The sequence below is a fragment of the Nitrospirota bacterium genome (assembly GCA_035516965.1).
In the GTDB taxonomy this organism is placed as follows: domain Bacteria; phylum Nitrospirota; class UBA9217; order UBA9217; family UBA9217; genus MHEA01.
On record DATIZR010000061.1, the window covers coordinates 1 to 57,671 of the forward strand.

The following is a 57,671-nucleotide window of genomic DNA, read 5'->3' on the forward strand; positions in this document are numbered from 1 at the left end:
CGGCAACTTCCTCTTCAGCATCCACGGATCGATGATCCTCACCGTGATCCCCGGTGCGACCATGAGCACGTCCATGACGTATTCGCAGAACACCTGGGCCCATGTCGTCGGGACCTATGATGACACAACGGGGCTGACCAAGCTCTATAAGGATGGAGCGCTCGTGTCGCAGGCCACGAAATCGGGCGCAGTAGGAGCGGCGTCCCTGACGTCGTTCGACCTCGGCCAGAACGCCTGGCCGGCGGCCTCCTACTGGAACGGCGCGCTCGACGACGTCCGGTACTACGGCCGGACGCTGTCCGCCGCCGAGGTGCAGCAACTGTACGACTACCAGAAGCCGGCGAGCCGCAAGACGTTCGTCACTGCCGCGGTGTTCGACGGGAACCTGATTGCCGCCGAAGGAACGCACAAGGCAACGGGGATCGTTGCCGCCGATGCCCTGTGCCTCAAGGACGCCGACTATCCCGGGACCGGTGTCTACAAAGCGTTCCTGGTGGATGCCGCAAACAGGGTTGCCTCGGTAAGCGCCAATGCCGGCGACGGTCAGATCAGGTGGGTCTTGAGGCCGAACACAACGTATTACCGGAGCGACGGCACAACGAAGATCATGACCACGAATCCAAAAGGCCTGTTCGCGTTCGGCGCGCTGACCAATGCCTTTGACCCGGCCGCGACCGATACTTATTGGACAGGAATGAACAGCGATTGGACCACTTATCCGAACACAAACGGCGGTGCGGATAATCAGAATTGTGCCGGGTGGTCGTACAACGCTTCCACGTCTTCACCCTATGGGACCTTCGGAATGGGAAACCAGACGGATGCTCATGCCATCTCTTTTTCATTTAATGCGTTTTGTAGCATCAAACAATACCATCTGGTCTGTATCGAGCAGTAACGGTTGCGACAAGGCGGGGCGGCACCATGCTCGGCGAGCCTATGGATATCCCCGGTGTGGGAAGCCATAGGTGCAGTGGTTCTATCCGTTGGTCACGCTCATGCAAGGAGAAAGACTCTACCTTCTTGGTTCCTGGAGGCAGCTTTCGTAAGGTGCCCTGAAAGGAGGTCGCATTCATGACATCGCAGCCCGGATCTGACGTCGCTGATAAGGCGCTTGAGCCGTTGTTTGCAACAAGCGGGTCTGATGACCTATCGAGCCACGCCTATCGGCAGTTGATCGGCAGTCTGGGCCTTGTATTCCCCCTTGCCCTCTGGCTCATCGCAGGCCTTCGACCGACCCGGGAACTGGCGCGATGGGATCTGCTCTCTTCGGTCAGCGCCTATTACTACACCGGGTCGGTGGCGGTCTTCGTTGGGATACTGGTTTCGCTTGGAGTGTTTCTTTTTACCTATCACGGCTATAAAAACGAGTACAGCAAACAGGATCGCCGGGCATCTATCATAGCCGGCACGGCCGCTATCCTGGTGGCGTTCTTTCCCACAAAGGCGCCCCTTGACTCGTTAGCGCCTTCCTGGTGGACTCCGGGAACGGGCAAGATACACTATATTTCGGCCGTTGTGCTGTTCTGCTCGTTCAGTTTCTTCTCGCTGTTCCTGTTTACGAAGTCGAAGCCTGACTCAGGGGAACCACTTACCAAGGGCAAACGGGTGCGAAACCGCATCTACATCTGCTGCGGGATTCTTATGGCGGCCTGCATCGTCTGGGCGGGCATAGCCTCTTTCCTCAATGCACCCATCTTCCTGCCCGAGGCGCTCGCTCTCGAATCGTTTGCCCTGTCCTGGTTGACCAAAGGCCGCGCAGACAGGACCGCGGTCAGCGTAGCCCGGCGGACCTTTTACTACGGACGCAATCCAAGACGGCTGGTCGCCGATATCCGGGGCGCGATTCGAAGTTAGCGGCCGGCATGTGCATTGAACGAGCCGGCCACGTTCAGGGAGGCCCGGATGTTCGCAGAGTGCAACGAAGTTTGGATCAGCTCCATAGCGATAGGGCGTCTCTTGTCACCTTTCTTGCGTGCCCAAGCAAGGTGACCCAAATAAGGGCACCCGGCGACCATTCTTGTCTGTCATGCTCGGTCGTCCTCGGTACATTTCGGAAACAGCCTGCATTCGCGTAAACACTCATAAACGCTGGCCGCTGGCTCGCCAACCTGCGGGCTCGGACAGTCCGAAATGCTTCACCCTCGGCTTCGGTCACCTGCCGGAAATGATCGCATGGGACTTCTGCAGGTGCAGTGGTTCTGTTGTACCCCAGGCCCCGCATGTCCCCGGGGCGGCCAAGAGGCCCGGGGGGCACGACGGTTCCAAAGTGTTCTATTTTTATTCTCAAGTTGGAGGTTCCATGAAAAAAGCTCTTGCTCTCATGACAGCAGCGGCATTCGGATTTACGCTCGGGACGGCGTTCGCAGACGAGGCGACTGTATCGCCGCTCCAGCAGCAACCATCCCCGATGGTCGTGGCAACCAGCAAGGAAGAAGTGAAACAAATGGAAAAGAAGGAAAAGAAGCGCGAAAAGAAGGAAAAGAAGAGGGAGAAAAAGGAGAAAAAAAGGGAAAAAGAGCAGAAACTGAAGATCAAGGAGAAAAAATTGGAGGCAAAGTAGAGACGCTCCGTGTGAACCTATGATCTCCCTTTCGGACATCCAGACAGCGCGCGAGCGCATTGCTCCCTTCATCCACCGCACGCCGCTCATCCTTTCCAATTCGCTGAGCAGGCTCACGGGCGCCGAGGTCTACCTGAAGCTCGAGAATTTGCAGAAGACCGGCTCCTTCAAGGTGCGGGGAGCGTTCAACAAGCTCCTTTCCGTCGCGGAGCCGCGCGTCATCGCGGCGTCCATGGGGAACCACGCCCAGGCCGTGGCGTTCGCCGCGGGGAAGCTGGGGAAGAGCAGTGTGATCGTGATGCCCGAGACGGCGTCCCTGGTGAAGCAGGAGGCGACGAGGGGATACGGCGCCGAGGTGGTGCTCCACGGCGAGCGGTTCAGCGACGCATTGGAGTACGCCCTTACGCGGAAGGACGCGCTCTTCATCCATCCCTTTGACGATGACAGCGTGATCGCGGGCCAGGGTACCGCAAGCCTCGAGATCGCCGGGGACCTCCGGGACATCGACGCGGTCCTCGTTCCCGCGGGAGGCGGCGGGCTCCTTGCCGGGACCGCCGCGGCGATCAAGGCGCTCTCGCCCCGCACCGAGGTGATCGGGGTCCAGGCCGCGCAAGCGGCCTCGGCCTGCATCTCCTTCAGCGAGCACAGGGTCTGCGAGCGCGTGCCGGGGCCGACCATCGCCGACGGCATTGCCGTGGGCAGGGTGGGGGTCCGCACGCTGGAATACATGACAAAGTTCGTGGACGGCATGCTGAGCGTTGAGGAGGACGCCATTGCGCGCGCCATCCTGCTCTTTCTGGAGCGGAAGAAACTGGTGGTCGAGGGCGCCGGGGCCGTGCCTCTGGCGGCGCTGCTCACGAACGCCGGCCAATTCCGCGGCAGACGGGTGGTCCTCCTGGTGAGCGGCGGGAACATCGATTTCACGCTCGTGGACCGGATCATCCTGAAAGGCCTCGTGACATCCGGCCGCATCGGCGTGTTCTCGGTGGTCATCGACGACGTGGCCGGCAGCCTCCACGCGGTCACCGGCGTCATCGGAGAGCAGAAGGCGAACATCCTCGACGTGGACCACGCCCGGCTCGGCAGCGACGTGCCCATCGGCCGGACGAAGGTGGTCTTCACCGTGGAGGTGCGCGGGAAGGAGCATCTTGCCGAGGTGTTCGATGCGCTCCGGGAGAAGGGCTACGAGGCCGGAGCGGCATGAGGCGGTCTTGAAAGGAAACGCCATGCTGAAAAACAGCAAGGTCATCGTCATAGGGGGAAGCTCGGGCATGGGCCTGGCGACCGCAAAGCTTCTCGCCGCGGAAGGAGCGCAGGTCATTATCGCGTCGCGCTCGCGTGAGAAGCTCGACGAGGCCCTCCAGGTGATCGGTGACAATGCAGAGGCCCGGCAGCTGGATTTTTCGAAAGAAGATGCCGTGCAGGAGTTCTTCAGCCTGCTGGGCACTTTCGACCACCTGGTGCTCATGGGTGCGGGACTGCCCGCCTGGGGCAAGCTGTCGGATATTCAATCGCCCGTTCTCGAGAGCGCGTTCAAGACGAAGTTCTGGGGATATTTTCTGTGCGCCAAACATGGAGCGCCGCTCATCCGCAAGGGAGGGTCGATCCTCTTCACCATCGGCGGGGCTGCCCGCTCGGCAATTCCGGGAACCGCGGGGGTTGCGGCCGTGAATGGAGCGATCATGTGCATGGCCATGACCCTGGCAAAGGAGCTTGCGCCGGTCCGTGTGAATATCCTCTCTCCCGGCCTGGTGGACACCCCGGCGTACAACTGGATGTCCGCCGAAGAGAAGAAGACGTTCTTCAAGCAGATGGGAGGTAATCTCCCTGTGGGCCGGGTGGGTAAACCGGACGAGCTCGCACAAGCCGCGCTGTACCTGCTCTCCAACGGCTTTACCACGGGCGCCATCCTGGACGTGGACGGAGGCGGCCGGCTCCACTGAACGAAGAGGACTAACTATCGCGCGGGCCGGCGTCTCATCAGGTTCTCGTCGGGTTTTGTCAGCTTCACCGTTCCGGCCTTGTTTGGTAGTGTCAAAAGTTTCATGAAAATGAAGGAGTGAAAATGCAACCACACCCTGCACTCGCGGTTCCACTCGTAGTCGCTGGGCGCAGGCAGAGCGCACTGAGGAAAAAGGGGAAGAAACAATCTCTGTGTTCTTAAGTAATTTTGAAAAAACTCAAGATAAATAGCTGAGGAACCCGAAAGAGGACGCAGAGGGGAGGTGAAGAAATACTCCCGAACTTACTCAGATCAAATGCATTTCTCTGCGTGCTCTGTGGTTAAAGTTTGACATAACGCCTCGTTTAAGAAGGAGGTCAATATGAGAAAGGTCCAGACACTTGTACTCATTGCAGGTCTTTTGGTCTCGCTCGCGGCGAGCGCAGGAAATAAACAGGCTCCCAAGGTGATGCATAAGATCCGGCCGTTATCGCAAGACCTGGAAATTCAGCTGGCTCTCAGTGCGCTGCCGCCGCACCTCAGGGACAATGCAACAGTATATATCTTGAACCCTGATAAGGGCTTCGAAGTCGCCCGCGCGGGTACGAATGGGTTCCATGCCTTTGTTGCCCGGACCGGCGATGACACGTTCAGGGGGTCCTGGCCCTTGACGGAATACCGGGATGATATTCTCTACCCGGTCTCCTTTGACGCAGCGGGCGCCAAGGCGCAGATGCGGGTCTTCTTTGACGCGGCAGAGATGCAGGCCAAGGGCACTCCTCCCAACGAACTGAAGAAGATCATCCAGGACCGTTACAAAGCAGGATACTATAAAGCCCCGGAACGGGCAGGCATCTCCTACATGCTGTCTCCCGTGCTCCGAACGTACGCAAACCCGGACGAAAACGACAGCGTTATCACCCTGAACATTCCCCACGTCATGTACTACGCCCCGGATGTTTCCCAGGAAGACATCGGCGGCGCGAAACCCGGCGGCATGTATCCTTTTGTCATCATGCCCGGCCCCCATGGATACATGATCCAGCTTCTCGGCCAGACGGAAAGAGCGGCAATTAATAAAGAGTACGAAAAGATGCTTGCAAGGCTCTGCAAGATCAAAAAAGTCTGGTGCTTGCCAAAAGAGCAGGGTCTCTATTGACGCAAGCGGTGCTGTACAAGTCGGAAACCGAGAGGGGTGCAGCGGACACGCTCCTCAAAGGAAGCAGTTCGGCGGCGCGTTACCCGTGCAGCCTGACAAACACTCTAACTCGTTCGCAGAAAGGGGTCTTTCCATGCAACTGAACAAGAATCTCGGCATGCTCTTGACAGGTATCTGGCTCATCTTGACGGGGCTGATACCGCTGCTGCAGCTAAGTTTTTCGGGAATCGGTACGCTGATGGCCCTCCTCGCAATCGTCGCGGGCGTTTTGATCGCAATTGGGCGATAGGCGGGGGGGATAGAACATTCTTTCCAGCGTACCGCCGGCTAGACGCCGATGAGCATGCGTACCAGGTGCTTGCCCGTGGGGACCTTGAAGATGTCGAAGTCCTTCCCCGTCGCACCCGGGCCGACATAGGTGCCGAACATCCTGTCCCAGACGGTGAGGACAAAACCGAGGTTCTTGTTGGTCAGCCCCTTCGCCCCATGATGGATCCGGTGATAGTTCGGCGTGATAAGGACCTTTTCCAGGGGCCCGAGGTCCACCCAGAGGTTCGCGTGGATCCAGATGTTGACCACGACGCCGAAGGAGAACGCCGCGCCCGCTTCAGCGATTGACAGGTGAAGAAGAAAATAGATGATCACGATCTGGGGAACGGCGAAGAGGAAGAGGTGCGTTAAGCTCGTCCGCGCGCCGGAGAGCCACCAGATCTCCCCGATGGAATGGTGGAAGGAATGGGTGCGCCACAGGAACGGCGTGTGCATGGCCCGATGGACCCAGTAGAGACCGCAGTCGCCCAGGACGATCGCGAGCAGTATCTTTGCGGGGCCCGGGAGGCTCCGGAGGCGGTCCATCGACAGCACGGCATCCAGGTCGAGCGCGTTGCATCCGGCCAGGACCAGCCGCTTCGACAGCTCCCCCGCCACAATGACTACGAGGATCGCCGCGACATTGAGCCCGATCTCGCTGCGCCGGTGCACGGAAAAGCCCGGCCGGCGCCGCTCCAGAAGATCGACGATGAACACGACAAGCACGAGGGTGGCGGCCTGGTAGAGTTGCTCCGGTTGGATCATGGCTCTCTTCTTCTCCCCGGAGACAACCCGGGACCGTGGGGGTCAAACTTGACTAGTTGTAGAAACAACGTTATATATGGTTAGAGTCTGGGATGAGATTATCCCATTAAAGCATAGAGAAAATCATCTTCAAGACTACTTAAAATAGCTATGAAGGGTAAATGATATCAGACTTCGGGCGTTCCGGCAAGCACGCACAGAGATTCACGGTTCCAAAGAGTATCGGTTGTTGGCCTGGATATCGCCAAGGGATGAAGCAAGGGGGCGGCGCGTTACCCGTGCAGCCTGACAAACACTCTAACTCGTTCGCAGAAAGGGGTCTTCCATGCAACTGAACAAGAATCTCGGCATGCTCTTGGCAGGTATCTGGCTCATCTTGACGGGGCTGATACCGCTGCTGCGTCTCAGTTTTTCGGGACTCGGTACGCTGATGGCCGTCCTCGCAATCGTTGCGGGCGCTTTGTTCGTAATGGGGCGATAGGCCGGAAGGGGATAGAGCATTCTTTCCAGCGTACAGTAGACGAAGCCCTCACCATCTTGTGATCGGATGAGGCTGAAGGCATAACGTTGTGGCTCAGATTGCACAACCATTGAAGTGTCATAGAAACGCAACGTAGGTAACAACGTCCCCAAGTCGTTGTGAAGGAGCAAGGTCGCTATTGAAGCAATCGGTGCTATAGACGTCGCTGTACACTATTTCAGGAACTATGGAGGGTCGGATCTTTATTATTACATCGATGTTGACAATAAAGATTTGACCCCCTGAGCCCTTCGTTGGAAAAGAATAAGGAAGTTAAAGATGATGACGTCTAGACAATGTGAAATTGCGGCGGAGTCGTATGCGGCTTGTCTTCTTGCACAAGCAGGTTACGACGTGCTGGTGCAGTACGGCGCCAATCAGCCACATTACGACCTTGTGGCCAACAAAGACAAGAGGTTCTTGCCAATATCAGTCAAAGGCAGTCAAGATGGCGGTTGGATGTTATCCGTCCGCTACAAGAAAGAAAATTCCAGTTACCATGACGCAATAGACACGTGGCTTGCCTCGCAACGAGATGACACTATTTTCCTATTCATTCAGTTTCTGTATGTCCCTATCGGTGCCGCACCACGAGCATATATCGCACGACCGACTGAAATTGCAGCCCATCTCAAGACTCAATGTCATGGGCGTGGCCATGGTGCGCTGCAGGAAGACTATCGGCGAGATCATCCTAATTCAAAATATGACCATAAAATACCGGCGGAGTGGGCATTCAATCAGGAACGGATAGATAAAATCCAGCCTTAACCACACCATCTGAGTCGCTGCGGACCGCATTCCGCACGAGCAGCAGACCTAGGCGGACGGATCGGGCGAGTTCTCCGCTCCGCCGAGAGGGTGTGTGGTCTATCTATGTGCCGCACGAGTAAAGAATGTCGCGGGATTGAGGATTGGCGGGAGAATCTCAATATTTAAGTCTGGCCATGGGGGCTCGTATCCGATTCGACTAAATGAAATAACTACAGAATCAGGTCTGACTTCGAACGCTCCTTATAAAATATTCTCGTATGGCCCTGTATCAAGGCGGAAAAATCAGCATGACCCAGAAATCACCTCAAACACGAGAAGAACTTGAACGACATCTTCAGGAACAACTGCGTCTGATGACGGCCTCAATAGTATCTTTTGATAAGGGGCTAGAAGAAGAAGGCAAGAGATTAGAAGATCAAAGGGGACGTTGATGTGTTCAGTGCAAAACTCTTGACAAGCGAAGTCCATTTCCATAGAATCGCCCCATGCCACGACAAGCCCGACTCGATGCTCCCGGCGCTCTCCATCACATCATGGTGCGCGGGATTGATAAAGCCGATATTTTTCGCGACGAACAGGACAAAGCCCGGTTTCTGGAACGATTAGGCGAAAACGTGACAGAGGGAAAATGCTCCGTCTACGCCTGGGTCCTTATGGACAATCATCTCCATCTGCTTTTCAAGAGCGGCAAGTTCGGCATCTCCGCCGTCATGCGCAAGCTACTCACTTGGTATGCTCAGTACTTCAACCGCCGCCACAAACGAACCGGCCATTTATTCCAAAACCGCTACAAGTCCATCCTCTGCGATGAAGATAGCTATCTCCTCGCATTGGTCCGATATATCCATCTCAACCCGGTCCGGGCACAGATCGTCAAGACCATTGAAGAACTGGATCGTTATCCCTGGTGCGGCCATCGGACGATCATCGGGAAGGCGAGGCACGCCTGGATGGATACAGACGCGGTATTATCCCAATTTGGCGACAGGAAGAGAAAGGCGATATCGGGGTACCGCCAGTTCGTGCAGGAAGAGCTGGGGTCCGGCCAGAAACCGGAGTTGACGGGCGGCGGACTCATCAGAAGTCATGGCGGCTGGTCAAGAGTGCTCGCCTTGCAGCGCAGCGGACAACAGCAGGAGTTTGACGAACGGATTTTAGGGACCGGCGAGTTTGTTCATGCGATCCTGCGCGAGGTGGAAGAACGTCAGCTTCGGCAAACGAGACTGTGCAGGCGTGGGAAGGGAATCGCCGACATTATCCGGGAAGAATGCAGGAAGCGCGGCGTGCACGAGCAGGAACTGGTGCGCGGGAGCAGACGACAGAAGATAAGCCAGGCGCGCGCAATTATTGCGCTTCGATGCAAGGAAGAGATTGGATGCTCGGGAGCCGAGATCGCGCGCCATCTTGGCGTCAATACAACCAGTGTCAATCGCGCAGTCGAAAGGGCGGCGGCGTTGTCGGCAGACTGATGCAATGCACTAAATGCATCAACGTCCCTCTCGTCCCCCGGACAGAAAGGCGTTTCTACGATGAATGAGAAGAATAATAAGCCAGGGGACAGGGCTGCCGCTCCGGAGCAAATCTGGCGAGAGGAACGGTTCCGCAGCCTCTTCATGGAATGTCCCGTATCGCTCTGGGAAGAGGACATCACGGAGCTCCTCGTCCATCTTGAGGAGCTGCGAGCCTCGGGAGTGAGCGACCTGCGCTCCTTTTTTGCGGGCCATCCCGAGGAAGTGGTCCGGTGCACAGGACTCATCAGGATCATCGGCGTGAACAATGCCACCCTGGACCTCTACCATGCCCCGGACGAGCAGAGCCTGCTCGCCGGCCTGTCCTCGGTCTTCACCGAAGAGTCCTTCGCGGCCTTTCGGGACATCGTTATCGCCCTGTTCGAGGGACGGACTCTGTTCGAGATCGAGGGGACGAACCGGACCCTGCGCGGCAAGGAGCTGACGGTCAGCCTCAAATGGTCGCTCCTTCCCGACAGCGGGGGAAAGCTGACCCGCGTCCTGCTCTCGGTCGTGGACCTCACGGAGCAGAAGCGCATCGAGGAGGAACGCAGGAACAACGACGTGCGGTTGTCCCGCGCCCAGGCGATCGCCCATGTGGGCGACTGGGAATGGGACATAGCGACCAACGCGGTCCACTGGTCCGATGAACTGTACCGGATCTACGGCTTTGAACCTCGCGAGGTCGCACCGGACTACGGGCTCGTGCTGCAGCAGATGCACCCGGCCAGCAAGGACGAGTTCCTGCGGGCGATCGACTCGGCGCTCAAGGAGGACCGGCACTTCGAGATGGACTACCGGTTCCTCCGGAAGGAAGGGACCGACGCCGTTCTCCACACGATCGGCCAGGTGTTCCGCGACGCCTCCGGCGCGCCGGTGCGGATGGTCGGCACGGTGCAGGACATCACGCTGCGGAAGGAGGCAGAACGCCGGCTCCGGGATACCGAGGAACGTTTCCGTTCCCTCTTCGAGAACGCGATCGACGGGATCATGATGGCCGATGCCGGAACGAAGTTGCAAATCGAGGCGAACAAGGCCATGTGCGCCATGATGGGGTACACGCGGGACGAGCTCCTGCGCCTCAGCATCGCGGACATTCATCCGAAGCAGGCCCTGCCCGATGTCCTGAACGCCTTCGAACGGCAGCTGCGCGGGGAGATCTCCCTTGCCGAAAACATCCCCATGCTGAGGAAGGACGGTACGGTCTTCTATGCCGATGTCAACTCCGTGACCGTCACCCTGAGCGGCAGACCGTGCCTCATCGGGATCTTCCGGGACATCACGGAGCGCAGACAGGCAGAAGCCGCATTGAAAGTGCGCGAAAAGCAGCTTGCCGAGTCGCAGCGGATCGCGCACATCGGAAGCTGGGAGCACAACCTTTCGACCGGCGAGGTGTTCTGGTCCGATGAGCTGTTCCGTCTGCTTGGGCTCGACCCCCGGAAGGACGCTGCGGATTTCCAGACGTTCTTTGCCATGGTCCACCCTGATGACCGGCCGGCCTTGAAGAAGGCCATCGACGAGACCGTGCAGTTCAAAAAGCCTTTCAATATCGACTACCGGTTCAACCTGCGTGACGGCACAACCCGGATCATGCATGGGCAGGCGGAGCTGAGACCTGATGAAACAGGCAACCACTTGGTCCTGAGCGGGACAGGACAGGATATCACCGAACGCAAGCGGGCGGAGGAGACGCTGCAGAAGACGTCACAGATGCTCGGCGCGATCGTCCGTTACTCCCCCCTGGCGGTCATCTGCGCCGATGTCGACGGGAATGTCCTTGCGTGGAACCCGGCTGCAGAGCGGATCTTCGGGTGGAGCGAGCAGGAGGTGCTCGGGAAATTTAATCCGATCGTCCCCAAGGAGAGGGTTGAGGAATATCAGAGCTTGCTGGAGGGTGTCCGTCGCGGCCATCCCTACACCTCTAAGGAGCTGCGGCGCCAGCGGAAGGACGGGTCGCGGTTCACCCTCAATGCCTCCTCAGCGCCACTCTATGATACCGCCGGCAGCGTCATCGGATTATTGGGTATCTTCGAGGACATCACCGATCGGAAGCGCGCGGAAGCGGAGAACGACCGTCTTGCCCGAGCGGTCTCCGTTGCTACGGAAGGCATCGCCATGACGGATGAACAGGACCGGTTCATCTATCTCAATGACGCCCACGCGAAGACCTATGGCTATCTCCCGAGCGAGCTCATGGGGAAGACCTGGCGCGCTGTTACGCCCCGCAAGTTCGTGCCGCTGATAGAGCAGGAGATGGCACGAACGGTGCGCAGGAGGGAGATCGGCGTCTGGAGCGGCGAAGGCCCCGGCGTGCGCAAGGACGGGACCGAGATAACCACCGAGATCGCCGCCACGGCCCGGTGGAATGAGAAGGGGGAATACGCGGGGCACATATGCGTGGTGCGGGACATCACGGAGCGGAAGCGCGCCGAGGAAAAGATCCGGCAGAGCGAGGAGTTCATCCGGGGCATCCTGGACACGGTGGACGAGGGATTCATCGTCATCGGCCGGGACTACCGCATCCTGACTGCGAACAAGGCCTACTGCGCCCAGGTCGGCCTGCCCGTTGACGAGGTGATCGGCAAATATTGCTACGAGCTGTCGCACAAGGTCAGCCGGCCCTGCTACGAGAAGGGCGAGGAGTGCGCCGTCCGGCAGGTCTTCGCTACGGGAAGGCCGCACGCGGCGCTCCACAAGCATATGGATCGCGAGGGGCGCATTATCCATGTGGAGACAAAGGGATTCCCCATCAAGGAAGCATCCGGTGCCGTTGCGTCCGTGATCGAGACCATCAACAACATCACCGAGCGGCACCTGCTGGAAGAGGAGCGGCTCAAGACCCAGAAGCTTGAGTCGATCGGAACGCTCGCGGGCGGCATCGCCCACGACTTCAACAACCTCCTGCAGGGGATCTTCGGCTACATTTCCATAGCGAAGCGGACGCTCGATAAGCCGGAGAAGTCGCTCGCCATGCTGGCGCAGGCCGAGAAGGCCTTGCACCAGTCGGTGAACCTCACGTCGCAGCTCCTGACGTTCTCGAAGGGCGGCAAGCCGGTCAGGAAGATCCTGTCGCTTGCGCCGGTGATCGAGAACGCGATCAAGTTCGCCCTGAGCGGATCGCGCGCGGGCTACCGGCTCGCCGCGGACGACAGCCTCTGGTGCGTCGAGGCTGACGAGGGGCAGATCGGCCAGGTGATCCAGAACATCGTGCTGAATGCCGACCAGGCCATGCCGGAAGGAGGCACCGTCGAGATCGCCGCGAGGAACATCCCGGAGGGAGATGCTGCGGCGCCGCAGGGACTCAGGCGGGGGGACTACGTCGCCTTGTCGATCAGCGACGGCGGCATCGGCATCCCGGCCGAGTATCTGACCAGGGTCTTCGATCCCTATTTTACGACCAAGGAAAAGGGGAGCGGCCTGGGTCTCGCTACGTCCTATTCCATCATCAAGAACCATGATGGGATGATCGATGTCTCATCCGTGCCGGGGAAAGGCTCGACCTTCACTGTCTTTCTCCCGGCAACCCGCGCGGCGCAGGAGTCTGCCATGGCATCTGACTCCGCGAGGTGCACGACCGGGAAGAAATGCAGGGTCCTCGTCATGGATGATGAGCCGGTCGTCCGCGTCGTGGCGGGAGAGCTCCTGCGGGAGCTGGGACACGAGGCGGAATTCGCGGAGCACGGCGATTCGGCGATCGAGAGATACCGGCGGGCGAAGGCAGAGGGCCGGCCGTTCGATGTCGTCATCCTTGACCTGACCATCCGGGGCGGCAAGGGCGGCGTGGAGACCATGCGGGAACTGCTGGCGATCGATCCCGGCGTGAAGGCGGTGGTCTCCAGCGGGTATTCCGACGACGAGGTAGTCGCCACCTACCGGCAGTATGGTTTCCGATCTTTTCTGAAGAAGCCCTACGACATGATGGAGCTCGGCAGGATGCTGGACGACACGATAGCGTGAGACAGGACTTCCACGGTCCTTGCGGCGCCGGACGGACATCTGCATCATTGCTCGGGAGAAATGACCGACATGACGGCCACCCGTCAAGACCTCGAAGTGCCGGAGCTGCTGCGGCCCCGCTGATCTAAACAAACCTATAGGGTCGCCCAGTTAAAGGACACCGCCAAGCGAAAAAAGCTATCTTGCGAACTTCAGAGAACATCACATTGTGTCCGAAGTGTCCTTTTCGCGACTGAATACGAGAGCGAACGGGACGACTAGGGGACGTTGTTGTCGAAATTGCGTTGCGTATGAACCATCAAAGCCGGAGGGCGCTCTCTCCGGCCTTGTGATTTTCAGCACCTGTTTTTAGCAGAGCGGGGGAGTGCTATACTTTGTTCAACAGCAGCAGCCGTCCGGTCGTTGCGGCGCTGCTCAGGAGGGTGTGCAAAGGGTCACTTCTTTGACCTTGACATGGATAGCAAGAATAAGGAAGCGACCCCAAACGCTTCCGCGCACGCTATGAACTATCTCGCCCACATGCTCTGCAGCAACGGTACCCCCGCATCGATGCTCGGGAACTTCATCGCCGATTTCGTGAAAGGCGACGTGGAGGGCCGGTTCCCTTGCGAGGTCGCGGAGGGGATCCGCCAGCACCGCAGGGTCGACTGCTTCACGGACGCGCACGAGGTCTTCGGCGCGAGCCGGCGGCTCGTAAGCCGCGTTCGCCGGCGCTACGCGGGCGTGATCATAGATGTGCTTTACGACCACTTCCTGGCGATCAGCTGGGAAAGGTACTGCTCCACGACGCTCGACGAGTTCGTCGGACGGGTCTATGAGAACCTGGGAGGGCACCGGGTGGAGGTGCTGCATCCCGTGCCGATGGTCATCGAGAAGATGGTCCGCGAGGACTGGCTGCGAAGCTACCTGACCCTGGACGGGATCGACCGGACGTTCCGGAGGATATCGCGGAGGGTGCAGCGAGAGAACCCTCTGGGCACGGCGATCGAAGAGCTGGAGCGGAACTACGACACTCTCCGGGACCATTTCCACTCATTCTTTCCCCAGCTCCTGGCGCACTTCCGGGGACAGCCCGGGTCAATGTAGTTCATGTGATATCAAGTAGCGCGCCGGGTCATAGGCGGACGTAATGGGATAAAATCTTCAATCGTTAACATTTAACGTCTCTCTCCGGTTTATCCTCTAACCTTCAGTAACTCCCACTAGTCTCATTCCGCATCCTGCTTCCTGTTCTCTGGTTTTTTGTCTACCCTAGGAAAACTCAGGTTGGATCGTCACTATCTCGCCGGTTTAGTTATAATTAGATTGTTCGCTGCAGGGCAAAAGGAATAACGACCACCAATATGTTGTTGAATTCCAAGGCGGCCAGATCCGAGGGAGGCAGGCATATGGAAAAGAGAATGGTGATCATCGGCGCCGGCATTGCCGGACTTTCGACCGGGTGTTATGCCCGGATGAACGGCTACGAGACGACCATGTTCGAGATGCACACCATCCCCGGGGGGCTGTGCACTGCCTGGAAGCGGAAGGGATACACCTTTGACATCAGCATGCACAATTTGCTCGGCACCAAGGCCGGACCCTTTAATCAGATGTGGCGGGAACTTGGCGCACTCAAAGACCAGGAGTTCTTCCATCATCAAGAGATGGGCCGCATCGAGGGCAAAGGAAAGAGCCTCGACATTTGTGCCGATGCCAGACAACTGGAGGACCAGATGCTGGCCTTGTCGCCTGAGGACGCATCCCTGACAAAAGAGTTCATCCGGTTGCTTTCGGCAAAGACCAGTATGGGCATCATGCCGCTGAAGCCGAGGGAGATGCTCGGCCTCGTGGACAAGATCAGGCTGGGAGCTTCTTTTCTTCCGCTCATGGGGCTCTTCAGGAAATACGGACAAATGACGCTTCAGGAATTTGCGCAGCGGTTCCAAGACCCTTTTTTACGAAACGCAGTCCGGTTCTTCATGGACTCGCCCGGGTGGCCGATGCTGCGCTTCCCCCTCGTCGGTCTTGCGGGCTACCTGAACGCGTTTTCCGAGGTGGGTGTGCCCATAGGAGGATCGCAGAAGATGATCTTCAAGATAGCCGATCTTTACCGGGAGCTCGGTGGCTCGATCTTTTACAAGAGCCGGGTGACTGATGTGATCGTAGAGAATGGCCGGGCATTGGGTGTTCGACTCGAGGACGGCACTGAGCATCCCGCGGATATCGTGGTCTGGGCAGGGGACGGCCACGCGCTTATCTTCGATATTCTCAAGGGGCGCTACCTCGATCAGCAAATCAAAGGCATGTACACACATTGGATCCCCGTGCTGCCGCTTGTGCACGTAGCCATCGGCGTTCGCCGCGATGTGTCGAAAGAGCCCCACCGGACCATCTTCGAACTGGATAAGCCCATTACGATCGCGGGCGAGGAACACAAGTGGATGTGCTGTCAAAATCACTGCTGCGATCCGACCATGGCTCCGCGCGGGAAGTCTGTGGTCGAGGTATGGTACGCGACGCGCTACGATTACTGGGAAAGGCTTGAACAAGACCGTGCGGCCTATGACGCGGAAAAGAAGCGGATCGCCGAGGCGACCATTGCCGAGCTGGATAAGCGCTGGCCAGGCTTCGCATCCCAGGTCGAGGTCGTGGATGTTCCGACGCCCGCCACCTATGTTCGCTACACGGGGAACTGGAAAGCCTCACCCGATGGCTGGTACATCACGCCGGACAACATGAAGCAGACCTTTCTCCGGACCCTGCCCCGTTTGTCTGGTCTTTACATGGTGGGGCAGTGGACCGCACCGTTCACCGGCGCAGCGATCGCGGCGCTCTCGGGACGTCAGCTGATCCAGCTGCTGTGCAAGCAGAACAAGAAGGCATTCGTGACAGAAGGACAGAACAGGTCAGAGGCACGTCTTGCGGCTTGACACCGCTCCGGGCATGTGCGGGGTTTGAGTAAAGATTAGAAGCAAAGTTTCTTGAATGGTTCCCATACGAAAATTTAGGCGGGCGACCGAGGACGAGGGTTAAACATTTCGGATGTTCGAAGCCGATGTAGCAGACCCACCCTCACCCGGCTTTCCCTGAGGGCGAGGTGGTGCGATGACAAAGATACATTTATCGGCTAGTTTCCGAAATGTACCGAGGACACCCTGCACTCGCACCTCAGACACTTGTATTCACTGGGTGCAGGCGACCGAGCTTGCCGTGAAGAATTTTCGCCGGGTGCCATTCTTTGGCGCCACCTTTCTTCGGGCAAGCAAGAAAGGTGACGAAAAGAAATGGAAGTTGATAGAAGCCGTTGGGTTGCGCTTTGCTTAACCCAACCTACCGCTTTATCCATTTGACCCCAGGACTGCTCTGGAGAGGGGAGGGCTGACTATTCCTCGAAATGCCAAATCCAGCTCTCCCCAAACGTACTGCATGGCACACATCGTCACTGTAAAAGACGCAACAACCCGTTTGCGCTGGCCTGATCAGCTATTTCCGAGAGAGGATTGCCCCGCAGCCGCCCTTGGCTCCCGGCCAGATATCCACAGCAAGCACGGTGCCCGCTGTAGTGCCATCAGTCTTCCAAAGCTCGTATCCCGTCGTGCCGTCATCGGCCCCAAAATAGATCGTGTTCCCCACGACCGTGAGGTCGTAGGGATCGCCGTCGCCGTTGCCCGGGTTGATGTCCTTGACCATGACCGTACCCGCTGTCGTGCCGTCGCTCTTCCAAAGTTCATATCCTGTTGCGCCGTCATCGGCAGCAAAGTACAGCGTGTTCCCCAGGACCGTAAGCGAATCGAGATCACTACTGCCGCCCGGGTTGATGTCCTTCACCCGCACCGTGCCCGCGGCCGTGCCATTCGTTTTCCAGAGCTCATACCCTGATGCGCCGTCATCGGCCCCAAAGTAGAGCGTGCCGCCCATAACGGTGAAACCGTAGGGATCACTCATGTTGATGCCCGGGTTGATGTCCTTCACCAGCATCGTGCCCGCTGCGGTGCCGTCGCTCTTCCAGAGCTCATATCCTGTCACGCCGTCATCGGCCGAAAAGTAGAGCGTGCTCCCCAGGACCGTGAAGCCAGAAGGATAACTCCCGTTGCTGCCGAAGCTGATGTCCTTCACCAGCATCGTGCCTGCGGCGGTGCCGTCGCTCTTCCAGAGTTCATATCCCGTCACGCCGTCATCGGCCGCAAAGTAGAGCGTGTTCCCCATGACAATGAAGTACTGAGGGGAGCTGCTGCCGCTGCCGGGGTTGATGTCCTTTACCATCACCGTGCCAGCTGCTGTGCCGTCGCTCTTCCAGAGTTCAATCCCATGAGTGCCGTCATCAGCCGCAAAGTAAAGCGCGTTGCCCATGACAATTAACCCCTGAGGTAAGCTGTAGCCGCTGCCCGGGTTGATGTCCTTTACCATCACCGTGCCAGCTGCTGTGCCGTCGCTCTTCCAGAGTTCATACCCATTTGTGTTGTCCATGGCCGTAAATAAAATCGTGTTCGCCAGGATCGTGAGGTCGCGGGGGTCACTTGAACCCATGGGGTTGATGTCCTTTACCCTGTACGTTCCTGCGGCAGTTCCATCACTGCGCCACAGCTCGCTGTTGTATCCCGAATCGTCGGCAGAAAAATACATGATGCCGTTGAGCGAGACCATGTACTGGATACGGGCATCACTTTCTGCCCTTACATCGGCTATCATATAGGTCCCGGCATCCGTGCCATTGCTGATCCAGGGTTCACTCCCATGGATCCCATCGTCAGCGCTGAAGCACAGGTGATTCCCACACGCGGTGATATCTGAGAAATAGGAAGGAGCGCTCCCGGGGCTGATGTCCCTGACCATGACCGTGCCCGCTGCGGTGCCGTCGCTCTTCCAGAGCTCAAGCCCTGCGACGCCGTCATCGGCCGTGAAGTAGAAAGTGCTCCCTACGAGCGTGAGCCTGGAAAAGACGCCGCTCGCACTGCCCGCGTTGATGTCTTTGACCATGACCGTGCCTGCTGCAGTGCCGTCGCTTTTCCAGAGCTCAATCCCTGCCACGCCATCATTTGCAGCAAAGTAAAGTGTGTTCCCGATAACAATAAACCCGTATGGGGTGCTGCCGTTTTTGCCCGGCATGATATCCTTTACCAGCATCGTGCCTGCTGCAGTGCCGTCGCTCTTCCAGAGCTCAAATCCTGTGACGCCGTCATCTGCTGTAAAGTAGAGCGTATTTCCCAGAGCGATGGCCTCCCCGATTATATTGATACCTTGCACGCCAGGTACGATGTCCTTCACCAGCATCGTGCCGGAAGGGGTACCATCGCTCTTCCAGAGTTCGGGCCCTGTAGTTCCGTCGCTGGCAAATAAGTAGAGCGTGCTCCCCGCGGGAGTAAAGGGACCGAAAATGCCTGTCCCAATGCCCGGCCAGATATCCTTGACCAGCATAGTCCCTGCGGAAGTACCGTCGCTCTTCCAGAGTTCACCACCTGTCGTGCCGTCATCGGCCTCAAAATAGAGCGTGTTTCCCACGACCGTAAGCTCGTAGGGGCTGCTACCGGCGCTGCCCGGGTTGATGTCCTTGACCAGCACTGTGCCCCCTGCAGTGCCGTCGCTCTTCCAGAGCTCAGCACCTGCTGTGCCGTCATCAGCCACAAAGTAGAGCGTGTTCCCCATGGCCTTGAGACGAATAGGATTGCCACCGCTGTTTCCCGGGTTGATGTCCTTCACGAGCATCGTGCCTGCTGCAGTGCCGTCGCTTTTCCAGAGCTCGCGACCGTTCGTGCCGTCATCGGCCACAAAGTAGAGCGTGTTCCCCATGGCCGTGAGATCCGTGAGGTTGTTTGCGGAGATGTTCTGATTGACGTCCTTCACGAGTACCGTGCCTGCAGCAGTGCCGTTCGTTTTCCAAAGCTTCTCTCCCCACCCGTCACTCGCGACAAAATAGGTGACGCCTCCTATTTCCACAAATTGAGACGGACTACTGCCCGGCGTTCTCGTATTGATATCCTTGACAAGGCTGGTACCGGCTGCTGTCCCGTCGGTCTTGAACAGCTCGTAGCCGGGGCCAGTGGTCCCGTTGCTGGCGCTGAGATAGAGCGTTACGGGAACAGCCCCGGACGATGGCATCATGACATACCCGCCACCGCCCCCTCCTCCGCAGTTAGCGAGTGTGAACGTAAGAGTCAGAAACGACAAAATAATGACAAGTATTAATGTCCTGTGTTTCATGACGCACCTCCGCTCCACGATTTCAAGGTCTTCCTATAACGTTGTCAATCAATTGATGTCTCCCTGTCATGAGGATGAATTCCTCGCGGACCAAAAGGTCATGATGATCTCAAAGGAACGAACGATCACCAATGACGAGACTCATTTGGATGCAGATTATGCGGAGATTGATGAATGCAAGGTTAACTTGACGCCGGGAGGAAGGAAACTCCTGTGGCGACAACGTAACAAGAACGATCAAGCTTGGCGACATGGTGCACCCCTTTGACCCTCATCAGAGGGCTGGAGGTGAATTGCGGCCGCTTTCATGCTGTGCGGAGTTCGAACTTGCTTACGTTCTCACAAGAGCAAGAAGAAAAGATTGTCATTCAGAAACAGCATTCTGACGTAAGCTTCCCTAAAAAAGAGACATGCTAAAAGTAGAGCTTTCTGGCATTATATGGACGCCAGGAGGTTCTCATGAAAAGCTCGAGATTCACCGAAACACAGATCATCGCGATCCTCAAAGAAGCAGATGCCGGGGTGCTTGTGAAGGACCTTTGTCGGAAACACGGCATCAGTGATGCGACGTATTACAACTGGAAATCAAAGTACGGCGGCATGGCGGCTTCCGATCTCAAACGGATGAAAGAGATGGAAGGCGAACTGAGCAAGCTCAAACGGATGTACGCTGACCTCGCTCTTGAAAACCGCGCTCTGAAGGACCTGATCGAAAAAAAGCTCTAGGGCCGCTTGAGAGACGAGAAGCAGTGCGCTACCTGGTCGACGAGCATGGCTTATCGATCAAACGCAGCTGCGACTGTCTACGTATCTCTCGGGCGGCTTTCTATAAGCCGATATCAAGTCCAGCGGTGCGCGATGCCGAGATTATTGCAGCGCTGAATGCTTTGCTTGAACGCCATGGCGGGTGGGGCTTCTGGAAATGTTATGACGCCCTACGCCGGAGTGGCCATCCGTGGAACCATAAACGGCTTTATCGGGTCTATTGCCAACTGCATTTGAACCAGAAGCGCCGTGCAAAGAAACGGTTGCCCAAACGAGTAAAACAGCCGCTGGGAGTGCCACAGCGTCCGAATCAGGTCTGGTCCGCCGACTTCATGAGTGATACGCTCTATGCCGGCAAGAGGTTTCGGACGCTCAACGTCATTGATGATTTCAACCGTGAATGCCTAGCCGTGGAGATCGATACCTCCATAACCGGCAGGCGGTTAATTCGTGTATTTGAACGGCTGCGCTCCGAACGGGGGCTTCCCGATATTTTGCGGACCGATAACGGCCCGGAGTTTCTCAGCAGCGATTTTGTCGAATGGGCCGAGTCTGCTGGGATGATCATCCGCTATATTCAGCCGGGAGAACCGAATCAGAACGCTTATATCGAACGCTTTAACCGAACGTATCGGCAAGAGGTGCTCAGTCTGTATCTGTTCAACAGCCTAGAGGATGTCCGGGAAGCTACGTACTGGTGGATGATCGACTACAATGAGCACCGTCCCCATGACTCCCTCGGGAGTCTGACGCCGGATGAATGTCTGAAAAACTACACCGGAAACTCTACTTTTAAACTGTCTACTTGACAGGGAAGCTTACGTAGTCTCTTGTCCTATGTTTCCATACGATCCGAGCGAGCGAGAGAATCATATGAAAAAGTCGCAGATATAGTTTTCCTCTGCGGGTTGCTTCTGTTAGCATGTATTTCTGTGGCAGTTGCACTTGAGACCGTGCGCTGATATTCTTGGTATTACTGCCTGAAGACAGCGGATGACGGCTGCGCGGCTATGAGCATGGGGGTAAAGAAATGAATACAACGGAATTGTCTAAGACACACGTCCAAAGAAAGGTTATTATCTGGGAAGTTGCTGGGTTCCTGATCATTATTTTGACGTGTTGGGTAACAGAACTTTTTGACCCTCCATTCAGTTTTCAGCAGGTTATCATTGAGACGGTTTTCATTCTATTATTCGGTTGCTTCATAATCAATTTGACTTGGAAATTGATCAGAAGGATGAAATATTTGGAGGGATATCTCGTGATTTGCGCCTCGTGCAAACATGTTAGAGTGGATGACGTCTGGGTCAGCATAGAACACATCCTGAGCAGCAGATCGGATCTACTGCTTTCTCATAGTATATGCCCCGAATGTGTTGGGAAGCTTTATGGAGATTACTTAAGAAAAGGCAATAACCCGGCCAAGTAGCATTGTGCGCTCCCGGTCAGGTTGCTTGCCAAGCAACGGGTGCGGCGGAGTTGGAAATATCACATCGGAATGTCCTAGATAGTGGTAGCAATTTATAATTGTTGCGCTGCCTATATAGCTGCTGTTATAATGCGTTTGTGTTTTGCACCCCTGTTTGACTCTTATGCTATACTTAAATTAGCTATTGAGCGGCATTGTCTTGGGTACTGGTAGAATGTCATGAGAACTGGTTTAATAAAACATAAAACTAATAGTGTCGGTAATGTTTCTTACCAAAGATCATATAGTCTTGCTGATGCGCCGGCGCACTCATGGTCTGAACTTTATGATACTCTTCATGATAGCAATAAATCAATTCAGTTAAGGCATTATATTACAAATATTTGTTCGCAGGAAAATACGTACGAAAATGACGATACGCGTTTATTTTGCGAAAATTTACTTAAGACATATATTCTATTACAAATATCTTATTCTCTATATGATAAGCTCAACCCTGCAATTAATTTGTGGACACATAAATTTAACAACTCTATTGATCTAATTATTGAGCATGCTCTTGAGTAATAATAACCCTAAAAAAAACGATCAAGAGCATAAGGAAGTAGCGCCGATTCCATCAAAAGAAGCGTCAAAGGAAACTCCGCCAGATCTCGTAAATCCCGAAATGGTTCCATTCCCTCCTGAATTAGCCGAAGCTCTTAAAACAGCACCTCCAGGAATTAAGCAAGCAATTACTCAAATGAGTATGTTTGCTGCAACTGGTCCTATGATGGCTCCTGTACATCCTTTATTAAACAAATTGTCACAAGAACAAATAACTAAAGTTCTTGATTACATGCGTGACAGTGAAAAGGATGAAACAAAACTTCATCGCTCTGGTAGATGGTTTCATTTTGGGTGAACTGAACCCCTGTGATTGGACACTCGGGTTAGAGCGCCGGACAGGGGGTTAAGGTTTGGCTTCTCGCCTCGAACTTGTTCGGTGGCATATATCCGAGAGAGGCGTGAAGCCGTTTCCGATTATACACATCTTCGATGAAGTAGGGAATCCTTCTGAGAACGTCATCCAGGGTCTGGTACTCCCAGAGGTAGACCTCCTCGGTCTTGAGGGTTTTCATGAAGCTTTCGGCAAAGGCATTGTCGTACGGGTTGCCCTTCCGGGACATGCTGATCTGGAGCTTGGAGTTCCTGAGTTCGTTGATGTAATCATGAGCCGCGTACTGCACGCCCCGGTCCGAGTGATGAATCACCCCCGGCGGCGGATTTCTGTTTTGGACGGCCATACGAAGCGCTTGGAGGCTCAGCGCCGTGTCGATCTGGCGCGAAATGGCATAGCCGATGACTTTCCGTGAGTACAGGTCCAGAATGACCGCCAGATAGACGAAGGCGGTGGCGATCCGGATGTACGTGATGTCGGCAGCCCAGACCTGGTTGACCGTGGTTACGTTCAGTGCTTTGATCAGGTTCGGATAGACGGGATACAGATGATTGCTGTCCGTGGTTTTGACAAACCGGCGGCGCTTTTTCACCAAAAGGCCTTTTTCCCGCATGATCCGGTGCACTTTCTTATGGTTGACGGGGATACCGTCATCATGGAGCTGTCGGGTGACTTTCCGATATCCGTACTTCGGAAACTCCTCGGTGATCTCCTCGATCCGTTTTTCCAGGTCCTGATCCGCAGGAGAAAGCTCCTGGGTCCTGGGCTGGTAATAGAAGCTGCTCCGAGGGAGGCTCATGAGTTCGCACCCCCTCGTGACGGTTTCGACAAGGTCTCGGTGGTCGGCAAGGAACTGCCTTTTTTCCGGGACTGCTCGAAGCTCCGATGCAGCGCTTTTTTTAAGAACTCATTCTCGAGGTGAGATTTCCCGAGCGCCTGCTCCAGTTCCTTGATCCGCTCTTCCAGGGCAGCTTCCCGGGCAGCATCCGCCTCGAAGCTGTTCTTCACATATTGCTTCTTCCAGTAGTACAGAAGCCCGGAGGAAATGCTGTGTCTCCGGCAGAGCAGGGCTGCGGTGCTGACCCCGCTCAGGTATTCTTCAACAACTTGACGCTTGAACTCGGAACTGAACGACCTCTGTTTCTTCATGACAAGATCCTTTCTGCCCGTTCCAGGCCATGGATCCTGTCCGGTACTCTACCATATTTGTCCAAACGGTGGGGGTCAGTTCAGACAATTGCTGTCCGCGACCATTCACGCATCGAAAATTCAAGGGCAAAGTATATTATCCACGTTAATCCAGATAAGAATAGCGACGTAGCATTTTTCTTATCCCAAGTTGTCTTCTTATTATATTTGATTACTGAAATAATTATCAGAATTATTGCTACTACTACAACTACCTTTGGAAAAGCAATAAACAGGTTGATGCCTGCGAAACCAGCAAGAGTGCTCAAAATAACAATCGATTTTATTTCTCTTATCGTTTTCTTTGTTCGAATTTTGTCTAGATAAGCGAGTAGCTGTCTTCCAATGCTCCACACAGGAAATACTGAGACGACTATCGCGATAAACAATAATGTTTCCATACGCGTGCTACTCCCGTCTATGTGTCACTATTCTTAGCTCTTAGTGGATGATCAATACAATAAATGAGGCCTGCATTGATAAATGCGAAAAAGAGAAGAAAGATAAATTTGATTATGATGGGTACTGAATCTTGAACTCTAAAATAATCTAGAAGACCTGTTAATATAAAACTCCAAGGTGCAGTGAGAACAACAAGATATAGTCCTGCAAAAGCTGACTTTGTCAGATTGATAACCCCAAAAATTAATGCCGCGGAAACCATCAATAGATAAATAGTCGCAATGATCAGGCCGACCTTGCTTTTAGCATGCGACATAAATACCCTCCCCTTTAATGAGTCGGCTCAATCGCAAATGAGCTAACTATTTATTGAGCAGACCCCCTACGGTTACGCGCATATCTACAGGGTCTACTCAACACCACAAAATGAGTGCATAGTTAGGCAGCTTTGCTTGCACGTATTCTGTCTGTGCAATCTGCCCGATTGTATTCTTGATTCGAGGCATTGTCAATGAAACCGATGAGTATTTGTAGGGTATGGCAACAGATATAGAGTGAAGTGTTTGTCGTTAAGAAAAACGGCAACTCAAAGAGTCCAGGAAGAAGTCCTTGTTCGAAAACGATATCAAATGCATGAAACAAGCAGTAGGTATAATAACTATCAGAGGCGCCCTCCCTGGAAGGATTCGCCGGAATGACTGGAAGACTTGCCGGATTGAGAGGAAGGTATCCGTCGGAATGGATGGCAGGATTCACCGGAATCTGCAAGCATACCCGGAAGACGACAACGGATTGCGGCAATCCGCCATGCAGCCCGCGGCGATCACCACTGCATCTTCCGGATGACCGCCTTCAGGATGTCAGCCCTCGTCACGATCCCGATGAGCTCATTCGCGCTGTTGACCACGGTCAACCGCCGGATCCGCTTCTCGTCCATGATCCGGACGGCATCGGCTACGCTGGCCTCGGGCCTGATGGTCAGCGCCGGCGCGGTCATGATGTCGCCCACGTGGTCCCCCACCCTGCGTTCGTGCAGCGGTTCGCCCAGCATGTACTTCAACAGGTCCTTGAAGGTGTGATCCCTGCCGACGCCCACCATCGAGAGAATGTCGGCCTGGGTGATGATCCCGATGACCTTGTTTTCCTTGTCCACGACGGGAAGGCCGCTGATATTTTTATCAGCCAGGATGTTCGCCACATGGACGACGCTTTCATATTTTGAGATCGAGATCACCTGGGGCGTCATCACGTCCCTGACCAGCATTTCGAGCCCGATTCTCGACGGCATCCGTCCGGTGTCCTCACTGCTCTTGGCGCTCGTCATAGGTTCCTCTCCCTGCCGTTGCCGAATTTGAATGCACATGCAATAGAAGCGGCCCTTACTATAGCATAAAACAACCCATGCATCCAACACTTTTGCCTCGAACAGCAGCGCCCCGCTGGACACATCTAAGCCGCAGACAGACGGCCGGTGTTGCGGTATAATGATTCCATGGCGCACGCACCGCGTACAATCCTGATGATGTCTCTCCTGTCGCTTACTCCGGGCCTGATGCTCGCAGCCTGCACCGGCGTGCCCCCCGCCAATCTCGGGGTGAAGGACGGGAAGCTCGCGTCCTGCCCTCCGACCCCCAACTGCGTATCCAGCCAGAGCTCCGACCAGGAGCATGCCGTGGAACCGCTGCGATTCACGGGACCGCGGCCCCAGGCAGTTGCCGTCATGAAAAACCTGATCCTTCACATGAAACGGACGCGCATCACGGAAGAGCGGGATTCGTACCTGCGCACCGAGTTCACGAGCGCCGTATTCCGCTTTGTGGACGATGTGGAGTTCTTCTTCGATGATGATTCCAAGACCATCCAGGTCCGATCGGCATCCCGTCTCGGCCATTCCGATTTCGGCGTGAACCGGAGCAGGATCGAGGACATCAGGAAACTCTGGAATGCTTCCGCGAGCCCTTGAGGTGAACATGAAGTCCGGACCGCCTGCCACAGCCGTTTCCGTGATCATTCCCGTTCTGCACGAGGCAGCATGCATCAACGAGGCGATCGCACGATGCCGGGAACTGGACGGAGGCAATAACGCGGAGATCGTCGTCGTGGACGGATCCCCGGACTGCGAAACGATCAGCGCCGTCAGTGGCCCCGGTGTCGTCACCGCATGCTCCCCGGCGGGCCGGGGCCGCCAGATGAACCGGGGAGCAGAGCTCGCCTCGGGAGCGGTCCTGCTCTTCCTGCATGTTGACACGGCTCTCCCTTTGGATGCGCTCGCCCGGGTTCGTGACCTGTTGGAAGACGCTACAATCGTCGCCGGCGCCTTCCGCCTCGGCATTGCCAGCGGCCGGAAGATCTACCGGGTGACAGAGCGCTACGTCGGCCTCCGCACGCGTTTGACGAGAATCCCCTTCGGGGACCAGGCCATCTTCATCCGGCGCGGTTATTTCGAGGCGATCGGCGGGTATCGCAACATACCGCTCATGGAAGACGTCGAGTTGATGACCCGCATACGAAAGCGGGGCGACCGGATCGGCATCGTCCGGGAAAAGGTCATGACCTCGCCGCGCAGGTGGGAGCGGGAAGGCATTTTTTCCTGCACATTCAGGAACTGGGCGCTGCAGCTGTCGTACTCCCTCGGGGTCTCCCCCGAGCGCCTTGCCCGATGGTATCGCTCTTCGTGAGGAATCGATGAAGAGGAGTGTTGCCGCCCCCTTGCTGCTTTTCATAACCGCGTTGTTCCTGACGGTCCCCTCCCCGGCCGCACAGCAGAAGCGCGTCCTCTTCCGGGAGGACTTCGACAACCTCGACAACTGGAAGGATTTTTTCTTCCCCAAGATACAGCGTCATTCGACCTATACGATCGAGCGGCACGACGGGAGCCATGTACTCAGGGCCGAGAGCAAGGCCTCGGCGTCGGCCATCGTGTACAACCGTTCCTTCAACGTCTATGAATACCCGCGGGGTCGGTGGAAGTGGAAAGTGGCGAACCTGTACCGCAGGGGCGACGCGCGGACGCGTGAAGGCGATGACTATCCCATCCGCATCTATATCATGTTCGAGTATGACCCGGCCCGTGCCGGGATCCTGGAACGCATGCAACACGGACTTGCCAGGACGCTCTACGGCGAGTACCCGCCGCACAGCAGTCTCAGCTATGCCTGGGCCAGCAAGCGGGAGCCTTCGTTCATCATGACCAGCCCTTATACCGGCCGGGCCAAGATGGTGCTCCTGGAGCAGGGCCCCGCCAAGGTCGGCACCTGGCAGGAGGAAGCGGTCAACTTCCTGGATGACTACCGCAGGGCCTTTGGCGCAGACCCTCCGCCGGAGGCGCGGATCGCGATCATGAACGATTCGGACAATACCGGCGAAGCGTCTGTTTCCTGGCTCGAATACCTCGAGGTCTTCAGTGACTGAGGCCTGGCCGCGTCCTGCATGTTGCAATCGCCGCTCAGGTGTGGGATACTGGCACTACCAAGTTCGAGCGTGGCTGCGTGATCAGTGTCAGCCTATGAATGACCGTCAGATCGTTCTCCTGTTCATCAAGGCCCCGATGCAGGGCCGGGTCAAGTCGCGGCTCGCCGACACAATCGGAGAGGAGGCGGCACTCGACCTGTACAGGAGATTCATCCTCGATACGATCGATATGCTCGAGAGGACCGGTTGCGAGTTCCGGATCTTCTGCCACCCTCCGGAAGCAGTTGCGGACGTCTCTCACTGGCTCCGTGCAGGTAGTCCCGTGATGCCGCAGGAAGGCGATGATCTGGGGGCAAGAATGGAGAACGCCTTTCGCCGTGTGTTTTCGGAAGGGTGGTCGCGCGCGGTGCTTCTCGGCAGCGATATCCCCGACCTTCCGGAGAGCGTCATCCCCGAGGCGTTCACGCTGATCATGAAGCACAAGGTGGTCCTGGGCCCGGCCGCGGACGGCGGGTATTATCTGATCGGGTTCGACCGGGAAGCATTTCTGCCTGCGCCGTTCAACGGCATGTCCTGGAGCACCCCGGACGTGTTGATACGGACCAGAGACGTGCTGCAGGCAGCCGGCCTCCGGGTCCCGCTGCTCAGGGAATGGCGCGATGTCGACTCCTTCGACGACCTGCGGGCGCTCGCCGCGCGGAGCGGCCATTCCCCGTTCCGTTCATCGCGGACCATGACGTACCTCGCACAGAACAGGAGCCTCCTTGCTCGTGGCCGGTCGCACTAAAAAAATCATCCTGCTGGCCGTCCTGGTCGCCGCGGTCTTTGCGGTCCGCGCCTGGCTGCCGGAAGGCGACCTTACCCTCGAGACGCTGAAACGGGAGAGGGATGTTCTGCTCGCGGCCGTTCAGGACCGCTACCTGCTTTCCGTTGCCGCCTATATCTCCCTCTACATCCTTGTCGCGGCCCTGTCCATACCGGGTGCGGCGATCATGACCCTGGCCGGAGGCTACCTGTTCGGAGTGCTGCCCGCGACGCTCTATGTCGCCTTCGGCGCAACGACCGGCGCAACGCTGGCATTTCTCGTTTCCCGCTACCTCCTGGGGTCCTGGCTGCAGACGAGATACGGCGGTCAGCTGAAGAGGTTCAACGAAGAGATCGCGAGGAACGGCGCCCGCTACATGCTGACCCTGCGTCTGATCCCGGTCTTTCCCTTCTTCCTGATCAACGCGCTGTCAGGATTCACGAACATCCCGCTCAGGACGTTCGTCTGGACGACGGCACTCGGCATGGTTCCGGCAAGCGTCGTCTTTGCCTATGCGGGCAGGCAGTTCGGTTCCATCAACTCCGTCTCGGAGATACTGTCCCCCGGCGTCCTGGCAGCTTTTGCGGCCCTTGCCCTCTTTGCCCTCCTGCCGGCCGTGCTCGAGCGGCGGAAGGCCGGAAAGAACGCATCGTCGCACCGGCCTTGAAGTCACTTTCCTCGGGAGGTTTTCCATGGACAGGAAAACGAAAACAGCTGAGATCCTGAAGCGGCTCAAAAAAGAGTACACCGGAAAGCCGTCGACCATGCTCCGGTTCACCACGCCTCTCGAACTGCTGGTCGCGACGATCCTGTCGGCGCAGACCACCGACGTTCTAGTGAACAAGGTGACCCTTCCGCTGTTCCAAAAATACCGGACCGCAGGCGACTACGCGAAGACCCCTCCCGGAGAGATCGCTCTGGACATCAGGTCGGTCAACTTCTACAACACCAAGGCGAAGAACATTCACCGGATGGCGAACCTCCTTCAGGAAAAATTCGGCGGCATGGTGCCGCGGACCATGGAGGAGCTCGTTACGCTGCCCGGGGTCGCGCGGAAAACCGCCAACATCGTGCTCTCGGCGGCATTCGGCATCCGGGAAGGCATCGCGGTCGACACCCACGTAACGCGCCTTGCGAACCGTCTCGGCCTCACGAAGCAGCAGGACCCCGTCAAGATCGAGCAGGACCTCATGGCCGTGACGCCGAAAAAGGACTGGGGCAACCTGGCCTACCTGCTTATCTTCCATGGCAGGGCCGTGTGCCGGGCAAAAAAGCCGGACCATGGTGCATGCGTCCTGTTCGACATCTGTCCGTCGCGGAACATCCCCTGATCTCCCGCGGAGAGCACGGGATGAAGGCAGGGCACATCCCGACGGAAGACGGCCGGATGCCCAGCCATGGTCCGCGGTGCGCCGGTTGTTTTCGATGCGAATTCCGTTTGATTCCCGCGGGTCCCGGGGCTTTTGGCTGGGCCGCATTTCCTCCCTGGTCCGCCGTCTGACCAAAAAATGTCTTGACTATCCTTCGCGACTCTGTATAATTTCTACCCTTAAGCGCAGAAAATCCCCCTGTTCGCCGGACCCCGCATGCATGGAAGCATCGATCCCGCGTTATCCTGGATAGGACTCAGCAGCATTCCGGGCGTCGGACGCGCCACCTTCAGGAAGCTCGTTGCGCATTTCGGATCACCGGAGCGCGCGCTCAATGCGAACCGCGACGAGCTCTCGGGCGTCGACGGCCTGCCGGACAGGGTGATCGCTGCCATTACGACCACCTCCTGGCGCGCATTCGCCGAGCGGGAGCTGGAACTGGCACGGAGCTCGGAAACGCAGATCGTGACCGCGGACAGCGATTCGTACCCGGCGGGCCTGAAAAATACGGCCGATGCCCCCCTTTTTCTGTACGTGCGGGGCAACCTGCAGGCGGACGACGGGATCGCGATCGTAGGCACGCGCAGGCCCACGCACTACGGGGTGCGCGTTGCTCGCGGCCTTGCATCGGAGCTCGCATCGGCCGGCCTCACCGTGGTAAGCGGGCTGGCACGCGGCATTGATACCCAGGCGCACCGCGGAGCGCTGGACGCACGGGGAAGAACGATCGCGGTCCTCGGGTGCGGCATCGATGTTGTCTATCCCGCGGAGAACAGGGACCTCCTGCATGAGATCATCGGGAGCGGGGCGGTCGTTACCGAGAACCCCTTCGGGACGAAGCCGGAGGCGGGCTACTTCCCGGCGCGGAACCGGATCATCAGCGGCCTGGCGCGGGGAACGGTCATCATTGAAGCGGCTGAGGACAGCGGGTCGCTGATCACCGCTGAGTACACGCGCCAGCAGGGGCGCAAACTCTTTGCCGTCCCGGGGAATATCGGGTCGCCGAGCAGCAGGGGCGCGAACAGCCTGATCAAACAGGGCGCCCTGCTGGTCGAGGGCGCCGGCGACATCCTGCAGGAACTGGGGATCAGGCGAACCAACGGACCGCGGCAGCGGCCAATGCGGCCCGGCGCGGAGCTCGACCGGGAAGAATCGGCTGCCTACGACTGCATAACCGGCGAGCCGAAGCACATAGACGTGATCATGAATGAAAGCCGCCTGAGCGCCTCACGGCTGAGCGGCACGCTGATAACCCTCGAGCTCAAGGGCCTTGTGAAACAGCTGCCGGGGAAGTATTATGTGAGGGAAGCCTCATAGCATGTTCAGGCGGCAATGCTCGCTCGATTCTGTCACTTGAACTCTTTTCCGGAGGATCGGTTGGACGAACTGATGATGAACCTGTTCTCGCTCATCGCGGACCAGGTACGGGACAAACAGGAACTGTTCGACGATGAAGGCAAGATCATGCAGACGCTCCTGAACGGCGGGTACGACCTGCACGACGCGGACGCGGCTCTGACGCTTATGCAGACGCTGGTACAGAAGCAGGCAGAGAACTTTTTCTCGCCCGATCAGGCTGGCTGTCCTGCGGGCATCCGGACCATGAACAGCGAGGAGCGGCGCCGGTTGACGCCGGAAGCGTTCGCCTTCGCGGTGAAGCTCACCCATCTCGGCATTCTCACGGAAAACCAGCGGGAGGAGATCCTTGAGCGCGCCATGGGCTTGTCACGGGGGCGGGCCGAGCTTGACGAGGTCAAGGCCCTCACCGCATTCCTGCTCTTCGCCGGCCTCCATGACCACGAGGACGATGACCCTTCGGGTCACCATGCAATCAGGCGTACGGCCTGGAACTAACGCTCCCGCCTCTGCGGGAAAAGGTTGTCAATCTCATGAAATCGCTTGTCATAGTGGAGTCGCCCGCCAAGGCGAAGACGATCACCAAGTACCTGGGCAAGGACTACACGGTCAAGGCGTCCGTGGGCCACATCATGGACCTGCCGAAGAGCAAGCTCGGCGTCGACATTGAAAAGGACTTCCAGCCCCAGTACATCCAGATCAAGGGCAAGGGACCGGTGGTCAAGGAACTCAAGTCCGCGGCAAAGAAGGCCGACCGGATCCTGATCGCGACCGACCCGGACCGCGAGGGAGAAGCCATCGCCGCCCACGTTGCCGTGGTCGTCTCCACGACGGCCAAGACCGAGGAAATCTACCGCGTCCTGTTCAACGAGATCACCAAGAAGGCCATCCTGGCGGCGATCGAGAAGCCAGGCAAGATCGACCCGAACAAAGTGGACGCCCAGCAGGCCCGTCGCGTGCTCGACCGCCTCGTCGGCTACCAGATCAGCCCGATCCTGTGGAAAAAGGTGCGCCGCGGGCTTTCGGCCGGCCGCGTGCAGTCCGTGGCCCTGCGCATCATCTGCGAACGGGAAGAAGAGATCAAGGCCTTTGTGCCCGAGGAGTTCTGGTCCCTGACCGCCCTTCTCGAGGGCAGGGTGCCCCCGCAGTTCGAGGCCAAGCTGCTCAAGAAGGATGAGGAGAAGCTCAGGGTCAAGAGCAACGAGGAAGTTCAGAAGATCCTTGCGGACCTCAAAGGCAAACCCTACGCGGTCTCTAAGGTGGAGAAAAAGGAGCGGCGGCGCAACCCCGTCGCGCCTTTCACCACAAGCAAGCTGCAGCAGGAAGGCGGCAGGAAGCTCGGTTTTACCTCCAAACGGACCATGGGCATCGCCCAATCGCTCTACGAAGGCGTGGACCTCGGCAAGGAAGGCACTGTCGGCCTCATCACCTATATGAGGACTGACTCGACCCGCGTGGGCAAGGAGGCCCAGGACGAGGCACGGGAGCTGATCGCCGCCAAGTTCGGCAAGGACTACCTGCCGGAGAAGGCGCCGGTCTATGCCAGCGCAAAGAGCGCCCAGGAGGCCCATGAGGCCATCCGTCCCACGTCGGTCATGTGGGAGCCCGATGCGATCAAGCAATACCTCGAGCCGGACCAGTACAAGCTCTACAAGCTCATCTGGAACCGCTTCGTCGCAAGCCAGATGAATCCGGCGGTCATCGACCAGACCTCGGTCGACATCAAGGCCGGCGAGTACACCTTCCGCGCCACGGGATCGGTGGTCAAGTTCCCCGGCTTCATGGCAGTCTATATGGAAGAAAAGGCCGAGGACCAGGCCCCGTCCGAGGACGAGGGAGAGGCCGTTCTTCCGCCGCTGGCCGAGGGCGACGTGCTGACGCTGGTCAAGCTCGCCCCCAAGCAGCATTTCACCCAGCCGCCGCCGCGGTTCTCCGAAGCGCTGCTCGTCAAAACGCTCGAAGAAAAAGGCATCGGCAGACCGAGCACCTACGCGGCCATCATCTCCACGATCCAGGACCGCGACTACGTCCAGAAGATCGAGAACAAGTTCCGCCCCACCGAACTCGGCGTGCTCGTGAACACCCTCCTCGTGAACCACTTTCCCGTGATCATGGACGTGGCGTTCACCGCAAAGATGGAAGAGGAGCTCGACAAGATCGAGGAAGGACAGATGCCCTGGGTCGACGCGGTCAGGGACTTCTACAAGCCCTTCAATGAAAGCCTGGAAAAGGCCCAGGCCGAGATGAAAGACTTCAAGGCGGAACTCACGCCCACGGACATCACCTGCGAAAAATGCGGCAAGCCCATGGTGATCAAATGGGGCCGGAACGGGCAGTTCCTCGCCTGCAGCGGCTACCCGGACTGCAAGAACACGAAGCCCTTCATCCGCAAGGAGAACGGCGAGGTCGAGGCGGCGCCCGAAGAAACGACCGATGAGCTCTGCCCCAAGTGCGGCTCGCCCATGGTGGTCAAGCGCGGGCGGTTCGGCAAGTTCCTCGCCTGCTCCCGCTATCCCGACTGCAGCCATACCCAGGGCATGTCCACGGGCGTAGCCTGCCCCGAGGACGGCGGCAAGATCGTGGAGCGGCGCTCCCGGTTCGGCAAGATGTTCTACTCCTGCGCCAACTATCCTGCCTGCAAGTACGCCATCTGGTACAAGCCCGTGCTGCGTGCGTGCCCCCAGTGCGCCGCTCCTTTCCTCGTCGAGAAGTATTCCAAGAAGACCGGGCCCTTCATCGCCTGTTTGAATAAGGAATGCGGGTACAAGGAAGAACCGCAACCCGCGGGACAGACGGCGGAGAGCGGAGCGCAGAATACCGAAAAAGGATAGAGGTGCTCCCCGTCACTCGTTTCTCGCTCCTCATCCCCTGCCAGTAGCCCCCTCTTGCAAAATCCCACCCCATACGCTAAAGTAATCCATGCGCAGGGAAGTATTCGAGTTCCTTCGGTATCTCAAGCAGGAAAAGAACGTGTCGGAGCATACCGGGCGGAGCTACCGGGCAGACCTCGAACAATTCTTCGAATTCCTCGGAGACCGGCCGCTCGCCGATACGGACCATCAACTGCTGCGACGGTTCATCGCCCACCTGCTCGATGGGAAGATGCAGAAATCATCGATCGCCCGGAAACTGTCGGCGCTGCGCTCGTTCTTCCGGTATCTGAACCGGGAAGGCGTCATGACGGTGAACCCGGCCAGGCTCACCTCGACGCCGAGGCGCGAGAAGCGCCTTCCCCCGGTCATCACCGTGGATGACGCCGAACGCCTGATGAACGCGCCGGGCGGACCCGGGTCCTCCGGAGAGGAAGGGTCCGTGCTCAGGGACCGGGCAATCCTGGAGACCCTTTACTCCGCCGGAGTCCGCGCCGCCGAGCTGGTTGGCATGAACAGCGAAGACATCGACCGGCATGACAGGACCGTGCGAGTCCGCGGCAAGGGCCGGAAGGAGCGTATCGTGCCGATCGGGCAAAAGGCGCTGGATGCTATCGATCGCTATCAACGCTCGCGGAAGCCCACCACGGACGGCAGGGCGGTGTTCACCGGTCCGGGGGGAAATCGCTTGACAGTGCGTACCGTTCAGCGTATTTTAGAAAAATATCGCAAGCAACTGGGCCTGCTGCAGAAAGCGAGCCCCCACACGCTGAGACACAGCTTCGCAACCCATCTGCTCGAGTCCGGAGCGGACCTGCGGGCGATCCAGGAGCTCCTGGGCCACGCAAGTCTCTCGACGACCCAGCGGTACACGCACCTGAACCTTACCTCGCTCATGGACGTGTACGACCGGGCGCATCCGAAGGCGAGAAAAAAGTAGCCAGGTAATGCAGCGGACCGATGGAGGAGCGACCAGGGGAATGCAAAGCGCATATGCGTTCTGCGGTCCGGCGTCCGGTCCTTTCGGGAGGCATCATGAGTGAAATAGCACCCATGCACGGGACAACCATCCTGGCAGTACGGAGGAACGGCAAGACGGCCATCGGAGGCGACGGACAGGTCACAGTCGGCTCGACGGTGATGAAGCGGAACGCGGTAAAAGTACGGAAGATGTACAACAACAAGGTCCTTGCCGGGTTCGCAGGCGCAACCGCCGATGCCTTCACGCTGTTCGAGAAGTTCGAGGAAAAGCTCGATCAGTTTCACGGCAACCTCACGCGCGCTGCGGTGGAACTGGCCAAGGACTGGCGGACCGACAAGGTCCTGCGCAGGCTCGAGGCGCTCATGATCGTGGCTGACCGGGAACGGTCGTTCATCCTTTCCGGCAACGGCGATGTGATCGAGCCCGAGAACGGCGTAACGGCCATCGGGTCCGGCGGCCCCTATGCCCTCGCAGCCGCCCGCGCGCTCATGGACCATACGGGACTGGACGCCAGGGCGGTCGTGGAGCATTCCATGAAGATCGCCGGCGACATCTGCATCTATACCAACCGTGAGATCACGATAGAAGAATTGTAACGCGGAACACGGAAGACAGGGTATTGGAGTCAGACGCAAACCTGATGAGCGGGGCTTTTGCCGGTCCTCTCGCCTCTGTCTTCTGTTTTCTGATTTTTTTGGAGGTTCGTTTGAAGGACACCCTCACCCCCCGCCAGATCGTCGAAGAGCTCGACAAGTACGTGATCGGACAGCATAAGGCAAAGCGGGCAGTTGCCATTGCGCTCCGGAACCGCTGGAGGCGCCAGCGGCTTTCGGAGGACCTGCGCGACGAGGTCATGCCGAAAAACATCATCATGATCGGTCCTACGGGCGTGGGAAAGACCGAGATCGCCCGGCGACTGGCCAGGCTTGTCCAGGCGCCCTTTCTGAAGATCGAAGCGTCCAAGTTCACCGAGGTGGGCTATGTCGGCCGCGATGTGGACTCCATCGTCCGCGACATTACCGAGATCGGCATCAACATGGTCAAGAACGAGATGGCGGAGCAGGTCCAGGAGAAGGCCGCCGCCCTGGCCGAAGAGCGCCTGCTCGATCTGCTCCTCCCGCCGGTCAGGACGGCGCCCGGCTTCGACCAGCCCAGCGCCGAGCAGCAGGAGCAGCACCGGAGCACCCGGGAGAAGCTCAGGCAGCAGTTGCGGGAGGGCAAGCTGGACGACCGGATGGTCGAACTCGAGCAGAAGGAAAAGGTCATGCCCTTCGGCATCATCTCGAACGTGGGCATGGAAGAGATCGAGATGAACCTGAAGGAGATGCTGGGCGGGCTGCTGCCCGAGAAGACCAAGCGGCGGAAGGTCAAGGTTCCCGAAGCCCTGCGTCTCCTCGTCCAGGAGGAGGCGGCCAAACTGATCGACATGGACAAGGTCATCCGGGAAGCGGTGCAGCGCGTGGAGCAGTCCGGCATCGTGTTCCTCGACGAGATCGACAAGATCGCCGGCCGCGAAAGCCACGGCCCCGATGTCTCCCGCGAAGGCGTTCAGCGCGACCTGCTTCCGATCGTGGAGGGTTCGACGGTCACGACCAAATACGGTCCGGTCAGGACCGACCACGTCCTGTTCATCGCCGCCGGCGCCTTCCACGTGTCCAAGCCCTCCGACCTGATCCCCGAGCTGCAGGGCAGGTTCCCGATCCGCGTTGAGCTCGATTCGCTCGGGAAGGACGATTTTATCCGCATCCTGACCGAGCCGCAGAACGCCCTGATCAAGCAGCAGGTTGCCCTGCTCGCGACGGAGACCGTCACGATCTCCTTTTCATCGGATGCCATCGAGGAGATCGCCGGCATCGCCACCCAGGTGAACGAGCGCACGGAAAACATCGGGGCGCGCAGGCTCCATACCATCCTGGAACGGCTGCTCGACGAGATATCCTTCGATGCGCCCGAGAAAAAGGGCTCAAAAGTCGCCATCAACGCCGCGTACGTCCGCGAGCGGCTGGCCGAGATCATGAAGAGCGAGGACCTGAGCCGGTACATTCTGTAACTCGGGGAACCACAGGTGAACACGGGTTAACACCTAGTCGGCCTGATCTCATCTGTGTTCATCTGTGGTTAAATTTATTTCTTGAGGTTTTCATGCAGAAGCTGATCGAAAAAGCGAAGACCCTGATCGAGGCGATGCCCTATATCCAGACCTTTCGGGGCAAAACGTTCGTGATCAAGTACGGCGGCAACGCCATGATCGACGAAGCCCTGAAGCAGGGGTTCGCCCAGGACGTTGTGCTCCTGCGGTACATCGGGATCAATCCCGTGATCGTGCACGGAGGCGGTCCCCAGATCGGCAAGACCATGGAGCGGATGGGAAAGAAGCCCGCTTTCGTCGCAGGCCAGCGGGTAACGGATGAAGAAACCATGGACATCGTTGAGATGGTTCTGGGCGGCAAGGTAAACAAGGAGATCGTGAGCCTGATCAACCGGGCGGGCGGCAAGGCTGTGGGCCTTACCGGCAAGGATGGTGGCCTGCTCCAGGCCCGCAAGCTCAAGATGACAAAGAAATCTGAGGATACCGGGGAAACGGAGATCATCGACATCGGCCTCGTCGGCGAGGTCACCGAGGTGCGTCCCGGCGCCTTGACCGCGCTCGAGAGCGGCGAGTTCATTCCGGTGATCGCTCCGGTCGGTGTCGGGGAACAGGGAGAAACCTACAATATTAACGCCGACCTCGTGGCGGGCGCTGTTGCGGGTGCGCTGAATTCGGAGAAACTGATCCTGCTGACGGACCAGGCAGGCATCCTGGACAAGGACAAGAACCTGATTCCGACCTTGAACAAGAAGAAGGTCGAGGCGCTCGTCAATGCGGGGATCATCGGCGGAGGAATGCTTCCCAAGACGAAATCCTGCTTCGAGGCGCTCGAAGCGGGGTGTTCCAAGGTGCACATCATCGACGGCCGGATCCCCCACGCGCTGCTGCTCGAGATCTTCACGAAGGAAGGGGTCGGCACGGAAATTACTCTCTGAGCTCCGGTGCAAAGACGGCATGTCCTTTTCACTGCTGAAAAGTTGAGGAAACGGTTCCTCGTGCAGGATGCTCAATGTGTGCAACAAGAAGTCGTAATAAGAGGGACTGCGAGCCCTTTTTGTCCAGACGGGGCCCGAATTGTTCCCATAATGAACGTGCATCCTGAGTTTTGCCAAGGGAGAGATCACCCAGCATGCCAGCCGACAGTATATATGCTTCAAGTACCGGGTGAACTGCAGGCATTTCCTCCAGGAGTTTACGAGCGACTTGCGCCATCATGAGGGCATCGCGGCTATCCACGGCCTTGAGCAACATTATGAAGTCTTTCTGGGACGGAGATATCCGCGACCAACAGGAAGAAGATTCTGCCTTTTGCCAGAAGCGCGCCAATTGATTGGGCGATGAGTAGGGCAGGATGCACTGGGCCACAATATAGAACGTCCCATCCCACCATTCGTCAGGTGACACTTTCCCCGAACAACCCGAAAGCTCCAGCCGGACCTTATCCGCGTATTGTCGCAAATCATCGGCTGAACGCCCCACGGGAAGGTCCAATTTCCAGGGGCGGCCAGACAGTATATATCCGTACAACATGTCAGCGAGTTGGATTTTGGCCGATTTCTTAAAATTCCCATTGCTTACTTGCGCACTGTTCATGTTTACAGGCTCATGCCCGAGCATCTCCACGGCAGGCAGAAGCTGTAAATCCGGATTGCTTGTAAGGTCTTTTGCTGAGGTCCCCATAAAGAGCGCGCGGGTGGCATACAGATCCAGCAGAGGGTAGTAATCGGAATTCGCCGGCACATTATAACTATCGAATAAGGGCTGCAGGGCGCGTTTATTACCGAGTCTGCGGACGAGAACGTCCTGAAGACCATTGATTCCCACCCGGTTCAACTCGTTCGAAAGCCCCCGCGCGCTTAAAACCGCCGGATCAGGTTCGGGAACCGTGCCGGTCGGTCGCGCAATGACAATGATGTCGGAATCGTCCGTGACATAGACGACGTAGTCGGAAAACTGGGCAGCGAGCGCATCGAATACCGAGGCCACAAGGGGGGTATCGATCTCATACAGCTGCAGCCATTGGACAAGAAGGCCATCTTCGTTCAAATGGTCCTTTATCCTCTTATAGAACTCTTTCGAAAAAAGGCCCGCCACCCCGCTGACCCACGGATTCGAAGGCTCCGAAACAATGATGTCATATTTCCGGTTGTAAAGAGAAAAGTATGTCTTGGCATCTTCGATGTGGATATGGCTTCGGGGATCCGTGTAAGCCAGTTCCACGCGGGGACGAAAAAGCATGGCAGCCTGCACCATGGTCGGCTCGATCTCCACGGAATCCACGCGATCAAGCTGCGGAGTGCTTAACAGGACGGCAGTGGACATGCCGGAGCCCCAGCCGATGACTGCGGCAGTTTCTGCATGCGGATGCAACACCAGCGGCATAGCGCCAAGCATGATTTGGGTCGACTCGTCATCGTTCTCTGAGCTCCCCCTCCCCGTTAAACTGATGCTCGCATCAGATTTGCCATTCGTTTTGATGGAAAGGGAATTTTTATATTTTACGACCGATACCGTAGCCGTTTTACCGTCGCGATGAAATACAATCTCTGCTTCACCTGCGCCTGACAACTTACCGGTTCTGTAAACACCGGAGGACATTTTATGAACGTCAAATTGAACGGCCGTCATGGCGACCAGCAGAACCACCATACCCGCTGCCGTCGCTATTGCCGGAATACGCGCTGTGGGGAACGCCCACCAGGCCAGCGCCAGACCCAGCGCAAGGTCTATGCCGGCGCCGATGCCGAGCATCCCCTTTAGCCCGAGCATCGGCATCGCAACATGAACGGCAAATAAGATACCGATAATACACCCGATAGTATTGAACGCGTAAACCGCGCCGATGCTTTTTTCGCCCTGTCCGTCCCGAAGCAGGATAGCGGTGATGAGCGGCAGGGTCATTCCCGCGCAGAACGTGGCCGGAAGCATGATGACAAGCGCTATGCCGTTGCTGGCAATATTAAAGAGAGCGTACCCTGCGGCGGTCTTTTCCAGAGAGCCGATGAGCCACGCCATGACCTCGAACGTGTGACCGTAGAAGGGCAAGGTCGCCAAAGCCAGCGCTCCCATGGCCATCTGCACGAAGGCAAGGAACCGGACAGGCTGCTGCAAGCCGTCGATGCGGCGCCGTATCCACAAGCCCCCTAATGCGAGCCCCGTAATGAAGGCGCACAACATGAGCTCGAACGCATGGGTAGAACTGCTCAAGACGAGGTTCAGCATGCGTATCCAGCCGATCTCATAAATGAATGACGATGCGCCGGTCAGCAGCGCTGCACCGAGAAGAACCCGATAGGTGATCGTCGAAGCGCCTCCCGTTCCGTGATTCGCTACGGCTCGCGCTTTTTCCACAAGGGGTCTGTGCTCGCGGACCGTCCGCCAGACGACCGCTGCAGCGGTGATATTGATAAGACCGGCCGCGGCGAGCGTTCCCGGCAAACCCCACCAGTCGATGAAAAGAAATCCGCCGGCAAGGACGCCCGCTGCGGCTCCGATGCTGTTCGTGAAGTAAAGCATGGCGACCGTTGCACCGGCATTCTGGGGAAACAGCCTGATGACGCCGGCAGTCATGAGCGGGAAGGTCATACCAAGAAGAATCGATTGGGGAAGGATAAACAGACTTGCCGTTGTCCATTGAAAGATCGTTACCGTTGCAGGCGAGCCAAGACCCGGTATCAATCTTGTATATGCCAAGTCGAGAAATTGAATCCAAAGCGGATGAAAGAGTACGGCACAAATGCCAATGACCGCTTCTACCAATGCATAGCCGAGCAACAGGTTACCCCATCGTTTTGAGTAATTCGCGCAGATCCAGGAGCCAAGCGCCATGCCGCCCATGAATACGGTGAGCACCAAGGTCTGGGCATAGGCCGCATGACCAAGAAAGAGTTTCAGGTAATTCGTCCAGATGGATTCATAGATAAGTCCGGCAAATCCGGAAGCAGTGAAAATAATAAAGAACAGACTTCGCCCGTTGCCCCGCATTTTGACTTCTCCTCTTGGCATGAGAGAGCTTAACATGACTGCAGTATTGATGACAAGTTCTTTAAGCAGACCGGAGAGATAATAAGGCTGATTCCCCCGACATGCCTTCCCTTTATCAGCCGAACAAACCGCCTGAACTGCCCCCTATGACCGGCGTGCCCGGCTCTGGGACTACTGCGGGGCTCCTGCCCGATTGCGGATCGAATTAGTTGAGCGGCAACGACGGTACTCGAAGGCATTGACAGAGGGAGGACAAAGCGTTATTATTTTTCATGGTCTGGACATCTGCAAACCACGTACCCATGAGAAATAAAACAGCACGCAGTCTCGTCCTTATAAACCTGGTTATCACGTTGTCGCTTCTGTCGCTTTGTTTGAGCGATCGCGTGCACGCTCAGGTCGCCGCTCCATCAGGCTACAGCCTCGTTGGTACGATACAAAGCCAGAATTTTATAGGTGCCGTCATTATAGTAACGAAAGGTGAACAGTCTTTATTCAGATTGTTCGACAAATTGCCGGATGGGTCGCAGATCATTAAAGTGCGGCCCGACAGCATCTCGCTGAAGGGGGAAGATGGAACAACCTTTAATATGTATATCGCTCACGAAATGAAGACCGTCGCGTCGGTCCCCTATTCGACGTCTGATCCGTTCGCGGGAAAAGTATGGAACCCCGCCGCGGAGCGACCGGTGAGTGCATATGAAAAACGACATCAAATACGACGCGGCACACAGAGTTCGGACGGTGAGTAAGGCATGTCGTTTTGGAGCCAGACGGCCACGGCCAGGGGCGGCAGAGATTGCGAACGGGTCACAACCTCTTTAGCTCTGACTACCCGGGTTTCTATTGCGATAAGCCGTGAACTTGCCATTTATCCCCTTCCGAGCCCCTTCGGTCCACCCTCATCCTTCGTTCGAACACCGAACATCTATTGCCTCTCAGCCGTCTTCACCGCCCATCCCCCGGTCAAGTGCGAAAGCGAGTAGGCACCGTGCGCCCCGCCGACAAGAAAAGGCCCGGACACGTTGTCCAGGCCTTTCAGAAGCATTGTTTGTCAATATCGGACTCAGCAGTGTTACGGTGCGAACCAGTCACGCGAGACATGACAAGCCGCGGCGCAGGTATGGTTTGTGTAATTTAACAGATCGTTGATGGTTGCCGACGCGGGCCCTTCCATGGTCAACGTATTCAATGTCACAAAATGGCTAAGGGTTAGTTTCGATGTCTCGTGGCACGAGAAACAGCTAATGTTCTCCGTATTTACGTGCAGGTCGTGTTTCCCGGACCAGAAACTGTTATATTCAGGCGTTCCGGCGGCAGTGCCGAAGAAGTGACACTGTGTACACTGGGTGGTCACATCGATAAAGCCCGTCATCCAATTGGGCGTCGTTTGGCCTCCGTGGCAGCTCACGTTTGAGCATGTGCCGTCCCCGTTGTTGTACGTTGCTGTCCCATTATGGGAGCTGTAAAGGCTCATTAAGGAAACATCCACGGTGCCGTTATCGTGCTTCGTTGTTCCCGACCCCGCCCCGTTGTGGCAGGTGTTGCAGCCGTCGGGCAAGATAACCGAGGGGGCGAAGTGGCCCGTTCTCATGTCATGTGCGCCGGTCGTGTTCGGGGAAGCGTTCCCGTTGGGTGGGTTCCCGTGGCATGAGGTACAGTCGGTAAGCGTGAAGGGAGACCCGTTCACGTGGCAGGACAGGCAGGACACGCCCGTAATGCCTCCGGACAGATCGCTTCCATGACATCCCATGCAGGAGTCCTCATTCGCCTTAGCCGCGGTCGCATGCCCCGAGGGAAGCCATCCCACAGGGTGTTGCCCGCTGTCAGCATCAAAGGGGGAACTCGCGTTCCCCTTCCCGCTGCATCCGGCCGTGATGAGGAGCCCCATGAACAGAAGCGGGATCGCGATTTTCATTTTCCTTATCGGTGACATGTTTTGCACCTCTCATTATTCTGGCGGCCATGACAGGGGAAGCAGGATGCCGGATTGATCCTTCCGTCAATCTTGTGCTGATTCAGATAGTCACCCCGGTGCGGCAATGCCAGCTCCGGAGAATCCTTGTACTTGTCGCTGGGTTTCAACTCTTCCTTGTGAGCGTGGCAGTCGGAACAAAACGATTCTTTATGACAAATGCCGCAGGCTTGGTTACTCTGCGCGGCATAGAACCTGTGCCGTGTGTAGAAATCGGAGGTATGATTGAGCGAAGCCCTCCAGTCGGTATGACAGTCGCTGCAGATCGGCATTCCCGAGACCTCCATGGGATGCTTCAGCGCCATGCTCTGGGTATGGGCGCAGGCAAAAAGAACCAGGGCAAGCACTGGCAGGAGCAATAGGAATGACATTTTCACGATTCTGTTTTTCACGCTAGACCCCCTTCCGTGCGCCGGTGCCGACGTCAAACCGGTAGATCGCCTTCAAAAATGTCCGGATATCCTTGTCGAAGTCCGGATTCTTTGCATACTCAACATCCGCCCCGATCTTCAGGTTCTCCAGCACGTCATAGCCCAGTCCAAGCGACGCGGAATAGGCATTGCTCACCCCGTTGATCGCAACCGTGTATTTCACGTCCAGCACGTCAACGGACACATCGAATTTATCGATCTTCTTGAACCCGTATGCCCGGTATTCCCAGTACTTCAGCCGGTCCGTGTCTCCGTCCATTTTGTGAGCGGAGAGGCCCGCTCCCTGGGATGTTTCGGAATACTTGAGGTTCGCCCCGTAGTATTTCGAGTCTCCCGCGATCGAATACGCATAGGTCTTGTAATCAGCCGTTATGCTGACTTTGTCGGTAAAATTGTACGCCACGTTCTCGCCCAGGATGCGGACCTTTTCATTCGGGTCCAGAACACCCGGCTGGAACGTGAACGCCGACATCGTCGTGCCGAAGAAATAATCCTTGTAGTTGATCCAGGAGGCCTCGGTGGTGAACCGCAATCCGGCGAAGGGACCGAGAACGAGATTATAGGTGTTCTCCATCCACTCCTTGGTGATCGCGTTGTAGTTTGACCGGCCGGAGAGATCCACCTTGTTGACCGGGTGGAGCCACAGATCGATTCCCTCTTCTTTCCGGTAATCTGCGCCGTTCCGCTCTTCCTTCAGATAGGAGGCGCCGATCGTATACAGTCCGGCAACCTGATGGGCCAGCCTCGCTCCGTAGATGCTGTTGTTGCCCGACGATCCGGCAGGCGTGTCAAGCGGGTTGCCGAGCTCCACCGGATTGCCGCCGAAGGCAGAAATCCCGAAATTGTACCTCAGGTCCGTTCTTGCGTAGATGCCGTCCACCCGCTCATGGGCTACTCCTTCGAACACCATGACACGGCCGAGATTGACCATCGTATTATCAGTTTTGCTTTTAAAACTCAAATAGGCATATTGAAGGTCATCGTTGGTCTTTTCGTTGAATTCCTCTCCCTTGAAGTCATAGCGGAGCCATCCGCCGGTATGAAAGCTGATCGTCTCATTGCCCAAATTCTGCACATCGAGATCGAGATATTCATAGCCCCCGATAATCTTCGTGCTGTCCGCCGTCTCCCGCGATTGGAGGTAGGTGCGGGAATCGCCCGACAGGTCGACCGCCTGGGAAACACCGGGCGTGCACAGCAACATCAGCGAGAGCAGAATCACGGCACATGCTGTTTGCAAAACCGGACGACCGCATTTCAACATCAGCAGCATAGTATGTCTCCTCAAGGTGTTTTCTCCCTTCCTCAGTGTGGTTCGATCAGGTTTTCTCTCGTGGCATCGACCCGATCCGAAAGACGGTCGTACTATAGCAAACAACAAAATAAAAATCAAGAAAAAGGAGAAGATGCTCCGGGCACGTCTTTCACGTCAATGCTATCCCGGGGAGAAGGACAAAAGGAGGTTCCACCCGTATCTGAATGAAGACGATAGTACGCTCGTATGATGAACTTGCCGCTGGTATTACTGAGCTACGGAAGCCGTCCAAACGGTCTTTCCGGTACTGTCTTTCGTCTTTCGCATATCATAGACAAGCGTTCGTTCCATCGGCGCAGAAATTTTATCTTTGCTCATATAAGCAGTGAATGTTACTTTAACTTTAACAGGCCACGCGCCGTCGCTCTTGCGGCTGCCTTTTTCCAGTATCTTTATGGGGGGTTGCAATGTAAGCCCGCTCAGTCCGCCCTTGAAGGCCGCACTCTCGTTAACAGCTTTGATCACATCCTCGTCCGAAGGACCGAACAGCCTGGAACAGCCTGAAAAATTGAACGCGGAGACGATAAGCAACAAGAACACGAAGTAGATTGCTACTTTATTTTTCATTTCATTCTCCCTGATAAAATCGGAAACATCTTTGACACAAGTCGCCACGCCGGGCCTTGACTGTCCATAGTCCGTTTCAAGCCTGTTAAAGCCCATAAGAAAGGGCGGACCTTGCGGTCCGCCCATAGAAGTTGTCACTGAAATTCAGGCTGCAATGTTACGGCTGATCGGCGATATCAACAGACTTGCCAGGGCCGTGGCAAACATCGCAGGACTCCGGTACGGTCACTGTGCCCGTAGTGCCGGATACGATTGAATTGAGGTTGCCGCCCATCGTGGTCATATGAGCAGTCGCCCCGGGAACATCGGCATGGCAGCCATAGCAGGGTATCTCATAAAGATTGCTCTTGTATGAGGCATTGCCTGACGCATGGCAGGTATTGCACCGCTCGATATTCGCCGGGTAGGTAATGGTGGACGTCGCGAAGCTCCCAATGGTCGGGAATCCCACCTCCACGTTCCACTCATTCGGCACCGACCAGTTAATGACCGAGATGTCGCCGGTGGCTTGAGCGGAATGAACGGCATGGACCCGGTTTGAAATGGGAGCCGTTGAAGCGCTGACTCCTATGGTGGAATTACCGCGGGCCCCTACATAGTGGCAGCCGTTGCAGTGATCGGCATCGAATATCGAGGCATGGTCATCGCGGTGCATGATCTCATTGCCATGGCAATTCGCACATGCGTTGGTGTTGTCAGCGTTGCCGGTAATCCTCTTCTCCTCAGTCGCGGTGCCAACCTGGAACTTCGCCAGACCGACGGAAACGATCTGGTTCGGATCAGGGTCGGCAATGTTAAAGGTGTAGGTATTGCCGAGATAGACACGGACAAAGTAGGTTCCTGGCAATGTGCCTGCTGGAATAGGCGCCAACGTATAGGTCCAGCCATTACCAGCAGCCAGTGGCGCTTTGTTAGGATCAGTAGTAGTGTTCGGTCCGAGCGGTGGAACGCCGGACGACCTGCTGGCCGAAAAATAAGTCGGCCCCAACAGGTTGATTGACTTCGTGAATTTGCTGGCGGTGTTGTAAACGGCTGGAACACAAGCTGTGCCATCTAAGGCTGTATTGCCGCCGTCCCAGCAGTTGCTTGTGCTGGTTGCCGTCGCGTATGTCTTCAAAGAAGAAGAACTCCCGCCGGCAGGAATAAAGCTCGGCCTGGGCGAGGAACGAGGACCATAGACATACATGTTGGCTACGGACAGGCTATTGGGGTCGTAGGTCCCTGGCGCATGACCTCCGGTCAGAGTCGGGGTAGTTGTTAAAGCGCTACCGGTAGCATCATTGTTGGTCAAGGTGATGGTCACAACCGGCTGTTCACCGACCGAGTAATAATTCGGATTAGCCGTCGGAGTGCTCATGGTGATGACGACATTATATTCCGGAGAATCCGACGTCGTAAGCGACGATACCAACCCGGGCGCTGGTGCGACGAACTTCGGCGTCGTGGTGTCGTGAGCTTCAGTCATGCTCGGAGGAGTGAGTCCGGTTCCAGTGGCTGTATGACAAGTCGTGCATGCGCTATCATTGGGCTCTTGAAAGTGTGATTTGGTTTTGCCATCAAGGCCGACAAATGAGCTGCCATTAACAAAGTCAACCGTAACGTGGCAGCTGCTGCACACCCGGCGGGTTGGATGAGTCTTCCAGTTGTCGATCTTATCGCCGCTGCCCAAGGTCAGGCCGCTGTTGGTATGACAGACGGTGCAGTTCTTCATGTCCTGGGGATAGGTGACGGGGAACTCGACAGTCGGGCCCGTCGGTTGTTTGGGAATTGACGCATGGATCTGGTGAATGAACACCGGCAAAATGACGTTGATCGGGTCCATGAAGCCCACCGCATGCTTAGGCGCGGAGGCGTACAAGGGGCTGTGACAGAGGTCGCAGCCACGCGTGTCGAGGTAGACGTTCGCATGGGCAGCGTTGTCCATGTACTTGGTGTGGCACTTCTGACAGGCCTGGATGGTCACGAACTGGCGCTGGGAATCTATCTTCGTTGCGGTCGCGCCGGACGCGGGTTGGCTGGCAACATCCAAGAAACCTACGGCGTTGTTGATCGTAACATTATCGGAACTAACCGTGATCATTACGCGCTTGCTATTCGCGGCATTGTAGTCAAGGTTATTGTAGCCTGGCCACGCACCGCCCCACGGCGTTGCGAAGGTGTAGCTGTAATTTCCGTTGGCTGCATCGGTTGTGACAAGGTTGGGAGTTGCCGGCGTCGCAAGCGCACCTGCCGATGTTTTGCAAAACGCCGCTACAGTTCCTGACGCAGCAGTATAGACAGTACCCGCCGGACAGGCAATGTGCCCCGGTGTTTCCGAGGTCCACATGTCGAAGTAATCTGTTGAGTAGTTGGACCCAGTGGCCTTTGATACAAAGGAACCGCTGACAGTGGTGACTAGGTCGGCAAGCTTGGCGTTAACCTGGCTTGACTGAAGAGTCGTATACGGACCGGATGCTGTTGCAACATTGAAGGTGACCTGCGGTTGCCCGCCGACATTGGATACAGCGGTAATCGTCACGGTCGCGTCAACCTTGCCCTGGGCTATGCTGTGCGTGCCGAACCCAGAGGCTGTACCTGCAGGACCTGTAGCACCGGCAGGACCCGTAGCACCGGGTGCTCCCGGCAGGCCATTTGAGCCGTCGCTGCCTTTACACCCGCCGAGAAACGCGAGGGCAAAGACAACGGTACTGCACAAAAACAGATACAGAAACAGCTTTGAGAACTTCCTTGTTTCCATTTCTTATCCTCCCATTTAGATTTTACTTCCAGATTTTACTTCTCGAAAAAACACTGAGAATCTTTTTCTACCTCTTCTTCTTATCCTCCCGTTTAGATTTTACTTCTCTATTTTTACTTCTCGAAAAAGCACTCAGAATCTTGAGCTACCTCATTATTATTGACCGGATTTGAAACTATATAATAAACCGCCTTGAATTTTACTGCAAAAGAATGCAAAAGGTCAAGCACGTATTATAAGTGTCCTTCCAAAAATAATTATTAATATATTCAATTCACCGAACTCACGAATATGCTTCACATTCTTAATGCAAATGAAATGCCATAATAAACAATCAATAAATCAACTTGTTAATAATTACCGAGCAAATCACCCGATTCAAAAATTTGGCGAAATCGCAGGTAAGTATGTCGGCATTCCGCCATTTAATAATTGCATAGAGCCGAAACAACCATCTGCTGCCGCTTGCCCACCCCTAACAAGGATGGTTCGGCTTATCCATGATCAGGCCGATCGCTTCAACAACGGCGGTCTCCACCATCACCATGGGAGAGCCGAGGTCCTTATTGCCCCCATCTTCCACGTAATAGTGAGGCGGCAGATAGTTGAGAGCTATAGCCGCAATGTCATTTACGCATCGCGGACAGGAACAGACATCCTGGTACCGTTCTTTCAGGAACTTTTCAATTACAGCCACGACCTTTTCATGATTAGCGTTTCGAACGGTGCAGTCCATAGCGCCCTCATCAACATTTTTTAGGTCAGCCGTAACTAGGGAAAACAAGTCTCAATCCCGACGGAATAATTGAGAAGTGTTTCATGGAACAGGCAATAAGAACCAGGTGTCATTGTTCACACAGAACATTGTATCTTATACATATTTTATGCCATTTGAATAAATTCAATTATAATAATAAGTTAAGTTGTTGTCATCGCGGGAAAGAGAGGGGAAGGCTGTGCGTTCTTGCTCAACAAAGTTGGATTATATGGGGATTTCACCAATTGCTTACACGCATGATGACCGGGCTGTGAATATTCGAATAGGGAGTAAGTCAGCGCGGGGCAACTCCCTAATTCCATTACCAGCTCAAGATGTAGTTTTATCTTTCCTGATAATTATAGCCGCAGATGAGGACGAGACATTGTCCCGGCGCGAGCCGGGGTATGCCAAGTCGAGGGATTGCTTCCAGGGGTTGTCCGACATGACTTTGTTCGAGAAGCTGCAGGCAACGCAAGACTTGAAGAGCGTCATGTCGAGTCCAACCCGAACTTCTTCACTTGATACCGCAACGTATCATAGCTGATGTTCAGGAGTTTGGCCGCCTGCGTCTTGTTCTTATGCGATCGTTCGAGCGCCTGCCGGATCAGGTCCTTCTCAAGCGTTTCCAGGGAAATCCCCGATTCCGGTAGGATGAATTGCCGAGCGTGGTCCAGATGCACGGCTCCTGACGGGCCGAGCAGCCATTCGGGAAGATGCTCCGGCCGGATCTCCGACGCGCTCTCGAGAACGACGATGCGCTCGATAAGATTGCGGAGTTCCCTGATGTTGCCGGGCCAGTGGTAGGCCTTCAGGAGCTCTTCCGCTTCGGGAGACAGGCACTTTGCCGATTTGTTGCCTGGGCCGGCACTGAAGGACGCGAGAAAGCTCTTCGCCAGCAAAGGGATGTCCTCCCTGCGGTCCCTGAGCGGCGGGACCTGCACATGAAAAGCATTCAGCCGGAAGAACAGGTCGCTCCGGAACTCACCTGATTCCACGGCTCCGGCGAGGTTCTTGTTCGTGGTGGCTATCACGGTGATATCGACCGGGATCTCCTCGCTTCCGCCGACGTGCCGCACGGTCCTCTCCTCAAGCGCTCGCAGGAGCTTGGCCTGCAGGTTCAGCTGCATGTCGCCGATCTCGTCGAGCAGCAGGGACCCCCTCTGCGCCAGTTCGAACAACCCTTTTTTGTTGGCCTTCGCGTCGGTAAAGGCCCCTTTTTCATGGCCGAAGAGTTCGCTCTCGAGCAGGGTCTCCGGAAGCGACGCGCAGTTGATCTGGATGAACGGCGAGAATCCTGAATCCGACGGCGCGCGCATCAGGCGGTGCGCATAGCGGGCGAAGAGCTCTTTGCCCGTTCCGCTCTCCCCCGTAATAAGAAGCGTCGATACCGAGGCCCGGGCCATCTTCTCTATCTGGGACTTCAGGTCGTGAACAGACTTTGATTCGCCGATGATCGCCGGATCCAGGAGACCGGAACTCACCTTCCTGAGATAGGTTACCTCCTCCCTCAAGTCCTCCTTTTCGAGGATATTGCGGAGAACCAGCTTGATCTTTTCGACGTTGAAGGGCTTGGTAAGATAATCGGCAGCCCCGAGCTTCATCGCCGTTACCGCGGTTTCGGCCGTGTCGTCCGCGGTCAGCATGACGACCTGCGTGCGAACGCCTTCCTCGGACAATTCTCGCAGGATGTCAACCCCGTTCTTTTCAGGGAGCCTGATGTCGAGAAAGACGACCGCGGGAGACCACGATCTGATCTTGCTCACGATCGCCTCGGTGCTCGTCGCCGTGCGGACATCGTACCCGCTTTTCTTGAGCACCCGCGACAGCATGGACACGATGAGCTCATCGTCATCAACGAGAAATATCCTTGCCTTGTCCGTCATGCCGTCAACGCCCCTTCCATCAATCTGACCGGGAGGGTGATGCTGCAGGTGACGCCGCCATCGTGGTTGTTCACGAGCGTGATGCTTCCGCCATGCTCCTCCACCAGACGTTTGGTGATCGAAAGTCCAAGCCCCGTCCCTTTCGCTTTCGTTGTGAAGAAAGGGTCGAAAATCTTGGCCATGGTAGCGGAGTCTATCCCGCGTCCCGTGTCGGACAGTTCGATCCGCAGGGAATTGGCCTGCCGTTCGAAGACGGTCCTCATGGTCACTGTTCCGCCTTCGGGCATGGCGTCGATGGCATTCAGCATCAGGTTCATGAAAATCTGCTGAAGTTGCATGGGATCGGCCATGATTTCGGGCAGATCCTCATCAAGCTCGCGCTTGAGCCGGATCGCGCGCGCCCCCTCCCGGGAGCGTGACCGCTCTTTCAGCACCAGGCTCGCGACGGTGTCCAGGACGGCGTTCACATCGGTGCTCGCCAGTTGGGGCTTCGGCGGGCGCGCAAAGTTCAGCAGCCCCTTCATCAGGAATTCAATGCGATTGATTTCTCCGATCACCCTGTTCAGAACATCCCGGTCCTCATCCGACAGGGAGTTCTCCTCGGAAAGGGCTTGCATCGAGACCTTGATCCCCGCGAGCGGATTCTTGATTTCATGGGCGAGGCCGGTCGCGAGTTCACCGGCGACCCTGATCCGCTCCGTCTTCTGCATCGCCTCCTCGGTGCGCTTTCTCTCCGTGAGGTCCCGGTTCACAGCCAGGATGAACTGGCGGCCCCCTACGACAAGCAGTCCCGCGCTGACTTCAACGGGAAACACGGTGCCATCCTTCCTTTGGTGGGACATCTCGAACTTGGTCCATGCCCCCCGGCGGATCCGTTCCATCCTCGCGGGCGCGGCTGCGCGTGACTCCGGTGAATCGAGGTCCCGGATGTTCATGCCTTCGAGCTCTTCTCCCGTGTACCCGTGCATCACTGCCGCTGCCTGATTGGCCTGCAGAATTCTCCCCGCCTTGTCTCCCTCCGCCTCCAGGATGAAGATGGCGTCAGCAGCGCCTTCGAAGAGCATCCGATAGCGCTGTTCACTCTCTTCTATGGCGCGCATGGTCGACTGCAGGGACCCCGCCATTTCGTTAAATGCCACGGCAAGCTCCCCGAATTCATCCTTCAATCCCGTTATCCGGTGCGCCATGTCGCCGGCCTTCAGCGTTCTCGTGGCCTGAAGGAGGACCTGGACGGGCTTCGTCACCCCTCGCAATACGGTAAGGGCGAACAGGATCATAATCAGGGGACCGGCGGCAATCAGGCCGATCATGACGAGCTTCATCCGGTGGGCCTTTTGCAGGGAATCTTCGGTCTGGTCGCTGAGCTTCTCGCTGGTCCGGACGACCATGATCTCCACTTTTCCCATCAGTGAATCGCCGATGATATGAGCATCCAGATGGGCGTCCCGGTGGCTGATGGTCCCGGCACGCAGAGACAGCAGCCGCTTCACGGCGTCATCGTATTGCTCGATCTGCTGCCGAAGGTCATCGAGACGCTCCAGCACGCTCGGGATGTGGTGACACCCGTAGCAGGTATTGATCGACGTTTTGATGTCGTACACATGACCCTCGACCGCCGCGGCGCTCTCCGGCTGAGAAGAACCGAGCGAGTACAGATCGATCTCCACCTTCCGGATATTCAGCAGCAGACGCTCCCGCAGGTTCTCGACATGGTGCAGCTTGATGATATTATTGAAGTCGGACAATCTGCGGTCGAACGAATAGGCAAGGTAGATGCCGCATGTCAGCGCGCCTAGGGTAAAAATGCCGAGGATGATGAAGAGATGTTTTCTCATCGGAGTGACTTCCTGCCGGATGCTCCGTCCCGGCATCCTTTCGCGTGGTTACGCAACGCATGGCAGCCCCTCTTGTGGTGAACCGTCATATCGTTTCCCTATTCTCCGCAATGCCCGTTCTGAGGCGTTCTCATTGCGGGCAGAACCAGCGCCCTGTTCTCCGTCGCGGTGGCCGGCAACGCCTGTCTAGCCAGATGACAGGACAACACCGACCATGTTAAACCAGAAAAAGCAAGGAGTCAACAAAATCTCTGGCTCATGCGGTCGCTGGGGGCGGCATCCCGTACGTGCCGCGGGACCGACGGGTAACGTTGGAGATGCATCCCGGATGCACTTCAACGACCACGAGCGAACGATCTCGAGAATTGCCGGGCTTGCACGGACCCGCCCGGAAGCCGGGTCATGAGGCCAGGCCGAAGAAATCCCTGATCCGGGACAGCAACCTGCCGGACACATCCCTCCTGCGCCGCTCGATCGCTGAAGCATCAAGACGCTCCCGCTCGGCATCGAGCCCGGCTTGACGCTCGGAGAGGATATGACTCAGGGATTCCGCGATCGAGGGATTATTGGCGAGCGTGGAGCGAAAACTTTCTTTATCGATAACAATGAACTCGGCGTCTTCCGTGACATGAATGCTGGCAGTCCTCGCGGCGCCCGTGAGCAGGCTCATCTCGCCGAAGAAGTTGCCGGGCCCGAGCGTGGCCAGCACAGAGGTTTCACCGGAAGATTTTTCCACGACCACATTTATCCGGCCGCTCTTGATGATATAAAACGAATCGCCCGGCTGTCCCTGCTGTACGGGAACCTCGCCGGCGGCATAAGGCATCACGCTCAATCGCTCGACCAGCTTCTTGAGTTCTGCCTTGTTGAGCGGCGAGAGTATCTCGACCTTTTCCATCAGGTCCATGATCTCAGCGGCCAGGCGCTCCTGCTCTGCCTGTCTGCTCTCAGGAGTCACCTGGCGGATGGAAATATCGCGGATCGGCATGGGGATGTCGATGCCGCTGCGCTTAAAACGATACCAGAGGAGGTTCATGATCTCGGCCTCGGTAACCGTCAGCTGGGAGAAATTTGTCAGAGGATAGCGGATCTCATAGTGTACGGTAAAATCACCATAACTCGTCACTCGAATTAGAGGTGCAGGGCTCTTGGCAACTCCCGGCACGGACGACAAAACCTCAAGGACCGCATCCTTCACCCGGTTAGGCGGAATGCCGTAGCTGACGCCCACGGTAAGCCTGCGGAGTAGTATCGAATCGGGAAGACTGTAATTCACAACGGCTTCGCTCAAGACTTTGCTGTTTGGTATGAACACTTCATTGTGATCAGGCGTAAAGATCCGGGTGGAGCGGAGCGTGATATCCAGGACGCGTCCTTCATGGCCCCCCGCAGAGATCCAGTCACCCTGCTTGAGCGGCTTCTCAAGATGGATCGTAAGGCCGGCCAGCATGTTGGCAAGGGTGCTTTGAAACGCAAGGCCGATCGTGGCGGTAAGCACCGTCGTCGTCGCAATGAGGGAGGTGACGTTGATGTTCAGGATCTCCTTCAACAGGATCAGAAGGACGATGACCAGGACAAGGGCGGTGATGATGTTCTTGAAGGCCGCGGGGAAGCTCCCCCCCTTCCAGCGCACGACAAAAAGGTCTCCGTACAGGTAAAGAGCAAGGCGGACAGCGGCAAACGTGAAGATGAGCAGTGAGTAAAAGTGGAGATGCTCCGCGGCGCGCGGGAAGTGGTCCTGAACGCCCAGGTACAGGAAAAGCTGGATGGCGAGGAACAGGGCAACGAGCTTCAGCCCGTTGGCGACCGGTTTGAGCAGCCCGGACTTCTTTGCAAGCAGGCCGATACCGAAAAAGGCAGTGGCATACAGAACGATGCACAGGATCGCAGCCCAGAACAGTGAACCCGTCAACGCATGCACGAACTCCACGAGACCCCCTTAAGCGAAAGACAGAAGTCAGAACAGACACTGAAACAGGAAAGCATCTCTTCCGCTTCAGCCTGTCCTCTGTCCCCTGTCGTCTGTGTTCCTGATGCTTTTCACTATCTCGGCCAACAGCTCCCTGATTCCCTGTCCGCTCTTCACCGACGTCAGCGGGAGCGGAGCCGGGAGCCCGAGCGCCTTGGCAATTTCCCGTCTCGCGTGTTCCGACTCCTGCCTGTTCAGTTTGTCGGCCTTGGTGAGCGCGTAGATGGCCGGGATGTCATATTGCCGGAGCCATGAGATCAGGAGACGGTCGCGGTCATCGGGCTCCCGCCTGCAATCCAGGAGCACGACAACGGCGGACAGCCGGGACGCTCCCTTGAGGTACCCCTCGATCATGGGCGCCCACGCATCGGTCACCGCCTGCGGGGCGCGCGCGTAGCCGTACCCGGGGAGATCGACGAAATACAAGCCTTCGTTGATGAGAAAGAAATTTATAAGCTGGGTCTTGCCGGGCGTAGCGCTGGTCTTGACGAGGTTCCTGCGGTGGAGCAGCGCGTTGATGATGGATGATTTCCCCACGTTGGAGCGTCCGGAGAACGCGATCTGGGGCCGGCCGTCCCGCGGGAATTGCCCGGACTGGGCGGCGCTGGTAACGAATTCGGCTGAAAGGATTTTCATAGGGTCCCGGGGACAGGCATCACAGAACAGACGGCATACGGCGGCCGGGAAGTGATAAAAAAAGAGGACAGACGAGAACGTCGCAATGCTGATGTCTCCTGTCTGTCCTCGGTGACCCGTACTCTGTCTTCTGTTCTACGCTATCTTCTCATAGATGAGCAGCGGCTCGGCGCCTTCATTGATCACTTCCTGGCTGATGATGCATTCCCGTATCCCTGGCTGGGATGGCACATCGTACATCACGTTCAGCATCACGTCTTCCAGGATAGCACGAAGCCCGCGCGCGCCCGTTTTCCGATGTATCGCCTTTTTTGCCACGGCGACGAGTGCATCGTCGACAAAGCGAAGCTTGCAGCCCTCGAGCGCCAGCAGTTTCTGGTACTGCTTGATCAGCGCGTTCTTGGGACGGGTAAGGATGTCGATCAGCGCGTGCTCATCAAGTTCCTCCAGCGTCGCCACGACCGGCATCCGGCCGATGAACTCGGGAATGAGGCCGTATTTCAGGAGGTCGCCCGGCTGCAGGCTCGCCAGCGTTTCGCTCAGTTTCCGTTCGTTCTTGCTCTGGATATCGGCGCCAAATCCCATGGATTTCTGGCCGATCCGCTGATCGATGATCGCATCGAGGCCGACAAAGGCGCCGCCGCAGATGAACAGGATGTTCTTCGTGTCCACCTGGATGAACTCCTGGTGCGGATGCTTGCGTCCGCCCTGGGGCGGGACGCTTGCAATGGTCCCTTCGATCAGCTTGAGCAGCGCCTGCTGCACGCCCTCTCCGGACACATCGCGCGTTATCGAGGGGTTTTCCGATTTTCTGCTGATCTTGTCGATCTCGTCGATGTAGACGATCCCGCGCTGGGCCCGCTCCACGTCGTAGTTGGCGTTCTGCAGCAGCTTGAGAATGATGTTCTCCACATCCTCGCCGACGTACCCGGCCTCCGTAAGCGTCGTGGCGTCGGCTATCGTGAAAGGCACATCGAGGATGCGTGCCAGAGTCTGCGCGAGCAGCGTCTTCCCCACGCCGGTAGGGCCGATAAGCAGGATGTTGCTCTTCTGGAGTTCGACCTCGTCGCCGAGCTCCTGCTGGACGCCGATCCGCTTGTAATGATTGTGAACGGCAACGGAAAGGATCTTCTTTGCCCGCTCCTGGCCGACGACGTATTCATCGAGCGTGCGCTTGATCTCCGACGGTTTGGGCAGGCGGGGCACCTTGGCCTCACGGGCCTCCTCCCACTCCTCGGCGATGATCTCGTTGCAGAGGTCCACGCACTCGTTGCAGATGAACACCGATGGTCCCGCGATCAGCTTCTTGACCTCTTCCTGCCCTTTTCCGCAGAACGAGCACTTCAGGGCCGCCGCATGCTCTTTCTTCTCTTTGTCCGTCATACGTTTACTTCTCCTTAGTTCCGCCGCGAGGCGTCTTCTTCGTGATCACCTCGTCCACAAGCCCGTAGGACCGGGCGTCCTCGCCGGACATGAAGAAGTCGCGGTCCGTGTCGGCCTGGATCTTCTCGATCGGCTGGCCCGTGTGGTTCGCCATGATCCGGTTGAGCGTTTCCTTCATCTTCAGGATCTCACGGGCGTGGATCTCGATGTCCGTGGCCTGTCCCTGGAAACCGCCAATGGGCTGATGGATCATGATGCGCGCATGGGGCAGCGAGAACCGTTTGCCCTTCGTGCCCGCGCACAGGAGGAGTGCTCCCATGCTGGCCGCCTGCCCGATGCAGATCGTGGACACGGGGGACTTGATGTAGTTCATCGTATCGTAAATGGCAAGGCCCGCCGTAACGATGCCCCCGGGGGAATTGATATAGAGGTAGATGTCCTTGTCCGGATCGTCCGCCTCAAGGAAGAGCAGCTGGGCGATAACGGTGTTCGCCACTCCATCATCGATCGGAGTGCCGAGGAAGATGATCCGGTCCTTAAGCAGCCGCGAGTAGATATCGTAAGCCCGCTCGCCGCGGCTCGTCTGTTCTATCACCATGGGAATCAAAGACATGATTCTCGTTTCTCCTTTGCCAGATCCCTCTTCACAAAAGCAAAGAACATGCTCCCTGCCTTGCGCTGGTTCAATTATAACTCTTCTTTGCCTTCGAAAGCAAGAGAGCGAGGGTCTTTTCCTGGGTGATCGATGAGCGGAGATTGTCCAGCCCGCCGTCCATCGAGTCGTAATATTTTCTGACCGCGTCGAGCGTCTGGCCCGTGGACTTGGCCATAGCGGCGAGTGCCGAGTTCACTTCCTGTTCGCTCACCTGGACCCCCTCTTTTTCGCCGATCACGTCGAGGAGCAGGATGCCC

48 protein-coding genes and 1 pseudogene (1 of these 49 running past the window's edge) are annotated in these 57,671 nt (G+C 56.9%); 29 read left to right on the plus strand and 20 right to left on the minus strand.

Translation table 11 applies throughout. The features are described 5' to 3' along the window. The 7 genes from VL197_08955 to VL197_08985 form a co-directional block, all read left to right on the plus strand. A partial coding sequence (locus VL197_08955) for a DUF1554 domain-containing protein (protein ID HUJ18109.1) occupies positions 1 to 898 on the plus strand: 898 nt, incomplete at its 5' end. Positions 899 to 1,074: 176 nt separating this feature from the next. Then, a complete protein-coding gene (locus VL197_08960) occupies positions 1,075 to 1,857 on the plus strand; it encodes a hypothetical protein (GenBank protein ID HUJ18110.1) in 783 nt (260 codons plus the stop codon). 445 nt (positions 1,858 to 2,302) lie between these two features. Further along, positions 2,303 to 2,563, plus strand: a complete 261-nt coding sequence (locus VL197_08965; protein HUJ18111.1) for a hypothetical protein — start codon at positions 2,303 to 2,305, stop codon at positions 2,561 to 2,563. 19 nt (positions 2,564 to 2,582) lie between these two features. Continuing rightward, a complete protein-coding gene (gene ilvA, locus VL197_08970) occupies positions 2,583 to 3,767 on the plus strand; it encodes a threonine ammonia-lyase (protein HUJ18112.1) in 1,185 nt (394 codons plus the stop codon). Positions 3,768 to 3,789: 22 nt separating this feature from the next. Further along, positions 3,790 to 4,506 carry an SDR family oxidoreductase gene (locus tag VL197_08975; GenBank protein HUJ18113.1) on the plus strand — a complete coding sequence of 239 codons (717 nt, stop codon included), beginning with the start codon at positions 3,790 to 3,792 and terminating at the stop codon, positions 4,504 to 4,506. A 381-nt stretch (positions 4,507 to 4,887) separates the two neighbouring features. Then, a complete protein-coding gene (locus tag VL197_08980; protein HUJ18114.1) occupies positions 4,888 to 5,664 on the plus strand; it encodes a hypothetical protein in 777 nt (258 codons plus the stop codon). Positions 5,665 to 5,797: 133 nt separating this feature from the next. Beyond that, positions 5,798 to 5,953, plus strand: coding sequence for a hypothetical protein (locus VL197_08985; protein HUJ18115.1), 156 nt, complete (start codon positions 5,798 to 5,800; stop codon positions 5,951 to 5,953). Between the two features lie 38 nt (positions 5,954 to 5,991). Here VL197_08985 and VL197_08990 read toward each other — a convergent pair whose 3' ends face one another. Beyond that, positions 5,992 to 6,738, minus strand: coding sequence for a sterol desaturase family protein (locus VL197_08990; GenBank protein HUJ18116.1), 747 nt, complete (start codon positions 6,736 to 6,738; stop codon positions 5,992 to 5,994). A 325-nt stretch (positions 6,739 to 7,063) separates the two neighbouring features. Between VL197_08990 and VL197_08995 the strand changes: the two genes are divergently transcribed. The 7 genes from VL197_08995 to VL197_09025 all read left to right on the plus strand — a co-directional run bounded on the left by VL197_08995 (position 7,064) and on the right by VL197_09025 (position 16,409). Further along, positions 7,064 to 7,219, plus strand: a complete 156-nt coding sequence (locus tag VL197_08995) for a hypothetical protein (protein HUJ18117.1) — start codon at positions 7,064 to 7,066, stop codon at positions 7,217 to 7,219. A 318-nt stretch (positions 7,220 to 7,537) separates the two neighbouring features. Beyond that, complete coding sequence (locus tag VL197_09000; GenBank protein HUJ18118.1) at positions 7,538 to 8,029, plus strand: hypothetical protein; 492 nt, start codon at positions 7,538 to 7,540, stop codon at positions 8,027 to 8,029. Between the two features lie 260 nt (positions 8,030 to 8,289). Further along, on the plus strand, positions 8,290 to 8,463 hold the full coding sequence (locus VL197_09005) for a hypothetical protein (GenBank protein ID HUJ18119.1): 174 nt from the start codon (positions 8,290 to 8,292) through the stop codon (positions 8,461 to 8,463). A 102-nt stretch (positions 8,464 to 8,565) separates the two neighbouring features. Further along, a complete protein-coding gene (locus tag VL197_09010; protein HUJ18120.1) occupies positions 8,566 to 9,501 on the plus strand; it encodes a transposase in 936 nt (311 codons plus the stop codon). A 60-nt stretch (positions 9,502 to 9,561) separates the two neighbouring features. Then, entirely contained in the window at positions 9,562 to 13,497 is a 3,936-nt protein-coding gene (locus tag VL197_09015) for a PAS domain S-box protein (GenBank protein ID HUJ18121.1), read from the plus strand. A gap of 453 nt (positions 13,498 to 13,950) precedes the next feature. Beyond that, a complete protein-coding gene (locus VL197_09020; GenBank protein ID HUJ18122.1) occupies positions 13,951 to 14,583 on the plus strand; it encodes an ACP phosphodiesterase in 633 nt (210 codons plus the stop codon). Between the two features lie 302 nt (positions 14,584 to 14,885). Then, positions 14,886 to 16,409, plus strand: a complete 1,524-nt coding sequence (locus VL197_09025) for an NAD(P)/FAD-dependent oxidoreductase (protein ID HUJ18123.1) — start codon at positions 14,886 to 14,888, stop codon at positions 16,407 to 16,409. Positions 16,410 to 16,962: 553 nt separating this feature from the next. Here VL197_09025 and VL197_09030 read toward each other — a convergent pair. Beyond that, positions 16,963 to 19,578 (minus strand): ELWxxDGT repeat protein, encoded by a 2,616-nt coding sequence (locus VL197_09030; protein ID HUJ18124.1) that lies wholly within the window; start codon positions 19,576 to 19,578, stop codon positions 16,963 to 16,965. 558 nt (positions 19,579 to 20,136) lie between these two features. Here VL197_09030 and VL197_09035 point away from each other — a divergent pair. Together VL197_09035 and VL197_09040 are read left to right on the plus strand one after the other, a co-directional pair. Continuing rightward, a protein-coding gene (locus VL197_09035) for an IS3 family transposase (protein ID HUJ18125.1) occupies positions 20,137 to 21,251 on the plus strand; the annotation gives its coding sequence in 2 pieces (ribosomal slippage) (positions 20,137 to 20,398 and positions 20,398 to 21,251; 1,116 coding nt in all). A 1,179-nt stretch (positions 21,252 to 22,430) separates the two neighbouring features. Next, a complete protein-coding gene (locus VL197_09040; protein ID HUJ18126.1) occupies positions 22,431 to 22,775 on the plus strand; it encodes a hypothetical protein in 345 nt (114 codons plus the stop codon). 28 nt (positions 22,776 to 22,803) lie between these two features. Here VL197_09040 and VL197_09045 read toward each other — a convergent pair. The 5 genes and pseudogenes from VL197_09045 to VL197_09065 all read right to left on the minus strand — a co-directional run bounded on the left by VL197_09045 (position 22,804) and on the right by VL197_09065 (position 25,725). Next, a pseudogene (locus VL197_09045) lies at positions 22,804 to 23,655 on the minus strand (IS3 family transposase). Beyond that, a complete protein-coding gene (locus tag VL197_09050) occupies positions 23,607 to 23,960 on the minus strand; it encodes a transposase (protein ID HUJ18127.1) in 354 nt (117 codons plus the stop codon). Before VL197_09050 ends, VL197_09045 begins: the two are co-directional and overlap by 49 nt. Before the next feature lie 80 nt (positions 23,961 to 24,040). Beyond that, positions 24,041 to 24,400, minus strand: coding sequence for a hypothetical protein (locus tag VL197_09055; protein HUJ18128.1), 360 nt, complete (start codon positions 24,398 to 24,400; stop codon positions 24,041 to 24,043). A 17-nt stretch (positions 24,401 to 24,417) separates the two neighbouring features. Next, a complete protein-coding gene (locus VL197_09060) occupies positions 24,418 to 24,717 on the minus strand; it encodes a hypothetical protein (GenBank protein ID HUJ18129.1) in 300 nt (99 codons plus the stop codon). A 507-nt stretch (positions 24,718 to 25,224) separates the two neighbouring features. Beyond that, the gene (locus VL197_09065; GenBank protein ID HUJ18130.1) at positions 25,225 to 25,725 is read right to left on the minus strand and encodes a CBS domain-containing protein; all 501 of its coding nucleotides are present in this window, start codon (positions 25,723 to 25,725) and stop codon (positions 25,225 to 25,227) included. 168 nt (positions 25,726 to 25,893) lie between these two features. Between VL197_09065 and VL197_09070 the strand changes: the two genes are divergently transcribed. From VL197_09070 to argB, 13 genes are all read left to right on the plus strand, one after another. Next, entirely contained in the window at positions 25,894 to 26,364 is a 471-nt protein-coding gene (locus VL197_09070) for a DUF1499 domain-containing protein (protein ID HUJ18131.1), read from the plus strand. Beyond that, positions 26,345 to 27,079, plus strand: a complete 735-nt coding sequence (locus tag VL197_09075; GenBank protein HUJ18132.1) for a TIGR04283 family arsenosugar biosynthesis glycosyltransferase — start codon at positions 26,345 to 26,347, stop codon at positions 27,077 to 27,079. Before VL197_09070 ends, VL197_09075 begins: the two co-directional genes overlap by 20 nt. A 7-nt stretch (positions 27,080 to 27,086) precedes the next feature. Next, positions 27,087 to 27,812 (plus strand): DUF3047 domain-containing protein, encoded by a 726-nt coding sequence (locus VL197_09080; protein HUJ18133.1) that lies wholly within the window; start codon positions 27,087 to 27,089, stop codon positions 27,810 to 27,812. 94 nt (positions 27,813 to 27,906) lie between these two features. Further along, positions 27,907 to 28,599, plus strand: coding sequence for a TIGR04282 family arsenosugar biosynthesis glycosyltransferase (locus VL197_09085; protein ID HUJ18134.1), 693 nt, complete (start codon positions 27,907 to 27,909; stop codon positions 28,597 to 28,599). Continuing rightward, positions 28,583 to 29,284 (plus strand): TVP38/TMEM64 family protein, encoded by a 702-nt coding sequence (locus tag VL197_09090; GenBank protein HUJ18135.1) that lies wholly within the window; start codon positions 28,583 to 28,585, stop codon positions 29,282 to 29,284. The genes VL197_09085 and VL197_09090 overlap by 17 nt, the downstream gene beginning before the upstream one ends. Positions 29,285 to 29,309: 25 nt before the next feature. Next, on the plus strand, positions 29,310 to 29,948 hold the full coding sequence (gene nth, locus VL197_09095; GenBank protein ID HUJ18136.1) for an endonuclease III: 639 nt from the start codon (positions 29,310 to 29,312) through the stop codon (positions 29,946 to 29,948). Between the two features lie 255 nt (positions 29,949 to 30,203). Next, positions 30,204 to 31,304 (plus strand): DNA-processing protein DprA, encoded by a 1,101-nt coding sequence (gene dprA / locus VL197_09100; GenBank protein HUJ18137.1) that lies wholly within the window; start codon positions 30,204 to 30,206, stop codon positions 31,302 to 31,304. A 60-nt stretch (positions 31,305 to 31,364) separates the two neighbouring features. Further along, positions 31,365 to 31,841 (plus strand): DUF494 family protein, encoded by a 477-nt coding sequence (locus VL197_09105; protein HUJ18138.1) that lies wholly within the window; start codon positions 31,365 to 31,367, stop codon positions 31,839 to 31,841. Positions 31,842 to 31,876: 35 nt separating this feature from the next. After that, the gene (gene topA / locus VL197_09110) at positions 31,877 to 34,174 is read left to right on the plus strand and encodes a type I DNA topoisomerase (GenBank protein HUJ18139.1); all 2,298 of its coding nucleotides are present in this window, start codon (positions 31,877 to 31,879) and stop codon (positions 34,172 to 34,174) included. Between the two features lie 88 nt (positions 34,175 to 34,262). Then, positions 34,263 to 35,153: a tyrosine recombinase XerC gene (gene xerC / locus VL197_09115; protein HUJ18140.1), complete on the plus strand. Its 891-nt coding sequence runs from the start codon at positions 34,263 to 34,265 to the stop codon at positions 35,151 to 35,153. A gap of 95 nt (positions 35,154 to 35,248) precedes the next feature. Beyond that, positions 35,249 to 35,791, plus strand: a complete 543-nt coding sequence (gene hslV, locus VL197_09120) for an ATP-dependent protease subunit HslV (protein HUJ18141.1) — start codon at positions 35,249 to 35,251, stop codon at positions 35,789 to 35,791. Positions 35,792 to 35,901: 110 nt separating this feature from the next. Beyond that, entirely contained in the window at positions 35,902 to 37,245 is a 1,344-nt protein-coding gene (hslU, locus tag VL197_09125; protein HUJ18142.1) for an ATP-dependent protease ATPase subunit HslU, read from the plus strand. A gap of 92 nt (positions 37,246 to 37,337) precedes the next feature. After that, positions 37,338 to 38,219: an acetylglutamate kinase gene (argB, locus tag VL197_09130; GenBank protein HUJ18143.1), complete on the plus strand. Its 882-nt coding sequence runs from the start codon at positions 37,338 to 37,340 to the stop codon at positions 38,217 to 38,219. A gap of 28 nt (positions 38,220 to 38,247) precedes the next feature. On the opposite strand, the gene VL197_09135 is transcribed toward argB, so the two are convergent. The 13 genes from VL197_09135 to tig form a co-directional block, all read right to left on the minus strand. Beyond that, entirely contained in the window at positions 38,248 to 41,268 is a 3,021-nt protein-coding gene (locus VL197_09135; protein HUJ18144.1) for a fused MFS/spermidine synthase, read from the minus strand. 1,075 nt (positions 41,269 to 42,343) lie between these two features. After that, the gene (locus tag VL197_09140) at positions 42,344 to 43,204 is read right to left on the minus strand and encodes a CxxxxCH/CxxCH domain-containing protein (GenBank protein HUJ18145.1); all 861 of its coding nucleotides are present in this window, start codon (positions 43,202 to 43,204) and stop codon (positions 42,344 to 42,346) included. A 432-nt stretch (positions 43,205 to 43,636) separates the two neighbouring features. Then, on the minus strand, positions 43,637 to 44,896 hold the full coding sequence (locus tag VL197_09145; protein HUJ18146.1) for a hypothetical protein: 1,260 nt from the start codon (positions 44,894 to 44,896) through the stop codon (positions 43,637 to 43,639). A gap of 300 nt (positions 44,897 to 45,196) precedes the next feature. Continuing rightward, positions 45,197 to 45,556, minus strand: coding sequence for a hypothetical protein (locus VL197_09150; protein HUJ18147.1), 360 nt, complete (start codon positions 45,554 to 45,556; stop codon positions 45,197 to 45,199). A 157-nt stretch (positions 45,557 to 45,713) separates the two neighbouring features. Beyond that, positions 45,714 to 48,293, minus strand: a complete 2,580-nt coding sequence (locus VL197_09155; protein HUJ18148.1) for a hypothetical protein — start codon at positions 48,291 to 48,293, stop codon at positions 45,714 to 45,716. A gap of 475 nt (positions 48,294 to 48,768) precedes the next feature. Next, a complete protein-coding gene (locus tag VL197_09160) occupies positions 48,769 to 49,029 on the minus strand; it encodes a late competence development ComFB family protein (GenBank protein HUJ18149.1) in 261 nt (86 codons plus the stop codon). Positions 49,030 to 49,541: 512 nt separating this feature from the next. Next, positions 49,542 to 50,936, minus strand: coding sequence for a sigma-54 dependent transcriptional regulator (locus VL197_09165; protein HUJ18150.1), 1,395 nt, complete (start codon positions 50,934 to 50,936; stop codon positions 49,542 to 49,544). Further along, positions 50,933 to 52,771, minus strand: a complete 1,839-nt coding sequence (locus tag VL197_09170; protein HUJ18151.1) for a PAS domain S-box protein — start codon at positions 52,769 to 52,771, stop codon at positions 50,933 to 50,935. Before VL197_09170 ends, VL197_09165 begins: the two co-directional genes overlap by 4 nt. A gap of 400 nt (positions 52,772 to 53,171) precedes the next feature. Next, a complete protein-coding gene (locus tag VL197_09175; GenBank protein HUJ18152.1) occupies positions 53,172 to 54,701 on the minus strand; it encodes a mechanosensitive ion channel family protein in 1,530 nt (509 codons plus the stop codon). Positions 54,702 to 54,767: 66 nt separating this feature from the next. Continuing rightward, a complete protein-coding gene (gene yihA / locus VL197_09180) occupies positions 54,768 to 55,376 on the minus strand; it encodes a ribosome biogenesis GTP-binding protein YihA/YsxC (protein HUJ18153.1) in 609 nt (202 codons plus the stop codon). Between the two features lie 135 nt (positions 55,377 to 55,511). After that, on the minus strand, positions 55,512 to 56,759 hold the full coding sequence (gene clpX, locus VL197_09185; GenBank protein HUJ18154.1) for an ATP-dependent Clp protease ATP-binding subunit ClpX: 1,248 nt from the start codon (positions 56,757 to 56,759) through the stop codon (positions 55,512 to 55,514). 4 nt (positions 56,760 to 56,763) lie between these two features. Beyond that, positions 56,764 to 57,372 (minus strand): ATP-dependent Clp endopeptidase proteolytic subunit ClpP, encoded by a 609-nt coding sequence (gene clpP / locus VL197_09190; GenBank protein ID HUJ18155.1) that lies wholly within the window; start codon positions 57,370 to 57,372, stop codon positions 56,764 to 56,766. A 70-nt stretch (positions 57,373 to 57,442) separates the two neighbouring features. Beyond that, positions 57,443 to 57,671, minus strand: the final stretch of a protein-coding gene (tig, locus tag VL197_09195; protein ID HUJ18156.1) for a trigger factor. Its footprint extends 1,055 nt past the window's final position; the window shows 229 of its 1,284 coding nt (coding positions 1,056–1,284); its start codon lies beyond the right edge, outside the window — the gene reads right to left on this strand; its stop codon occupies positions 57,443 to 57,445.

What these genes read in the sequence shown, in the direction of transcription:
- VL197_08960 (HUJ18110.1), top strand. Translation starts at nt 1,075, where the DNA reads ATGACATCGCAGCCCGGATCTGACGTCGCTGATAAGGCGCTTGAGCCG.
- VL197_08965 (HUJ18111.1), top strand. Translation starts at nt 2,303, where the DNA reads ATGAAAAAAGCTCTTGCTCTCATGACAGCAGCGGCATTCGGATTTACG.
- ilvA (HUJ18112.1), top strand. Translation starts at nt 2,583, where the DNA reads ATGATCTCCCTTTCGGACATCCAGACAGCGCGCGAGCGCATTGCTCCC.
- VL197_08975 (HUJ18113.1), top strand. Translation starts at nt 3,790, where the DNA reads ATGCTGAAAAACAGCAAGGTCATCGTCATAGGGGGAAGCTCGGGCATG.
- VL197_08980 (HUJ18114.1), top strand. Translation starts at nt 4,888, where the DNA reads ATGAGAAAGGTCCAGACACTTGTACTCATTGCAGGTCTTTTGGTCTCG.
- VL197_08985 (HUJ18115.1), top strand. Translation starts at nt 5,798, where the DNA reads ATGCAACTGAACAAGAATCTCGGCATGCTCTTGACAGGTATCTGGCTC.
- VL197_08990 (HUJ18116.1), bottom strand. Translation starts at nt 6,738, where the DNA reads ATGATCCAACCGGAGCAACTCTACCAGGCCGCCACCCTCGTGCTTGTC.
- VL197_08995 (HUJ18117.1), top strand. Translation starts at nt 7,064, where the DNA reads ATGCAACTGAACAAGAATCTCGGCATGCTCTTGGCAGGTATCTGGCTC.
- VL197_09000 (HUJ18118.1), top strand. Translation starts at nt 7,538, where the DNA reads ATGATGACGTCTAGACAATGTGAAATTGCGGCGGAGTCGTATGCGGCT.
- VL197_09005 (HUJ18119.1), top strand. Translation starts at nt 8,290, where the DNA reads ATGGCCCTGTATCAAGGCGGAAAAATCAGCATGACCCAGAAATCACCT.
- VL197_09010 (HUJ18120.1), top strand. Translation starts at nt 8,566, where the DNA reads ATGGTGCGCGGGATTGATAAAGCCGATATTTTTCGCGACGAACAGGAC.
- VL197_09015 (HUJ18121.1), top strand. Translation starts at nt 9,562, where the DNA reads ATGAATGAGAAGAATAATAAGCCAGGGGACAGGGCTGCCGCTCCGGAG.
- VL197_09020 (HUJ18122.1), top strand. Translation starts at nt 13,951, where the DNA reads ATGGATAGCAAGAATAAGGAAGCGACCCCAAACGCTTCCGCGCACGCT.
- VL197_09025 (HUJ18123.1), top strand. Translation starts at nt 14,886, where the DNA reads ATGGAAAAGAGAATGGTGATCATCGGCGCCGGCATTGCCGGACTTTCG.
- VL197_09030 (HUJ18124.1), bottom strand. Translation starts at nt 19,578, where the DNA reads ATGATGCCATCGTCCGGGGCTGTTCCCGTAACGCTCTATCTCAGCGCC.
- VL197_09050 (HUJ18127.1), bottom strand. Translation starts at nt 23,960, where the DNA reads ATGAAGAAACAGAGGTCGTTCAGTTCCGAGTTCAAGCGTCAAGTTGTT.
- VL197_09055 (HUJ18128.1), bottom strand. Translation starts at nt 24,400, where the DNA reads ATGGAAACATTATTGTTTATCGCGATAGTCGTCTCAGTATTTCCTGTG.
- VL197_09060 (HUJ18129.1), bottom strand. Translation starts at nt 24,717, where the DNA reads ATGTCGCATGCTAAAAGCAAGGTCGGCCTGATCATTGCGACTATTTAT.
- VL197_09065 (HUJ18130.1), bottom strand. Translation starts at nt 25,725, where the DNA reads ATGACGAGCGCCAAGAGCAGTGAGGACACCGGACGGATGCCGTCGAGA.
- VL197_09070 (HUJ18131.1), top strand. Translation starts at nt 25,894, where the DNA reads ATGGCGCACGCACCGCGTACAATCCTGATGATGTCTCTCCTGTCGCTT.
- VL197_09075 (HUJ18132.1), top strand. Translation starts at nt 26,345, where the DNA reads ATGCTTCCGCGAGCCCTTGAGGTGAACATGAAGTCCGGACCGCCTGCC.
- VL197_09080 (HUJ18133.1), top strand. Translation starts at nt 27,087, where the DNA reads ATGAAGAGGAGTGTTGCCGCCCCCTTGCTGCTTTTCATAACCGCGTTG.
- VL197_09085 (HUJ18134.1), top strand. Translation starts at nt 27,907, where the DNA reads ATGAATGACCGTCAGATCGTTCTCCTGTTCATCAAGGCCCCGATGCAG.
- nth (HUJ18136.1), top strand. Translation starts at nt 29,310, where the DNA reads ATGGACAGGAAAACGAAAACAGCTGAGATCCTGAAGCGGCTCAAAAAA.
- dprA (HUJ18137.1), top strand. Translation starts at nt 30,204, where the DNA reads ATGCATGGAAGCATCGATCCCGCGTTATCCTGGATAGGACTCAGCAGC.
- topA (HUJ18139.1), top strand. Translation starts at nt 31,877, where the DNA reads ATGAAATCGCTTGTCATAGTGGAGTCGCCCGCCAAGGCGAAGACGATC.
- xerC (HUJ18140.1), top strand. Translation starts at nt 34,263, where the DNA reads ATGCGCAGGGAAGTATTCGAGTTCCTTCGGTATCTCAAGCAGGAAAAG.
- hslV (HUJ18141.1), top strand. Translation starts at nt 35,249, where the DNA reads ATGAGTGAAATAGCACCCATGCACGGGACAACCATCCTGGCAGTACGG.
- argB (HUJ18143.1), top strand. Translation starts at nt 37,338, where the DNA reads ATGCAGAAGCTGATCGAAAAAGCGAAGACCCTGATCGAGGCGATGCCC.
- VL197_09135 (HUJ18144.1), bottom strand. Translation starts at nt 41,268, where the DNA reads ATGCGGGGCAACGGGCGAAGTCTGTTCTTTATTATTTTCACTGCTTCC.
- VL197_09140 (HUJ18145.1), bottom strand. Translation starts at nt 43,204, where the DNA reads ATGTCACCGATAAGGAAAATGAAAATCGCGATCCCGCTTCTGTTCATG.
- VL197_09150 (HUJ18147.1), bottom strand. Translation starts at nt 45,556, where the DNA reads ATGAAAAATAAAGTAGCAATCTACTTCGTGTTCTTGTTGCTTATCGTC.
- VL197_09155 (HUJ18148.1), bottom strand. Translation starts at nt 48,293, where the DNA reads ATGGAAACAAGGAAGTTCTCAAAGCTGTTTCTGTATCTGTTTTTGTGC.
- VL197_09160 (HUJ18149.1), bottom strand. Translation starts at nt 49,029, where the DNA reads ATGGACTGCACCGTTCGAAACGCTAATCATGAAAAGGTCGTGGCTGTA.
- VL197_09165 (HUJ18150.1), bottom strand. Translation starts at nt 50,936, where the DNA reads ATGACGGACAAGGCAAGGATATTTCTCGTTGATGACGATGAGCTCATC.
- VL197_09170 (HUJ18151.1), bottom strand. Translation starts at nt 52,771, where the DNA reads ATGAGAAAACATCTCTTCATCATCCTCGGCATTTTTACCCTAGGCGCG.
- yihA (HUJ18153.1), bottom strand. Translation starts at nt 55,376, where the DNA reads ATGAAAATCCTTTCAGCCGAATTCGTTACCAGCGCCGCCCAGTCCGGG.
- clpX (HUJ18154.1), bottom strand. Translation starts at nt 56,759, where the DNA reads ATGACGGACAAAGAGAAGAAAGAGCATGCGGCGGCCCTGAAGTGCTCG.
- clpP (HUJ18155.1), bottom strand. Translation starts at nt 57,372, where the DNA reads ATGTCTTTGATTCCCATGGTGATAGAACAGACGAGCCGCGGCGAGCGG.